The organism is Streptomyces sp. ISL-96, assembly GCF_018614035.1.
Lineage (GTDB): Bacteria > Actinomycetota > Actinomycetes > Streptomycetales > Streptomycetaceae > Streptomyces.
This window is the reverse complement of the sequence record NZ_JAGGPA010000005.1, coordinates 114,718-172,388: the sequence shown is the minus strand read 5'-3', so window position 1 is coordinate 172,388 and position 57,671 is coordinate 114,718. Positions and strand designations below refer to the sequence as shown.

Sequence of the window (57,671 nt, the reverse complement as noted above, 5' to 3'; positions counted from 1 at the left end):
AGACCCGTGAGTCCATCGGCCAGGGCATCGCCAACATCGTCACCGGGTTCTTCGGCGGCATGGGCGGCTGCGCGATGATCGGCCAGACCATGATCAACGTCAAGGCCTCGGGTGCGCGCACCCGCCTCTCGACGTTCCTCGCGGGCGTTTTCCTGATGGTGCTGTGCATCGTCTTCGGGCCCGTCGTCTCGGACATCCCGATGGCGGCACTGGTCGCGGTGATGATCCTGGTCTCGGTGGCCACGTTCGACTGGCACTCCATCGCGCCGAAGACGCTCAAGCGGATGCCGCTGGGCGAGACCACCGTCATGGCCGTCACCGTGCTGTGCGTGGTGGCGACGCACAACCTGGCCATCGGTGTGGTCGTCGGTTCCATCACGGCCATGGTCATCTTCGCCAAGCGCGTCGCGCACCTGGTCGATGTCACCGCTGTCACCGACGAGGACGGCGGCCGGATCGTCTACACGGTCACCGGCGAGCTGTTCTTCGCGTCGTCCAACGAGCTGGTCGAGCAGTTCGACTACGCGAAGGGCGGACCGGAGCGGGTGGTCATCGACCTGACGGTTGCGCACGTCTGGGACGCGTCGTCGGTCGCCGCGCTGGACGCGATCACGACGAAGTACGAACACCGGGGCAAGACGGTCGAGATCGTCGGCCTGAACCTCTACAGCGCCAAGATGCACGGCACGTTGAGCGGCGAACTCGGCGGCGGCCACTGAGTGACGGCTTCGCCACGCTGTCAGCGCGTGCTGTAAACGGCTTCCACCAGTGCCATCTTTCGTGGGTCGTCGGCGATGTCCGGTCCCATGCGGTTCATGACGTACCCCATGCTGATGCCCGCCTCGGGGTCGGCGAGGCCGCAGGAGCCGCCGAAGCCGTCGTGGCCGAAGGCCCGTGGGTTGGGGCCGTACGAGCCGCGCGGGCCACTCAGCCACAGGCCGAGCCCGATCTCCGTGTCGTGGCCGAAGCCCGCGCCGAGCACCAGATCCCGGCAGCTGCCCTGCCCCTCGCGGGCCCGCTCGGCGGCCTCGGGGGAGAGCACGCGGGTCTCGCCGGAGCGGCCGCGGCGGGCGAAGATCTCGTACAGGGCGGCCACCGCGCGGGCCGTGCCGTGGCCGTTGGCCGCGGGGATCTCGGCGGCCCGCCACTCGGGGGTGTTGGCCTGGGCCGCTCCAGGGCCAGGGTTGAGCAGGGCCGCGAGGGCGACCGGCTGCAGGGCGGCGAACAGCGCCGCCTGCTCGCTGGTGGGCTCGGCCCGGGGGTGCACCAGCTCGGCGGCCCGCCCGGCTTCCTTCTCCGGCAGCCCTATCGTGAAGTCGATGCCGAGCGGCCCGGTGACCTCCCGGTGCAGGAACTCCCCCGGAAGCAGGCCCGTAACGCGCCGGACGACCTCACCGACCAGGAAGCCGTACGTGATCGCGTGATAGCCGGACTGGGTGCCCGGCTCCCACCAGGGCTCAGTCGCCGCCAGCCGCGCGCAGGTCAGCTCCCAGTCGTACAGCTCGGCGAAGGTGTGCGGCTCACGCAGCCCGGCCAGCCCCGCGCGGTGCGACAGGAGATGGCGTACGGGAATGGCTTCCTTGCCGGCGGCTGCGAACTCCGGCCAGTACGAGGCGACCGGGGCGTCGAGGTCGAGCAGCCCGCGGTCGGACAGCAGATGGGCGCACAGCGCCGTCGGGCCCTTGGTCGTCGACCACACGTTGACCAGGGTGTCCCGCTCCCACGGCCGGCTGCGCGCGGCGTCGGCCCAGCCGCCCCACAGGTCGACCACGGTCTCCCCGTCGACCAGCACGGTCACGGCCGCGCCCAGTTCCCCGCGCTCCCGGAAGTTCTCCTCGAACGCGGTGCGCACGGCGGCGAACCGGTCGTCGCAGTGGCCGTGGATCTCCGGTACGGGCACGGGCTGGGGCGTGGGCTGGCTCATGGGGCCCTCCGGGCGGCAGTCGGGTCCCAGGAACGTACCGACTGGTCGGACTGGTGGGAAGGTGCCGCGCACGGCCAACCGGGCTGTCCGTACCGGTCTCCCGGCACGGACAGCCCCGCGGCGGCGTATCAGATGTTGACGCCGAAGTCCGTCGCGATGCCGCGCAGGCCCGAGGCGTACCCCTGGCCGACGGCACGGAACTTCCACTCCGCGCCGTTGCGGTAGAGCTCGCCGAAGACCATGGCGGTCTCGGTCGAGGCGTCCTCGGAGAGGTCGTAACGCGCGAGCTCCTTGTTGTCCGCCTGGTTGATGACCCGGATGAAGGCGTTGCGCACCTGGCCGAAGCTCTGGCCGCGGCTCTCGCCCTCGTGGATCGACACCGGGAAGACGACCTTGTCGACCTCGGCGGGCACCGTCGACAGGCCCACCTTGATCTGCTCGTCGTCGCCCTCGCCCTCACCGGTGAGGTTGTCACCGGTGTGCTCCACCGAGCCGTCGGGGCTCTTGAGGTTGTTGAAGAAGACGAAGTGCTGGTCCGACACGACCTTGTTGTTGACATCGACCAGCAGGGCGCTGGCATCGAGGTCGAAGTCGGTCCCGGTCGTGCTGCGTACGTCCCAGCCCAGGCCCACCGTGACAGCGGTCAGGCCGGGGGCCTCCTTGGAGAGCGAGACGTTGCCGCCCTTGGAGAGACTGACACCCATGAAGATCCCTGCTCAATCCGGCGCGGGCCGCGCCCTTTGACGATCTCTTTGCCCAATCCGCCAACGCTTGCGCGCCCCGCTCAGTTCCCGTCCGGTCCCCTCAGTCCTCCGAATGGCCGCGCAATGGCCGCGCAACCGGGGTCAGCGAACCGGAATAACGAGCTCCGGGCGGTCCCACATCACGGCGGGCGGACTGGCGAGCTCGGTTCCGGTCCGCTCGGCGCCCACGCTCAGGTAGAAGCCCTCGGCGGGCGGGTGCGACACCACGCGCACGCCGGTGATCCCCGCCTCCCGCGCCTCGCCGACCATGTGTGCGACGAGCAGGCGGCCGATGCCGAGGCTTTGGGCGGAGTCGGCGACGAACATCAGGTCCAGCTCGGGCGGGTCGAGCACGAGAGAGTAGAACCCGAGCACCCGGTCGTCTTCGGAGTCGACGGCCACGAAGACCCGGTGCGTCTCGATGTAGTCCGGCCCGACCCGGTAGCCCGCGACCATCGGGGCGTACGGGCCCTCGTAGGCGCGCGAACTCCGCACGAGCCGGGTGAGCCGCCTAGCGTCCCGTGCGGTCGCCCGCCGGACGCTTGTAATGCGTGGAGCCATACAGAGAGTATTACTCATCCCTCGCGTCGAAGGCGAAAGCCGCCCGGTCCCTGAACCCCGCTGTTCATTCCACGGATCCGGCGGCCGGCCCTCCCTGTCACCGGCCCGACCGTCGCCGCCGCCATGCTCCTTTGGCGATCGGCCCCGACCGGACGGAGAACGCCGCCCCATGCGCCCCATAACCACCGCCCCCGCCACCGCCCTCACCAGTTCGTACGTCACCTCCATCGCGGACTCCAAGGAGCAGATCCGGGCAGCGCAGCGGCTGCGGTACCGGGTCTTCGGCGAGGAGATGGCCGCGACCCTCGACTCGCCCCTGCCCGGACACGACATCGACGCGTACGACGAATTCGTGGACCACCTGATCGTCACTGACAGCACGACCGGCGAGGTGGTCGGCACCTACCGGCTGCTGCCGCCGGGACGGACCGAACGCTCCTACTCCGACAGCGAATTCGATCTGCGGGCGCTCGACGGCCTGCGCCCGGCCATGATCGAGGCCGGCCGCTCCTGCGTACACCCGGACCACCGGTCGGGCGCGGTGATCAACCTGATGTGGTCCGCGCTCGCCCGTTACGTCCTGCTCTCCGGCCACCGCTACCTGGCCGGCTGCGCCTCCGTACCCCTGTCGGACGGTGGCAGGGCCGCGGCCGGCGCCTGGCTGCTCGGTACGGCGAAGCACTCGTCACCGCCCGAGCTGCGGGTGCACCCCCGCCGGCCGTGGATGCCCGCCGGGCTGACGGCGGAGCAGCCCAGTTACGCCGGTCTGCCGCCGCTGCTGCGGGGCTACTTCAGGCTCGGCGCGTGGATGTGCGGGGCGCCGACGCATGACCCCGAGTTCGACGTCGCCGACTTCTTCGTTCTGCTGGACATGGACCGGCTGGGGGACCGCTACCGCCGCTTCTTCCTGGGCGGAACTCCGTGAACCCGGGGGGCGTCAGCCCCTGGGCCGTGGACGCGGGCTGCACTCCGCACTGCGCCGCCCATGCGGCTCCCCGGGTGCCGGTGGCGGAGTCGGTACGCCGCTGCGCCGCGCTCGCGTACACGATCGCCCGGGGCGTATCGAGGGGCGAGCGGCTCGCCGAACCGGACCTGCTGCGGGGCCAGGCCAGAAGCATCCTGGCCGCTCTGGGCATAGGGCTGGCGGCGAGCCCGGTACCGCTGACCGTGCCCGGCAGCGGTACGGGCACCCTGATCGTGGCCAACCACATCTCCTGGCTCGACGTCGTCGCCGTACTCGCCGTGGAGCCCGTGACCCTCCTCGCCAAGCGGGAGATCGGCCGGTGGCCGGTCGTCGGCACCCTGGCGCGGCGGGTGGGCACGCGCTTCATCGACCGCGATGGCCTGCGCGAACTGCCCTCGGCCATGGCCGACTTGGCGTCGGCGCTGCGCTCGGGGGAGTCCGTGCTGGTATTCCCCCAGGCCACCACGTGGTGCGACGCACCGGGCGGCCGGTTCCGGCGGGCGGCGTTCCAGGCGGCGGTGGACGCGGGGGCGGCGGTCCGGCCGGTGACGATCGCGTACGAGCAACTGGGCGCGCCCAGCACGGTGGCGGCGTTCCTCGGCGACGAGGGCTTCGTCACCTCGCTGCGGCGGGTGGCGGGCGCGTCTGCCCTGACCGTACGGATCACCTCTCACCCGCTGCTTCCGCTGACGGACCGGCGCTCCTTGGCCGCCGAAGCCAGGGCGGCGGTCGCCGGCGCGGAGCGGGGTTGCCTGCGGCGCCTTTCCCCACCCCGCCCCTTCCCGCTGTGACATTTGCGGCTCCGCCGCGTGGGGGGCAAGCCCCCAGACCCCCGGGACGCCCTCCGGGCGTGGCCTCAAATGCCGGCCGGGCTGGATATGCGGCACCCTCCAGCCCCTCCGGCGTTTGAGGAGCGGGGTCTGGGGCGGGGCCCCAGTTCCCCGCCCGCGATCACCGCACCCGCACCCGCACCGCCTCCCGTGCTGTTTCCGTGCCGCGCTCCACCAGGCGCGCTACGACCGTCTTGTGGCCGCTGCCGTACGCCGACGTCGCGAAGCCGAACGACCACTCGTCGACGCCCGTCGCCTGCCGCCACGAGGCCGGATCCACCGGGGCGTTACGGTCGACCACCTGCCACTCGACCCGCGCGTCGGGCGTCACGCGGAACGCCGTCCGTACGACCGCCGACGGCGTGCCGTCCCGTACCGCACGGACGTACAGCACGTGCTCTCCGACGCCCAGCCTCCCGACCTCCGCCTGCCAGGTACCGGTCGCCTCGTCGAGCTGCGCCGACACCGGCGACGAGCCGAACGACTCGTCGTCCACCGACACCTGCACCCGCCGGGTCTCCGGCCGGCCGCCCACGCCGTCCGGATCGCTCCCGAGGTCCGGGAAGGCGTACCCGCCACCGGCGACGACCGTCTCACTCGCCGCGAGCTGCGAACCGTCCGAGGGGGAATCGACCGTGACGCCGAACTCCAGCCCCGTCGGCGGCAACGGCGCCGGCTCGACCGACACCCTCGACGCGTGAGAGTCCTCGTAACCGATCTCCGTCAACGCTGTGTTGTCCATCAGCAGCTGTACGGACAGCTGCTCGCCCGTGAACGCCGGCCGCGCGGTGGCGAATTCGATCGCGAACTTCACCCAGCACGGAGCTCCCGCGCCGCCGCAGAGCACACTCCCGACCACCGGTTGCGTCGCGGCCTTCCCGCGGGCGATCTCCCGGTCGGTGGCGAGGAGGACCGCGGTGGGCGTTACCACCGCCGGGGCGCGCGTCCGTACGTACAGCTCGGCGCGCACCCGGGATCCGCTCGCCAGCGGCTCGCTCAGGTCGTCCGTGGCCGGGTACGCCGACACGGGGAGGTACGGCGCCGCCGACGAAAGGGTGTCCCCGGCCGGGCAGCCGTCCGGGTCGCCCGCGCTGTCGGTGCGGTCCATGGTGCGTTCGCCGGCGCAGTCCGGCCGCTGGTGCAGGTAGTAGTGGAGTGCGTCGGCGGAGAGTGGGCCGCCCGCCGGTCGCGTATCGCCGCCGCTCCGCGCCTTCAGCACCGTACGCAGGACTCCCAGCGAGCCGTCCAGCGTCGCCACGTCATCGAGCCCCGCCGACACACCCGACGGCAGCGGCGCGGGGTCCTCGGTGCCGTCGCCGTCCCGGTCGTAGCCGCCCCAGACGCTGTCCCGGATCGCCCGGTCGGCAGCGAAGAAGTCGTCCTCCACCGGCCGTTCCGGCAGCAGCGCACGGCCCAGCAGGACGTCCACCGCCCGGCGCCCGCTCTCGGGTGTCGCCGCGCCGTACCCCTCGAAGAGCACATTCGCGGGCGTGTACGGCGCTCCCGCCGGCCAGGACGGCGACGGCAGGTTGTCCTTGCCCAGCGGGAAGGCGTTCTTGAGCACGGCCTCGCGCAGTTCGCCGCGGGTCAGTTTTCCGTCCTGGAGGTAGACGCTGCCTTCCAGCGCCGCTCCCTCGGCGACGACTTGACCAGCCTTCTGGCCGGCCCGCGCGTCGCCGATCGCCTCCCGCACCCGCTGGAGCGTCGTACCGAAGACACCCGCCGTGTACGGCGTCGCCGCCGACGTCCCGCTGAACTGGTCCTGGCAGTACACCGCCGTATGGCAAGCGGACGGCAGGCTTCCGATGCCCCACGACGACAGGTGTACGGGGATCCCGTCGCCGACGACCGCCCGCTGGTCGTTGCGGCGCAGCGCCCCGACGGTGATGTTCCAGTCCGGCCCCGTCTGGTCGGAGTGCCAGGTGCTGACCGGCACGTCGAAGGCGTTGCCGACGCCGTTGCCCGCCGCGAAGAGGACGGTCTGCCCGCGCTCGGCGGCCTTCTTCGTGGCCTCCTCGCCGCTGACGACAGGCCCCACGGGCGCGCCGCCGACGTAACCGAACGAGTGCGAAGAGATGTCGATCCACGGGTACTTCACCGCGACCGTCTCGTCCAGCCCCTCCACCATGACCAGCAGGCAGGACGGGCAGTAGCCGTAGCGGTTGCCCGCCGAAACCGACGCCGAGCCCGTGCCGTGCCCGTGGTCGTCGAGGACCGGGTGCGCGCCGTCCATGCTCGACGAGTACGCGCCGATGATCTTCGTGCCGGGGATCCAGTGGAGCGTGCCGCCCGTCGTCCGCTCCGGCGTCCACAGGCTCTTGTCCTCCTCGGGCAGGTAGCCCTTGCCGAGGGTGACGGGGATCGCCGGTGCGGCGGCCGGGTAGCCGGGGATGTACTCCGACGGGTGGCGGGTGAAGTTCTTCGTCAAGGCCAGCACGTCGGGGTCCGGGTACGTCCGCGCGGAGAACTCCAGGTGGTACGGGTTGATCCCGGTGTCCGCGATGCCGATCACCGTGACGGGCGGCCCGGCGGCGAGCCGGTCCGCCGTACCCACGAGGGCCGAAGTCGTCTCGCGCCGCTCCAGGCCCTCGGCGTCGGTCACCTTCAGCGTGACCAGGTGCCGGCCCTCGGGAAGCGAAGGCGTGACGGCGGCCCCGGCGCCGTCGTCGAACTGCCCGTCGCCGTCCAGGTCCCAGGCCGCCCGCACGGGATCGGCGCCGCCCGAGACCGAGCCGGTGAGCCGCTGCTCGGCGCCGGTCTCGAACTCGTACGGCCCGCCCGCCTTCACCACAGGACGCGGATCGGCCGGCCGCGTACGCGCCACTACCTCCGCCGTCACCTCGTCGGTCACCGTGGCCCACTTGACCGCGACGACCTTCCACGTCCCCGCGACCGGCGAGGACACCGACGTACGCTCAGGGTGGTCACCCGACTCCGACTGCGCCACGACCTCGCCGGACGGGTCGGCGACGCGCAGGTCGTAGTCCTGTGCCGTCGTCTTCCACGACAGGGTTACGTCGAAGGACCTCACCCCGGCCGGCACGGTGAAGGGGAACTCCACGGCTTGCCCGGCGGGGAAGACGCCCGGCGTGGCGTCGGTCTTGGTCTCCTTGAGCAGCCGGTCCGAGGTCTCCTCGACCACGACGACCTTGACGCCGTCGCTGACCGTGGTGCCGCGCGCGTCCGTGACCGACAGACGGAGATCGTACGTCCCGGCAGCGAGGCCCGTGGTGTCGAACTCCGCACTCGCCGAATCCGCGCCGACGACCTTGCCGTACGCCGCCGACCAGTCCCAGGTGTACGGCGCCGTACCGCCGTGCGCCGCGCCGAGCAGCACCGCCTTCTCGCCCGTGGCGACGAAGGCGCTGTCACCGGCGTCGGCGACCAGCGGCGCGGGCTCAACAGGCCCACTCGGCGCGCCCGGTCTCGCCGTCCCGGCGACCGTCACGTCGCCGCCGATCGCCTTCGGCACCTTGCCGTCGACGACTTGCTGCCCGCCGACGGTGTTGATCGCGACGTCGGCGGTGCTTGTCGTGGCCGAGGCCGAGCTCGGGCTCGCCGAGAGGGGGACGAGGAGAAGAAGCGACGCGACGACGGAGGCGATCCGACCCGTCCGTACGCGGGCGGCCGTCATCCGGTCGCCCACTTCTGCGCGCAGAGGCCGAGGTCCGCCTTGACCTGCTGGTTCCGGTCAACGACGACCGGCAACTGCTGGAGGACTTTGCCGTTCTTCTCGCAGGACAGCGTCCAGTTCTCGATCAGGCCGCCCTCGGTCCGCTCTGTGGCGTCGAACAGCGCGGCGGTCATCGTCCAAGACGGCGCGACCGACGCCCAGTTCTCCACCCGCAGCACGTACGTCCCCTGCTCCGGGTCCTCCAGGAACACCCGCTCCTTCACCCCGACACTGCCGGCCGAGCTGCCGGCCTCGGTCAGCGTCCCGTCGGCGTTCTTGCGGAACACCCGCAGGTCGAGGTCGTCGGGCGTCGGCCAGTCCAGCTTCACCTCGAATACGTCGGCCGCCCGGTCGACGGTGAACTCCTTGTCCGTCGGCATGGCCGGCAACGTCGTCCCGGTGAACGTCGCCCGCTTCAGCGGCTCAGAGGAAATCACCTTGATCTGCTTGGCCTTGACCGCCGGGCGGGTCGACGGATTCACGTGCCAGCTGTACTTGCCGCCCGGCCCGACCACCATCGTGGTGTCGAGCGTGTCCTTGATCGCCCCTGACCAGGTCTGCGTCGCGAAGGTCTTCTTCAGCCGCAGCGTGGCACCGGCCGGCGCCTTGCCGGCGATCACCGCGTGCGTACGCGCGTCAACCGCGTGCTCCAGCGCGATGAGGTAGGCCTCCCGGTTGCCCTTCCCCGCGAACTCACCGGCGCCGAGGTACTCGTCGATCACTTTCGGGAACGGCGGGTGGAATTCGTCGGGCCCGATCTCGAAGGTGTAGCCGAAGCCGCCCGTCGCGTTGTAGGACCAGTCCTCGGTCGAGCCGGTGGTGTCGTACAGCTGCCAACTGTGCTGACTGGTATAGCCGTTCTGCGCCGCCATCCGGTCGCCGAGGTCCTTCAGGGCCGCCTCGTCGGGCGGGTCGCCGATGGGCTGCCCGTCGGGGCCGGTGGTGTCGGGCGCGACGCCGTTCGGACGCAGTACAAGGTTGGAGAAGGTGTGGTTGGTGATCAGAGCGGTCACCTGCCGCCCACTCACCAGCTCGCGGATGTTCTGCGTCTCCGGCTCCGAGAACGGCCCGGCGCCCCGGTAGGTCGCCTGGACCGGCTCGGCGGCCGCGCCCGGGCCGCCCCAGAATCCGCCGTAGTTACGGTTGGGGTCTACGCCCGCCCCGAAGCCGCCCGGACTGGACACCAGCGCGCATTCGCCCGCCACCGGTGCCTGACCGTCGACGATGCGGCAGTTCTTGCGCTTGTACGCGTTGCCGGGTGTGGCCAGGATCGACCCCGTACCGCCGTCGTCGACGGACCGCAGATCGATCAAGTGCCCGTCGTTGACCGACTTCTCGAACCCGTCGGCGTTGACCACGGGCACGACCACCACGCGGGACTTCTTCAGCAGGTCGGTGATGCGGGTGTCGGTGCCGTAGTTCTTGACCAGGTCGTAGGCGAACTCGATGGCGTGCTCACCGGACGGCCATTCGCGTGCGTGATGCACACCCATCATGAGGAAGACGGGCCGGCCGTCCTCCGCGTCCCGCACGTTGTGCCCGATTTCCACGCCGTAAATGGTCTTGCCCTCAAGGCTCTTGTGGTTGAGGGCGAACTTCTTCACGATGTCGGGCCGGATCGCGGCCAGCCGGCCGAGGTCGTCGTTGTAGTCGGCGAGTTTGCGGTACGTGTCGCGCCCGGACGGCAGCGGTGACTCCTGGGTGGCGGCGGCGTAGGCGCGGTTGGCAGCGTTGTTGTGGGACTCGCGCTCGGCCAGGTCCGGTATGCGTACGTTCCAGGTGAGGCCGGCGGCCCGCAGGGCGTCGGCGTCGGCGGCGCGGTGCAGGACCACCTCGACGTAGTCGTGGCCCGCGTGCTCGGTCAGGTCGAGGCCGAGGCTGACCAGGCGGGTTTTCGCGGCGCGGTTCGGCGTATCGACGGTCACCAGCTGGACCCGGAAGCCGTCGGCGGCACCGGCGGCATCGGCAGCCCCGGCGGGCGGGGCGATCACGGCGGGAAGCAGGCCGAACGCGGCGGCGCTGACGGCTGCGGCGGCGAGCGTGGTGCGTCGGCGGCGAGGTCGGAACGAAGCGGTCACATGAACTCCTGCCAAGTGAGCCCTGCCCGGGAACCCCGCGTCTCGTGGACGGCGGAGGGGCCGGTCGATGTCCGATCGGACAAGTAACCGGGACCGTAATCACGGGCTATGGCATGCACAAGACATGTAACGGAATCTCCGCGTCCTGTTTTGCGGACACTCCGCCGACCGCGCTGTTACGACGCCGTGAGCTGGGCGGCGAGGCCGTCGAGGATGAGGCGCAGGCCGAGTTCGAAGCCGCGGTCGTCGAGGGCGGCGAGGCCGCCGGGCCGGGCGTCCGACGACTCCAGGGAGTCGGCCAGGGCGGGGTAGTCGGGGTGGTAGCCCGCCGGGGCGCGGGTGAAGCCGGCGGCGAAGGTTTCGAGGGCGGAGCCAAGGACGAGGTAGTCGAAGGCGGCGGCGGCCTCGGCGGCCCGCGCCGGGGTGCAGCCCGCACGAATGAGGGTGGCCAGCAGCGCGTCGTAACCCCGCAGGGCCTTGTCGGCCTCGACGCGGCGGCGGGCGACCAGGGCGATGACGTTCGGGTAGCGCAGGTATACCCGGCGGTATCCGCGGGCGTACTCGGTGAGGCCCTTGCGCCACTGCGGGTCCTGGAGCGGGCGGAGGTCGATCTCCTCGTTGATGAGCTCCGAGGCCGCGTCCAGCAGGTCGTCCTTGGAGGCGACGTGGTGGTAGAGCGAGGCGCCGCGGACCCCGAGCCGCTCGGCGAGCGACCGCATCTTGAGGGCCTGAGGGCCTTCATCCTCGATCAGTTCCAGCGCGGCACGCGCGATGATCGCGCGGCTCAGCAGCGGCTGACTCGGTCGGGCCATGGTCGCGGCTCCCCCTCTTTCGCCGGTCAGGTTACTCGGCGGCAGGGGCTTCACAAGCGGCCGGGGGCGCGTTACGGTCCCCGGAGCCCGTAAACCTAACAAGGTTAGATTTAGGTCGGCAGTGCGATGCCGGCCGACCGCTTCCGTCGCCACCCTCTGCCCTCCGAGGTGCACCGTGCCAGAACCCCAAGCCGTCCAAGCCGCCCAAACCGACCACGACACAGACTCCGCCCGCCTCAGCGACCTGGGATACAAGCAGGAGCTGCGACGCAGCCTCGGCATCCTCGGGAACATCTCCATGGGCTTCGCCGTGGTCTCGCCGGTGGTCGCGCTGTACGCGGTGTCCATGGTCGGCACGATGATCGGCGGACCCGCCTGGGTGTGGGCGCTGCCGGTCGTCCTGCTCGGCCAGTGCCTGGTCGTCAACGTCTACTCGGAGCTGGCGTCCCAGTGGCCGCTGACCGGCGGCCCGTACCAATGGGGACGACGGCTTCTCGGTCCGACCTTCGGGTGGATGAGCGGCTGGGTGTGGCAGTTCGCGGTGATGTTCGGCAACACCACGGTGGCCTACCTGGCCGCGCCCTGGGCCTTCGCCCTCGTCGGCGTCACGCCCACGCCGGGGACGATGGTCACGGTGGCCGCCGGCATCCTCTTCGGCTGCATGCTGGTCAACGCCTTCGGCATCAGGATCCTCAGCTGGTTCGTGTCGCTGGGCATCGCCGCCGAGGCGGTGGCGTCGGTACTGGTCGGCTTCGCCCTGCTGCTGTTCTTCCGCGAGCACGGTTTCGCGATGTTCACCGAGACGCTCGGGGCCGAGCAGCTGTCCGGCGGCTCCACGGCAATGGCGTTCCTCGCCGTACTCGCCGTCGCCGGCTGGGGCTTCATCGGCTTCGACGCCTGCGTCTCGACGGCCGAGGAGACCAAGGACGCCGGCCGGCAGGTGCCGCGAGCCATGTGGTGGGCGCTGCTCAGCGTCGGCGCCGTCGTGATCCTCAACGCCATGGCGGTCGCCCTGGCCCACCCCGACCCGGCGGCCGTGGTGGCGGGGGAGGACCTGGACCCCGTAACGACCGCCGTGATCTCGTCGTTCGGCTCCTGGTCCGACAAGCCGTTCGTGCTCGTCGTCCTGATCGGCTTCCTCGCCTGCGCCATGGCGTCCCAGGGCGGCGCCGCCCGCGGAGTGTACTCGCTGGCGCGCGACGGCGTCTTCCCGCTCTCCCGGTACGTACGGAAGGTCAACCGGCGCCAGGCGCCGATCGGCGGGCTGATCGCCTCCACCGTGGTCAGCTGCTCCGGCCTGCTGCTCGGCCTGAACGCCACCGCGATCGGCAGCCTGATCGCCTTCGGTACGGCGGCCACCTTCCTGCCGTTCTTCCTCGTCTCGCTGGCCGCGCTCGTCGCCCGCCTGCGCGGCACCTGGGTGCCCTCCGGTCACATCCGCCAGGGACGCAAGGGCACGTTCCTCAACGTGCTGGCGGTGCTGTGGACGGCCTTCGAGGTCGCGAACGTCTGCTGGCCCCGCGCCATCCTCGCCCCGCCCGGCGCCCCCTGGTACCAGGTGTGGGCCGGACTGCTGGGCACCGGCGTCGTGATCACCGCCGGTCTCCTCTATCTGCTCACCAAGCGACCGCAGGACAAGCTCCGCGCCGCCGACCGGACGGCGGCGGATGCGAGCGCGGAGCAGCGTGCCGAACTCGCGCCCGAACCTTCCTGATCTCCCTGTCTCCCTCAGCCAACAAGGAGTGTTGTTATGAACGTGAACGTCAACGTCAACGAGCCCCGGATGTCCAGGAGAGGATTCGGCGCAGCCGCGCTGACCACCGTGGCGGCCACCGCCTTCGGCGGCCGCGCCTTCGCCGCCGCTCCGACTGCCGCGCAGACCGAGGAGCAGTACACCGCACCGGCCGAATGGGAGCCGCACTCCGGCTGTGTCATGGCCTGGCCCTGGGACCGGACGATCGGCTGGGGCGGACTGCTCCCCGACGTCCAGGCCGAGATCGCCGGTATCGCCAGGAGCATCGCCCGGTTCGAACCGGTCACCATGGTCGCGGAGCCCGGTCAGGCCGCGGAAGCGCGCCGCCAGTGCGGCAGCACGGTCACCGTCATCGAGTACCCGGTGAACGACTGCTGGACCCGCGACACCGGACCTGTCTTCACCCTGAACGCGTCGAAGACCCACAAGACCGGGCTCGACTTCGGCTTCAACGGCTGGGGCAACAAGTACCCGTACGACAAGGACGACTTCCTGCCGGTCGGCGTGTGTGAGTACCTCGGTGTCCCGCGCAAGGACGTCTCCATGATCCTTGAGGGCGGCGCGGTCATCACCGACGGCCAGGGCACCCTCATCACCACGGAGGAGTGCCTGCTCAACCCCAACCGCAACCCCACCATGACCCGCGCCCAGATCGAGGCGGCTCTGCTGGCCGCGTACGGCGCCACGAAACTCATCTGGCTCCCGTACGGCCTCAACAACGACGACGTCACCAACGGACACGTCGATCTGGTCGCCGCCTACCTGGGCCCGGCCAAGCTCCTGGTCCACACCCAGCCCGACACCACCAGCCCCAACCACGCCCGGATGGCGGCCAACCTGGCTGTCCTCCAGGGCACCACCGACGCTCGGGGCCGCCGGTTCGAGGTGGTGGAGATGCGCCACCAGCCCCACTTCCGGCACAACGGGCTGCTCGTGGAGACGTTCAGCTACACCAACTACTACGAGACGAGCGGCAGCGTGGTCGTCCCCGTAGCGAACGAACCAGCGGACACGCTCGCCCTCGCCCAGTTCCGTACGCTCTTCCCCGGCCATGAAGTAGTCGCCGCCCCGGCGCGCACGCTGGCCTACGGCGGCGGCGGGGTCCACTGCGTAACCCAGCACGTTCCTCGCGCGTAGAGCCTGCCGTCCTGGGGCGTAACCCGCCTATATAGGCTGCGCGTTGACCTTGAACTGAGCGTGACTCCAAAAGGGGGCCCCGTGGCCGAGCAGCACCGCGACAGGATCAACACCGCGCAGCCTCATACGGCACGGATCTGGAACTACTGGCTGGGCGGCAAGGACAACTACCCGGTCGACCAGGAGGCCGGTGACCAGATCCGCAAACTGCACCCGGGCATCGGCGACTACGCCCAGGCGGACCGGCTGTTCCTCGGGCGGGCGGTGCGGCATCTGGTCGCCGACTGCGGGATACGGCAGTTCCTCGACATCGGCACCGGCCTGCCGACGGCCGACAACACCCACGAGGTGGCCCAGCGGCTGGCACCGGAAACCCGCGTCGTCTACGTCGACAACGACCCGCTGGTGCTCGTCCACGCACGCGCCCTGCTCACCAGCACACCCGAGGGGAGCACCGACTACCTCGACGAGGACCTGCGCAACGTCGACCGGATCCTGGAACACGCGGCGAAGACCCTGGACTTCAGTCAGCCGGTCGCGCTCGTGCTGCTCGGCGTGGTCATCTTCCTGGAGGACGACGCCCAGGCGTACGGCATCGTCAGCCGCCTGATGGACGCGCTGCCGTCCGGGAGCCACCTGGTCCTCTCGCACACGATCACGGATCCGGCGATGCCCGATGTGGACGCGGCGGTCGCGTTCTGGAACGAGCACGGCACCCCGAAGCTCACCCAGCGCACTCCCGGCCAGGTCACCCGTTTCTTCGACGGCCTGGAGCTCCTGCCCCCCGGCGTGGTGTCGTGCAGCCGCTGGCGCCCCGAGCCGGACGCCAACGGCGTACCGGCCGAGGTGGCCATGTACAGCGGCGTAGCCCGCAAGCCCTGAACAGCAGCCAGGGCCCCGGCTCCCTCAGTTGCGGCCGTACAGCTGGGCCAAATCGATGAGCTGGACGTCGGGGGAAGTCTGGGCGGCCGCACGGAGCTTATCGTTGAATCCTGCTCCGCTGAAGCAGAGCAGGCGGGTGTGAGCGGTGTCGAAGCGTCCGGCCTGGGTGATGAGGTCTCGGATGTGCTGAAGTCGCTCCAGGTGGGCGATGCCCATGGTGTCGTTCCACTTGGCTTCGCCGATCGCCAGCATTGGGGCCTTGGTGCCGTCGGCGATGCCGATGGCGGCGACGTCGACTTCGTACCCTTTGCGGGCCTTTGGGTCGTGGACGATGCCATGCCCGACGCGGGCGGGCAGTCCTCCGAGACGGTCGGGGTCGGCGTGGTGCAAGGCCCAGTCACGGCAGACCTGTTCGAAGTGCGGGCCGAGGATGTTACTGGTGAAGCGCCGACGGCTGGCCTGCCAGACGCGGGCGGCGTTGCCGGGACGCTCCAGCTGGTCCCAGACCGGGCGCATGATGGCGTGGTAGAAGGCGATGAGAGGCTCGGCGATGCGGTAGGTGGGCCGGTTCTCGCGGAAGACGTCGGCGTCGCGGTGGAGCAGCCCGGCGTCTTCGAGGACGTTGATGGGGTGTGCGATGTCGGTGGCCTTGCGCTCGAGATAGCCGGCCATACCGCCGCGGGTCGCGTTGCCTTCGGCAACGGCGGCCAGGACCGACAGGTAGAGGGTCGTGTCGCGTAGATCGGGTTCCTCTGCCAGGAGGTAGCGGGCCTCGCGGAACAGTGGGGTCTCGGGGTTGAGAACGGTGCGGGTGACCCAGCTGTCGAAGTCGTCGGGGCCGCTGGGGCTGTCACCGCGTGCGAATTCGCGACGATAAGCGGGCGTACCGCCGACGACGGCGTGGACCTTCAGGGCGAGGCGCGGGTCGCTGATCTCCCAGAAGTCGGCAGCGAGCCGGTGGTCGAGGGGGTGCACGAGGAGATCGAGGCCGGCGCGGCCTCGCAGTGGAGCGTTTCCGGCGAGGAGTCTGCCCATGAACGACAGTGCCGAGCCGCACAGGAGCAGCCGGGAGCGGGAGGAGGTGCGCTGTTCACGAAGTGGCCGAAGAGCTTCCTGGAACAGGGAGGGCAGCTCGGGGTTGGCCTTGGCGAGGTACGGGAACTCGTCGATGACCACGGGGACGGGACGTTCCCGGCCGAGCGCGAGCAAGGCGTCGATGGCCTCGGCCCACGTGGCGAAGTGGTACGGGCTGGCGGGGCGCGAGTGCTCCGTCAGGGCTGTGCTGATCCGGCGTAGCGATTCGGTGTCCGTGGCCTCGGTGGCTCCGAAGTAGAAGCCCCCCGCAGCGCGGCAGGCCGCGTCCAACAAGAACGTTTTGCCCCGTCGGCGTCTGCCAGAGACCACGCCGAGGGTGGCGCCGGGCTGCGAGTCGGTAATGAAACGTTGCAGCGCGGCCCATTCGTAGTCACGGTCGAACATGTCGGAGGGCTTGTCCACCAGACTCCCTGAGTAATAGGGGTACACCTCTATAAAGTGTAAACCCCTATTGCTAGGCACGCGGCGGTCCCTGCGCGACTCGCCGCGCGAAGCGTCGATCGTCTTCGGTCAGAAATCGACATGCGGTGTGACGGGGATGGGCGAGTGGCAGACTCGGCGGCGGATGCTGCGCTTATGTCGGCCCCGCACTCCCATGATCTTCGCCGGAACCATCCGGTGGATCACGCCCAGTTGGTGCCAAACCACTTCATCGTCACGAAGGGTGGGTGCCGGGCGCGCCGGGGGAGCGGATCGAACAGCGGTCTCTTCATCTGTCGCCGTTCCGGGCGGACATGAGGGAGTGTGGCACTGGACCACCTCGTACGCAGGTTGCCCGGCCCACCGTCTGCGGCGCCTGACCGGGCGCCGGTGGCCAGGTCGGCACTTGCCGCACCGCGTATGGCGAGGTGTTCATGACATATCCTCAACCGCCCGTACCCGACCGTGAGTCGGGTGTGTACGTCCCTCATGGCGCGATCTACGACGAAGTCCGCGAGCTGAGGAAGGACGTTACGAGACTCCAGACACAGACTGAGACCCTGCTCGACGAGAATAGAGAGCTGAAGCAGTCGGTGAGTTCGTCCGAGCGTGAGCGCTTGGTGATGCGGATTTTCGTAGGTCTGATCGTTGCGGTCGTCACGACGATTGCTTCGACGTTCATCGCCTGATCCGGAACGCGAGGTCTCCCCATGTCCGTGCCCGTCGGCCCCGGTGACGAGGCGCCCTACCCCCTCCCGTCCAATCGCGCGTGGCAGGAGCGCTGGATTGAGGCTGTCCTGGCGACCGAGGGGGCAAATGTCCCCCGGGCCGCTCTGGAGAACATAGCCCCGTTCATCGTCCGCCCGAAGGCGCTGGTCACCAGGGCCGGTTCGGGAGGAGGTCTCCGGCTCAGGCCCGACCTCATCGCGCAAGTCAGCACGGACTCGGGGCTGATGCTCGTCCTCGAAGTCCGTATGCACGGCGCCGGTGGCGTCGTGTGGCCGGCCAACGAGCGGATCAGCACGGCGTGGCATTCCGTCGCACACCTGTCGGGTACTCAGGGGCGCACCCTTGCGAGCGTGCGCCCCTGGCGGCGGATCTCCATGGACGGTGAGGAGCGGAGTTTTGCCGCGCTGGAGAGTGCCGCGCCCAGCCGGAAGTGGCTGGCTGACAACATCGAGTGGGCGGCCAACGAGCTGCGGAACCGTGACGGTGCGCGCTCCCACAACCTGCTGGAGGAACTCGCCCTCCACGGACAGCAGGAACCAGGAATGTTCGTTCCGCAGTACCACCGGCTCGATGCCCCGGCGGCGGAGCATGGGGACGGCTACTGGGGCTGGATGGCGGTCCGAGGGAACAACCGCACCATGCGGCGCCAGGAGCTCTTCGGGATCACCTCCGCACAGGTGCTGACCGGCGTGCCTTTCGCAACGCTGGGCCAGTACCACAAGCCCGGCGTCGCCGTCAATCCCCACTACTGGCTCGGGGCCTTGTCGAGGAAGCTCAACGACGAGTACCAAGAGGCGGCCCGCAGTGGAGCGGCGGACCCCATGGCCCCGGCTCTGCGCGCCCGGCAGGTGGCGGAGGTACAGGCCCATCTGGTGATCGGCTGTCCGACACCTGAGCGGCTGTACAGCATCGTCCAGGGCAGCAACCGGCGTGACCATGTGCATCCGCCGCTGGAGTTCGCTCCCAACGACCGGGCTCGGGCCCTGGGCCGCAACGTCCTGGGTGCGTATGCAGCGGCCGGCGTACTGGACACGGGGCTTGCGGATGTCCTCGCCGGAACGGCTCCCATCGCCGCACTACCAGAAGCTCTCAGCCGACTCGATCAAGATTCCCTGGCCTTCCGGTTGCCCGAGCTGCCTGAGCACAGTGTCTCCACTCTGCGCGACGCACGCTCGATGCTGCTCCTTGCCGAACTGTTCCCGGGGGATGGCAGCGGGAGCAAGGCCAAGCGGGAACTGATCCGGCATGCGCTCAGTGAGGTGGCACCCGGCTCCTTGCAGCTGACCGACATCAACCGGCGCGCCCGCGCCTGGTCGGCACTGACCTCGCAGAGTTACCCGTATCCGTGGAACCCCCGGGTCGCCGAGATCTTCCAGCGCGACGCCCGCAAGGGGTTCGAGCTCTCCGGGCGTCCGCTCACCGAGCTGCTCAAGGCCGCCGATACCGATGACGCCGCCTTTGAAGAGTTGGTCACTTTCCGGGCAGCGCACTGGCTGGCGGCATTCGACCTCATCGACGCCGACCGGGGATCGCTGGCCGGGCAGATCGACGAGGAAGGCGGCACCAAGTCCAACCGTGTACGGCGCAGCGTCAAGAATGTCCTGAACGCTCTGCGCCACAACCGCATCATGGCAGTGGGGCTGCTGAGAGAGCTCGCGGCGGCGATGGACGCGGGCGACCGGGCCCCGCGCCGCATCCTGCCTACGGGTGAACCGGAGCCGGAGAGCGATCCGGCGAACCATGCCTGGTTCAACCGGGCCTTCCCCAAGGCGACCGGTGGGCAGAGCCACCAGCGCTCGACGCCGCCACCTGAGGACACCGCGGAACCCGTCCTGGAGACGGATGCCCAGGCAGTAGCCCGCCTCACCAAGGCAGTTGAGGCGTTGGTCCGGGACCTGGCCGACAGCAGCAAGGACATCAGCGCCTGTCTGCGTGAACTGGCCGCACGGGCCAAGGACGCCGGGATCGACTGCGCCCTGAGCGAGTCGAAGGCGGATGAGCTCGTCCTGTCGGTCAGCAAGACGCTGGGCGGCCTGCGCCTCGTGCCGGAGACGCTGACCGGTCTGAGCCAGCCGGACTGAGCCAGGCGGATTGAGGCTCCGCCGTGCGAGCAGGGAAGGGCCCTGACAGCGCCGAAAGATGCGAAGGCGCTGGTCAGGGCCCAGATGCTCAGCACTCGATGATGTTCACCGCCAGGCCGCCGCGCGCGGTCTCCTTGTACTTCACCTTCATATCCGAGGTCGCGGATCTCGTCGAGCAGGCGCTTGACCGGCACGCCGGGGTCGTCGGCGCGGCGCCGACGTGGTCGCGGTAGGCGTCGACCTGGCAGGCGCGGTCTTGGGGCGGGCGGCGCAATCGGTTGGGCTCGGGAGCGCGTGCGCGTGCGTACCATCTGACGCCTGGACCGAGTCCTATGTCGTGACGTGTCGTCGGCCTCGGTAGGGGGAGGAGTGGGATTGCCCGGACAGGTTGTGGGAGATCACGGAGCCGCTGATCCCGTGCTACCCGTCAGGGACTGATCAAAGCCGTCCTGCAGCGCGGTCAACCGCTTCGGTGCCTACCTGAGGCCTCATCGAGCCCTTCACCTCCCAGGCACACCACGCTCTGGCGCAGATCCAGGACCTCGGGACGGGCAGCAACATCCACTGATGGGCCAGTCGGCTGACGCCCGGCGGAAAGACGGATCCCCCTTCGAACCTGTAGCCGCCGCGGAGAACCCCCGCGCGGGCCGCGATTGGCGGCCACGGTGCCCACTTCCGGGTGACCCCCCGGTCCGGCTTCGCCGGCACCGCGTCGTGCGTGCTTGAGCATCACCAGCAGGTCCGGTCTCGTCCTGGCCGTGAAGTCGCCGGTCACCGGGAGCCTGCCGATGCACATCTTGCTCATCGCGAGCGCGTTCAACAGCCTGACGCAACGGGCCCACGCGGAACTGCGCGACCACGGGCACAGCGTGACCGTGGAGCTGGCCCTCCAGGGCGTACCCCTGTGGGACGCCGTCTCCCGCCACCAGCCCGATCTCGTCGTGGCGCCCATGTTGAAGAGTGCCATCCCGCCAAAGGTATGGGAGGCGTACACGTGCCTCATCGTGCACCCGGGCCCCGTCGGTGACCGCGGACCGTCCTCCCTCGATTGGGCGATCCACGAGAAGGTGAGCCGGTGGGGAGTGACCGTCCTGCAGGCCAACGCCGAAATGGACGCAGGCGACGTCTGGGCGTCGGTCGCCTGCCCGGTGCCGCCCGTGGGCAAGAGCGACCTGTACCGCAACGAGGTGTCCGACGCCGCGCTGGCCGCGATCCTCCTGGCCGTCGAGCGCTTCGCCTCGGGTACGTTCTCTCCTCAGCCTCAGCCTCAGCCTCAGCCGCAGCCGCAGCCTCAGCCGCAGACCGGCGGAGGCGAAGAGGGTGTCTCCCGCAGTCGGGCCTACTTCGACCAGGGGCTGCGCCGCATCCGCTGGGAGTCGGATGCGACCGAGACCGTGGTCCGCAAACTGCGTGCGGCCGACTCGTTCCCCGGCGTGCTGGACGAACTGCTGGGCCGGGAGTGGTATCTGCACGGCGGCCACCCGGAGGACGGCCTTCGCGGCCGCCCGGGGGAGCTGCTGGCCACCAGGTCAGGGGCAATCTGCCGGGCGACCGCCGATGGCGCCGTGTGGATCCCGGAGCTGCGGCCGCGGCGCGTACCCGGCGGACCGGCCACGTTCAAGCTCCCTGCCGTTCTGGCCCTGGGCGACAGCCTGCCCAGGCTGCGCGAACACCCCGCGCCGCCGGACGCCGACGCCTCCCTGCGAACCTGGGCTGACATCCGCTACCGGGAGGACGGCCCCGTCGGCTTCCTCTCCTTCTCCTTCCCGAGCGGCGCCATGAGCCCCTCGCACTGCCGCCGTCTACTGCGCGCATACAGGATGGCCTCCTCTCGGCCCACGTCCGTGCTGGTACTCGGCGGTGGCCGGGACTTCTTCTCCAACGGGATCCACCTGAACGTGATCGAGGCGGCCGACGACCCCGGCGCGGAGTCCTGGGCCAACATCAACGCCATGGACGACCTGGTGGAGGCCGTCCTGACGAGCACCGACCGGCTGGTGGTGTCCGCCGTGGGCGGGAATGCGGCCGCGGGCGGGGTGATGCTGGCCCTGGCCGCGGACGAGGTGTGGTGCAGGACGGGCGCGGTGCTGAACCCGCACTACCGCCTGATGGGCCTGTACGGCTCCGAGTACTGGACTTACACGCTGCCCGGCCGGGTGGGCCCCGCGGTGGCCGACAGGCTCATGCGGGAAGCCCTCCCGGTGAGCGCCGCAGCAGGACTGAGGCTCGGCTTGGTGGACCGTACGGTCGAATGCGGGCCACAGGACTTCGCCGCCGAGACCGGCCGCCTGGCCGCGCAGCTCGCGTCCTCATCCGCGACGCAGGCGCGGATCGCGGCCAAGAAGGCCGAACGGGAGCGGCACGAGGCGGCCAAGCCGCTGGTCTCCTACCGGGAGGAGGAGCTGGCCCACATGCTCCGTACCTTCTCGGACCCGGACGCCCCCTATCACGCGCTGCGCAGGGCCTTCGTTCGCAAGCACCCCGCGGCCCGGACACCGCCACACATCGGGGTGACCCTCCCCGGGAGGAGGGCGGCGCCCCAGGCATCCTCACGCTGAGGCGGCGCCGGATCCGCCCCCGGCGCGGTCGCGAGGTGACCGGCTGCCTGCTATCAAGAAATGCGAAGGCGATATGAACCATTTCGTCGTATTCCTCCCCTAGGAGGCTTGGCCCCATGGATGCAGCAACGCCGGCCCCGGCCCCGTCCGAGACCGCCCCCAGCACACCCGATGGGGACGAGTCCCCGATCCACATCCTCTGGATCAACGCGGGGCTGAGTTGCGATGGCGACTCGGTGGCCCTGACGGCCGCGATGCAGCCGAGCATCGAGGAGATCGTGCTCGGCGTGCTGCCCGGCCTGCCGAAGATCGCGGTCCACTGGCCTCTGATCGACTTCGAGTGCGGACCGGTGGGTGGGGCGGACACGTTCATCGAGTGGTTCTTCAAAGGCGAGCGCGGTGAGATCGACCCGTTCGTGCTGGTCATCGAGGGATCCATTCCCAATGAGTCGATCAAGCAGGAGGGGTACTGGTGCGGGTTCGGCGACAACCCGGAGACCGGCCAGCCGATCACGACCAGCGAGTGGATCGACCGCCTGGCGCCCAAGGCGTTGGCGGTCGTCGCCATCGGAACGTGTGCCACGTACGGCGGCATCCACGCGATGGCCGGCAACCCGACCGGTGCCATGGGAGTACCCGACTACCTGGGCTGGGACTGGAAGTCGAAGGCCGGCATCCCGATCGTGTGCGTACCGGGCTGCCCGATCCAGCCGGACAATTTCTCCGAGACCCTCACCTACCTGCTCTACCAGGCCGCGGGATCCGCCCCGATGATTCCGCTGGACGACAAGCTGCGTCCGACGTGGCTGTTCGGGGCCACGGTGCACGAAGGGTGCGACCGGGCCGGCTACTACGAGCAGGGCCAGTTCGCCACCACGTACGACTCGCCCAAGTGCCTTGTCAAGCTCGGCTGTTGGGGGCCCGTCGTCAAGTGCAACGTGCCCAAGCGTGGGTGGATGAACGGCATCGGCGGCTGCCCGAACGTCGGCGGTATCTGCATCGCCTGCACTATGCCGGGCTTCCCCGACAAGTTCATGCCGTTCATGGACGAGCCGCCCGGCGGCAAGGTCTCCAGCGCGGCCAGCGGTGCGTACGGAGCCGTCATCCGCAAACTCCGCTCCGTCACGGCCAGGACCGTGGACAAGGAACCGAAGTGGCGTCACACGGGAGACGAGCTGACGACCGGCTACCGGCCGCCCTGGTGACCGGCCCCCGGACGCGCGAAGCGCACAGCACCAGCTCGGTCGCGGACCCGGCCGCCCCGGCTGAATCCCGTCCTGATCCGACCCCCTCCGTAACGAAGTCTTGAAGAAGGGCGTTGCGCAAACGATGGCACCGACGACGAAGGCCGGCGACGACGGCAGTGGCCTGGTGGAGATGGCCTGGGATCCGATCACCCGGATCGTGGGCAGTCTCGGCATCCACACGAAGATCGACTTCAAGCAGAAGCGGGTGGCGGAGTGCTACAGCACCTCGTCGGTCTTCCGCGGCTACAGCGTCTTCATGCGCGGCAAGGACCCCCGTGACGCGCACTTCATCACCAGCCGCATCTGCGGCATCTGCGGCGACAACCACGCCACCTGTTCGGTGTACGCGCAGAACATGGCCTACGGCGTCAAGCCGCCGCACCTCGCCGAGTGGATCATCAATCTCGGCGAGTCCGCCGAGTACATGTTCGACCACAACATCTTCCAGGAGAACCTGGTCGGGGTCGACTACTGCGAGAAGATGGTCCGCGAGACCAACCCCGGGGTCCTGGAGTTGGCCGAGCGCACCGAGGCCCCGCACGCCGGCGAACACGGCTACAAGACCATCGCCGACATCATGCGCTCCCTCAACCCCATCGAGGGCGAGTTCTACCGCGAAGCGCTGCAAGTCAGCCGGTACACGCGGGAGATGTTCTGCCTGATGGAGGGCCGTCACGTGCACCCCTCCACCCTCTACCCGGGCGGCGTGGGCACCATCGCCTCCGTCCAACTCTTCACGGACTACCTCAGCCGCCTCATGCGTTACGTCGAGTTCATGAAGCGCGTCGTCCCTCTCCACGACGACCTCTTCGACTTCTTCTACGAAGCCCTTCCCGGGTACGAGGAGGTCGGCCGCCGGCGCGTGATGCTCGGCTGCTGGGGCGCCCTCAACGACCCCGAGCACTGCGACTTCACGTACGCCAACATGACCGACTGGGGACGGAAGATGTTCGTCACCCCGGGCATCGTCGTGGACGGCAAGCTGGTCACCAACGACCTCACCGAGATCAACCTCGGCATCCGCATCCTCCTGGGCAGCTCCTACTACGAGGACTGGGCCGGGAAGGAGCAGTTCGTCACGCACGACCCGCTCGGGAACCCCGTCGACCCGCGCCACCCGTGGAACCAGCACACGATCCCGGCCCCCCAGAAGCGGGACTTCAACGGCAACTACAGCTGGGTGATGTCGCCACGCTGGTTCGACGGCAAGGACTACCTCGCGCTCGACACCGGAGGCGGCCCCATCGCCCGCCTGTGGTCGACCGCCCTGTCCGGCCTCGTCGACGTCGGCTACGTCAAGGCCACCGGCCACAGCGTCGTCATCACCCTTCCCCGCACCATGACCAAGCCCGAGACCCGCTTCGAGTGGAAGATCCCGAAGTGGAGCAACGCGCTGGAACGCAACCGCGCCCGCACCTACTTCCAGGCCTACGCCGCGGCCATCGCGCTGCACTGCGCGGAGCAGGGTCTGGCGGAGGTGCGCGCGGGACGCACCCAGACCTGGGAGAAGTTCGAGGTACCGGACGAGGGCCTGGGCGTCGGCTTCACCGAGGCGGTACGCGGTGTCCTCTCCCACCACATGGTGATCCGTGACGGCAAGATCGCCAACTACCACCCCTACCCGCCGACCCCCTGGAACGCCAGCACCCGCGACACCTACGGAACCCCCGGGCCCTACGAGGACGCCGTGCAGAACACGCCCATCTTCGAGGAGAACCCGCCCGAGAACTTCAAGGGAATCGACATCATGCGCACCGTCCGCAGCTTCGACCCCTGCCTGCCCTGCGGCGTCCACATGTACGTGGGCGGCGGCAAGACCGTGCAGAAGATGCACATGCCGACCGGCCTGAGCGGCCTGGCCGGATGAGCGCGCCCGAGGCTCCGCGGTCCCCGAACGCGGAGGAGGCCGGGCGGCGGGTCGAAGAGATCCTCGACCGGCTGACCACCGCCGGCGACCCCACAACGGCTGCGGCGGCCGAGGAACTGGTCCGGGTCCTGATGGACTTCTACGGTGCGGGTCTCGCCCGGATCATGACGCTGCTGCAAGCCCCCGCGGCGCGCACGGCGCCGAGCGGCCCGCTGAGCGGGCTGCTCGGCGACGAACTGGTCTCCAGTCTGCTGGTCCTGCACGACGTCCACCCCGAGAACACCTCGGCACGGATCTCCCGCGCCCTGGAGAGCGTCCGGGAGCACGGAGTGCAGCTCGTCGGATTCGACGATGCCACCGGCACGCTGCGGCTGCGCTCGACCGCCCCATCCAGCGGCGGCTCAGGCTGCGGCTGCCCCGGCACGGGCTCGTCGGCCCGGCAGGCCGTGGAGGATGCCCTGGCCTGCTTCGCCCCGGAGGTGAGCCACGTGGAACTGGAAGAGACCCCGTCCTCCCCCGAGCCGGCCCTGCTCCAGATCGGCACGCGACCGCCCACCGGCGTAGCGGGCCGGCCGGCTCCGGCGACGGCGCCGTGAGCGCGCCGCAGGTCCGGCCACAGCACCCGGCACCCGGCGCGCGGACGCAGGGTCTGCGCCGGTTCGCGGGACCGCGTGCGCCGCAGCAGGAACGGTGCGACCTGTGCGGAGTGGCGGTCCCGGACGACAGCCACCGCCACCTCGTGGACACCGAGAGGCGCTCCCTGGCCTGTGCCTGTATTCCGTGCTCCCTGCTCTTCGCACGGCCCGGCGCCGGCCGCTACCGCACGGTCCCGGACCGCTATCTGGCCGATCCGGGCCACGCCTTCGACGCCGCCGCCTGGGACCTCCTGCAGATCCCGGTCGGTGTCGCCTTCTTCTTCCGCAACGCCGCACTGGACCGGCTGGTCGCGCTCTACCCCAGCCCGGCCGGTGCCACGGAGAGCGAACTCGACCCGGCGACCTGGCAGGCCGTACTCGGCACCAGCCGGCTGGCCGGCATACTCGAACCCGATGTGGAGGCGCTGCTGCTGCGCCGCGACGAGGGCCGCACCGAGTGCTACCTGGTGCCGATCGACATCTGCTACGAACTGGTGGGCCGAATGCGCCTGCTGTGGCAGGGGTTCGACGGCGGAGCCGAGGCACGGGCCGCTCTGCAGGCGTTCTTCGCGCACGTCGGGCAGCGGGCCCGGGCGGTCACCGAGGGAAGCAGGCCATGACCGAGCTCTCCTTCGCCTGCACGGGCGTGCGCGCCGACCCGTACGCCGCCGGCCCCACCCTGGTCTTCCGGCTGCGCGTCACCGCGTCGGACGAGACCCGGGTGCACGCCCTCGCGCTCCGCTGCCAGATCCGCATCGAACCGGCCCGCCGCGGTTACGACGAGCAGGAGGCGGGCAAGCTGGCCGACCTCTTCGGCGAGCGCTCACGCTGGGGCACCACACTCCAGCCGGTGCAGTTCGCGCAGGTCTCCCTCATGGTTCCCAGCTTCACCGGGGAGACGGAAATCGACCTCGTCGTGCCCTGCACCTACGACATGGACGTCGCCGCGACCCGGTACGCCGAGGCCCTCTCGGGCGGCGAGGTGCCGCTGCTCATGCTCTTCTCGGGAACGGCCTTCACCGGCGCCGGCGGATTCCGCGTCGAGCCGGTGCCCTGGGACCGGGAAGCGTCCTACCGGATGCCCGTGGAGGTATGGCGGGAGATGCTCGAACAGCACTTTCCCGGCTGCGGCTGGATCCGTCTGCCCCGCGACACCATGGACGCCCTTCTCGCGTTCCGCTCGCGCCGGGCGCTGCCCTCGTGGGAGGCCACCCTTCGGGCACTCCTGGAGGAGGCCGCCCCGGCGGCTCCCCGGACACCGGCCCGTAGCCTGCCCCGTTCCGGTGCCGTACCGCCGCGCGTCACCGAGAGGACGGCGACATGACCACGACGGCCGTGTTCAGCCCGGAGTTGGAGTCCCGTTTCGCCACCGCGCGGCAGGTGGCCGACGCGGTCCTCTTCGAGGGCTACGTGCTCTATCCCTACCGGGCCTCGGCGGCCAAGAACCGGCTGCGCTGGCAGTTCGGGGTGCTCGTACCGCCCGCCTGGGGCGCCGACCGCGAGGAACCCGCCTTCCAGCGCACCGAGTGCCTGATGGAACCCAGAGCGGGCGCCACGCTGGCGGCCGAGGTGCGGTTCCTGCGCGCCCAGCGGCGCACCGTCCAGGAGGCCCGGCCGGACGGCACGTTCGAAACGGTGCCGGAACTGCATCTCCATGACCGCGTCCTGGTCCCCTGGGACGAAGGCATCGAAGAACGCGTCGAGATCGTCGCGACCGTGGCCGAGCTGACCGGAGAGGGGATCGTCGTCCCCTTCACCCGGCCCGCTGGTGAAGAGACCGAACCGGTTCACGACACGGACGGCACGCTGGTGGGCCGGTTGGTCCGCCGGTACGACGAGGCCGTCGGCGTCGTACGGCTGTCCGTGAGCGAACTCGACGGCCCGTACCGGGTGATGCGGCTGACGGCCGTGGTGGAGAACACCACGACGTGGGCCCCGGCCGACGGGGGCGGCGACCGCGAGGCCGCACTGGCCCACTCGCTCGTCTCCACGCACCTCATGCTCTGCCTCACCACCGGCTCGTTCGTCTCGATGACGGACCCGCCGGAGTGGGCCAAAGGCGCGGTGGCGTCCTGCCGGAACCGGAACACCTGGCCGGTGCTGGCCGGCGAATCCGGCCGCGCCGACCTGGTGCTGTCCTCCCCGATCATTTTGGAGGACCACCCCGCCATCGCCCCGGAGAGCCCGGGGGCGCTCTACGACGCCACCGAGATCGACGAGATCCTCGCCCTGCGCACCGCGGCCCTGACCGATCAGGAGAAGCGCGAGGCCCGCGGGACCGACGCGAAGGCCGCCGCCGTGATCGACCTGGCCGACTCCATGCCGCCCGAGGTCCTGGAGCGACTCCACGGAGCGGTACGGGCCCTGCGCGAGATCACCGAACCAGGCCCGTCCGGCCTCTCCGGTGCGGGCTCGCCCATCCCGCCCGACCCGTTCGACGCACCCGGTGTCTCCCGTCCGGCCACGCCCTGGTGGGATCCGGCGGGCGACGCCGGTCTCGACCCGGCCACCGACCAGGTCCTGGTCGACGGCCGCCCGGTCGCCGCGGGCAGCCGCGTGCTGCTGCGTCCCGGCCTGCGCCGCACCGACGCGCAGGACCTGTTCCTGCACGGGCGCAGCGCCCTGGTCGAGGCCGTACTCCACGACGTGGACGGGGGAGTGCACCTCGCCGTGACCGTCGAAGGCGATCCCGGCGCGGACATCCGCCGCGAACAGGGACGGTTCCTGTACTTCCAGCCCGACGAGGTAGCCCTCCCGGAGGACGCGTGAACCCCGCCCCGCCCGGCAGCGGCCGGACCCTGGTCGCCGGAGTCGGCAACATCTTCCTCGGTGACGACGGCTTCGGCGTGGAGACGGTGCGCGCGCTGGCCGGGCACCAACTGCCCAAGCACGTCGAGGTCGTGGACATCGGTGTACGGGGCGTGCACCTCGCGTACCAACTGCTCGACGGATACGACACGCTCATCCTCGTCGACGCCACGGCACGCGGCGGCGACCCCGGGACCGTGTACCTCATCGAAGCCGGAACACCGGGCGGCATCGAGCCCGGGGGGGCCGTTCTCGACGGGCACCACATGTCGCCCGACGCGGTCCTGGCCCTGCTGGACACCCTGTGTGCCGGAACCGGTGCGACGCCTCCGCGGCGCACGCTGGTGGTGGGATGCGAACCCGCGTCCGTCGAGGAGGGCATCGGCCTCAGCCCCGAGGTGGCCGCCGCCGTACCCGAGGCCGTTCGATGCGTCCTGGACCTCGTACGCCAGAACACTCACGAAGCGCCCGCACACAGCGTCGCTGCCCCACCGGCCGGGAAATGAGGAGCACACCATGAAGAAGTCCATGATCGGCAGCGCCGTCGCCGCCACCGTCCTCCTGGCCCTGGTCAGGCAGGTCCTGCCCGACATCAGGCGCTACCTGCACATCCGCAGGATGTGACGCGGCCGCTGCACCGAACGGGGGCACGCGGGGCGCAGCATCGGCGAGCCACGGAGCCCGCCCCCGCAGGCCGCCGTGTAATGGTGCCCAGCGGACCGGCCACACCCTTATCGGCCTCCGCCAGGACGGAGACCGATGCACGAGATGTCCATCGCGATGGCCGTCGTCGGCCAGGTGCAGGAGGCGGCCGCAAAATCCGGCGGCGTCACCGCCGTCACCTCCGTGCGGCTCCAGGTAGGTGAGCTGGCCGGGGTCGTCCCCGACGCACTGGCCTTCTGCTTCGAGCTCGCCTGCGCGGGGACCGTCCTGGAGGGCGCCGAACTGATCGCCGAATCGGTGCCCGGCCGCGCCCGCTGCGCGACCTGCGTGGACGAATGGGCGGTCGGCACGCCTCCGCAACTGTGCTGCCCGGCGTGCGGTCAGGCGACCGCCGAACTTCTCTCCGGCCGCGAGCTGCAGATCACCAGTGTGCGGTGGGAAGACGGTCCGGCCCGTGACCGCACCCGAGAACCCGTCTCCGAGGAGCGCTGAACCATGTGCCGAGTCGTCGACCTGCAACAGGCGGTCCTCGCCAAGAACGAGGCCGCCGCCCACGCGCTGCGCACCGGGCTGGCAGCCCGGGGCGCCACCGTGATCAACCTGCTGTCCAGCCCCGGGAGCGGGAAGACGGCCCTGCTGGAGCGCGAACTCCTCCTCGCACGTGAGCGGGGAGTGCCGGTCGCCGCGCTGACCGCCGATCTCGCCACGGAGAACGACGCCAGGCGCCTGGCCCGCTCCGGCGTGCCGGTCAAGCAGGTCCTCACCGACGGGCTGTGCCACCTCGAGGCGGACATGCTGGGCCGGCATCTCGAGGGATGGCTGCCGGAAACCACCCGGCTGGTGTTCGTGGAGAACGTCGGAAACCTGGTCTGCCCCGCCTCCTACGACCTCGGTGAGGCCTTGCGGGTCGTACTCGCCTCGGTCACCGAAGGCGAGGACAAGCCGCTGAAGTACCCCACCGCCTTCGGCCTCGCCCATCTCGTGGTGGTCACCAAGACCGACATCGCCGATGCCGTCGGGTTCGATGAGCCGGCGTTCCGCGGTCACGTCGAGCAGGTCAACCCCGGAGTGGAGGTGGTCCTGACCTCCGCCCGCCAGGGCGAAGGGGTCGGCGTGCTGCTCGAACGGGCGATGGCGGTGGCGGACGGAGCGCCGGCACACGAACCGGTCATGGGCCGCCGGCATGGCGGTCACCACCACCACGCGGACGGCGCCCCGCAGATGAACGGCTCCCACACCCATCCCCACCCCCACGACTGTGCGGATGGTCGCGGGCAGTCCGCGTACGCGGCATCCGCCGGCCCCGCCGCCCAGCCCCGCGCGTGAGCGCTCCGCACCCGGGAACTGTCGGCGTCCCCGCATCGCAGCGCCGCCGGGTCATGGTCCGGGGGGTCGTCCAAGGCGTGGGCTTCCGGCCGTTCCTGTACAGCCTGGCCACGGCCATGGAGCTGTCCGGCCACGTGAGCAACACGGAGGAAGGCGTGGTGGCGGAGGTCGAGGGGACGCCGTCCGCCGTGGCACTGTTCTGCGACCGGATCGCCGCGGAAGCACCCCCGCTGGCCGTGGTGGAGTCCGTCGACCACCAGGACGTTCCCGCCTCCGGCGGTGCGGGGTTCACCATCATCGCCTCCCGGTCCGAGGGACCCGCGCGCACGCTGGTCTCGCCGGACGTGGCCACCTGTGCCGCATGCCTCGCCGAGCTGGCCGATCCGTCCGACCGGCGCCACCGCCACCCGTTCATCACGTGCACCCACTGCGGCCCGCGCTTCACCATCGTCACCGGCCTGCCGTACGACCGGGCCCACACCACCATGGCCGGCTTCCCGATGTGCCCCGACTGCGCCCGCGAGTACGCCGATCCGGCCGACCGCCGGTTCCACGCACAGCCGGTCGCCTGCCCCCACTGCGGGCCCCGCCTGCGTCTGCTGCGTACCGCCGAGGGCGGCACCCCCATTGAGGTGCCCGCCGCGGACCCCGTCGCGCAGGCCCGCAGGCTCCTGGCCGACGGCGCCATCCTCGCCGTCAAGGGCCTCGGCGGCTACCACCTCGCATGCGACGCCTCCCAGGACGAATCCGTAACCCTGCTGCGCCGCCGTAAGGCCCGCGGCGACAAGCCCTTCGCCCTCATGGCCCGCGACAGCGCCGACGTCGAGCACCTCGTTCACATCGGCCCCGAGGAGCACGCCCTGCTGACCGGAGGGGTGCGGCCCATCGTCCTCCTGCGCCGCCGGGCGACGCCGCCACCGAGGCTCGGGGCCCCAGGCGTGTCGGACGCGGTAGCGCCCGGCAGTCCGGACCTGGGTGTCATGCTCCCGTACACACCCCTGCACCACCTGCTGCTCGGCCTGCCCGCAGACCCCACCGGGCCGCGCCTGCTCGTCATGACCAGCGGGAACACGGCCGGCGAACCCATCGTCACCGACGATGCCGAGGCACTGGAGCGGCTGGCTCACCTGGCCGACGCCTGGCTCACGCACGACCGCCCGATCCAGGTGCCGTGCGACGACTCCCTGGTGCGGGTGTTGGACGGAGAACGGATGATCCTGCGCCGGTCACGCGGCTACGCCCCCCTGCCGATCACCCTGCCGGTGCCCGTCAGGCCGACCCTCGCGGTCGGGGGAGACCTGAAGAACGCGTTCGGCCTGGCCGACGGGCGCCGGGCCTGGCTGTCCGCCCACATCGGGGACATGGACGACCTCGCCACGCAGTACGCCTTCGAGCGCGCCGAGCGGCAGCTGGAGTCGATCACGGGGGTGGAGCCCCTGGCGCTGGCCGCCGACCGGCACCCCGGCTACCGCTCCGGCCAGTGGGCCGAGCGGCACGCGGCCGGCCGGCCGCTCGTGCGAGTGCAGCACCATCACGCACACGTCGCGGCGGCGATGGCCGAGCACGGGCTGGACGGCACCCACCGGGTGATCGGCGTCGGCTTCGACGGCACCGGATACGGCGACGACGGGGCGGTGTGGGGCGGGGAGTTCCTGCTCGCCGACTACGACGGCTTCACCCGGTTCGCCCACCTCGCCTATGTCCCGCTGCCCGGCGGCGACGCCGCCGTGCACCGGCCCTACCGCATGGCACTGGCCCACCTGCGCGCGGCCGGCATCGCCTGGACGGACGACCTGCCCTGCGTAGCGGTCTGCCCGCCCGACGAACGGCGGGTGCTGGAAACCCAGATGAAGCGGAACCTGAACTGCACACCCACCTCCAGCATGGGCCGCCTCTTCGACGCCGTGTCCTCGCTCGCGGGGGTGTGCCACCGGGCCGGATACGAGGCGCAGGCCGCCATCGAACTGGAGGCCGCGGCGCTCACCGCCGAGAGCGCCGGCACCGCGGACGGTCGTACCGGCTACGCGTTCGCCCTCCGACCCCCTCAGCGGGCCGTCGGGGCCGCGTGGACCGCCGACCCCGCGCCCGTCCTGGCGGCGATCGCGGACGACGTACGCGCCAGTGTCCCACCGGCACTCGTCGCGGCACGCTTCCACCGCGCGGTCGCCGCCCTCGTCCACCGCACCTGCGTCGTGGCACGCGAGGGGCACGGGCTGGACACCGTCGCCCTGACCGGCGGCGTGTTCGCCAACGCGCTGCTCTCCTCGGCCTGCGCCGAGGCATTGCGGAAGGACGGTTTCACGGTGCTGCGCCACCACCAGGTGCCCCCGAACGACGGGGGACTGGCGCTCGGCCAACTGGTGATCGCCGGACACAGAACCGCCGACTGACGCCCCACCCGCAAAGGGGGCACGGACCACCACAGCGAGGAGAACCCCATGTGCCTGGCGGTACCCGGGAAAGTGATGGACATCGAGGTTCGTGACGGCACTCGTATGGCCACCGTCGACTTCGGCGGCGTGGTGAAGGAGGTGTGCCTGGAATACCTGCCGGACCTCCAGGTCGGCGAGTACGCCATCGTGCACGTCGGGTTCGCTCTCCAGCGCCTTGACGAGCAGTCGGCGAGGCAGACGCTCGACCTCTTCGCGACTCTCGGCATGCTCCAGGAGGAGTTCGGAGATCCGTGGGAACTGGCCGCGGAGGCGGGCGGAGCCCCGTGGCCCGATGGAAGTGAAGCACCGCAGGAGGCCCAGAAGTGAAGTACATCGACGAATTCCAGAACCCCGACCTGGCCCGGCGCCTGCTCGACGACATCCATTCCACGGTGACCAGACCATGGGCCCTCATGGAGGTGTGCGGGGGACAGACGCACACGATCATCCGGCACGGCATCGACCAGCTTCTCCCCGATCTGGTGGAGTTGATCCACGGGCCGGGCTGCCCTGTGTGTGTCACTCCGCTGGAGGTCATCGACAAGGCGCTGGAGATCGCCTCCCGCCGCGAGGTGATCTTCTGTTCGTTCGGGGACATGCTCCGCGTCCCCGGCACCGGCCGCGACCTGTTCCAGGTCCGCGGTGAGGGCGGCGACGTACGGGTGGTGTACTCCCCGCTCGACGCATTGCGGATCGCCCGGGAGAACCCGGATCGCGAGGTGGTGTTCTTCGGTATCGGCTTCGAAACCACCGCGCCGCCCAACGCCATGACGGTCCACCAGGCACGTCGGCTGGGCATCCGGAACTTCAGCCTGCTGGTGTCCCACGTGCGGGTCCCCCCGGCGATCGAGGCGATCATGCAGTCCCCGGACTGCCGGGTCCAGGCCTTCCTCGCGGCCGGACACGTCTGCAGCGTCATGGGCGTCGGTGAGTATCCCGCTCTGGCCGACCGGTACCGCGTCCCGATCGTGGTCACCGGCTTCGAGCCGCTGGACATCCTGGAAGGCGTACGCCGGACCGTACGGCAGCTGGAGCGTGGCGAGCACACGGTCGAGAACGCCTACTCGCGTGCGGTCCGGCCCGAAGGAAACCCCTCCGCACTGGCCATGCTGGAGGACGTGTTCGAGGTCACCGACCGGGCCTGGCGCGGCATCGGAGTGATCCCCGACAGCGGCTGGCGGCTGTCCCCCCGCTACCGGGACTACGACGCCGAGTACCGCTTCTCGGTGACCGGCATCCACACCCGGGAGCCGGCCGAGTGCCGGAGCGGCGAGGTGCTGCAAGGCCTGCTGAAGCCGAACGAGTGCGAGGCGTTCGGGACCACCTGCACTCCCCGCAGTCCGCTCGGGGCCACCATGGTCTCCAGCGAGGGGGCGTGTGCCGCGTACTACCTCTACCGGCGCCTCGACACCACCACCGCACCCCTGGAGGCGAGCCCCGTTGCCTGACGTCACCCAGCTCCGTGCACCGGACCTCACCACCTGGACCTGTCCGGCCCCGCTGCGCGACCATCCTCGGGTGGTGATGGGCCACGGGGGCGGCGGCGCACTCTCCGCCGAACTGGTGCAGCACATCTTCGCGCCTGCCTTCGGCGGAGAGGTCCTCGCCCAACTGGGCGACTTCGCCGCTGTATCGCTCGGCGGGGCGCGACTGGCCTTCTCCACCGACTCCTTCGTGGTGCGGCCGCTGTTCTTTCCCGGCGGGAGCATCGGTGACCTCGCCGTCAACGGCACCGTCAACGACCTGGCCATGAGCGGCGCCCGGGCCGCGTACCTGTCCTGCGGATTCATCCTGGAGGAGGGCGTCGAGGTCGCCGTGGTGGGACGCGTGGCAGAGGCCATGGGGGCGGCTGCGCGGGCAGCGGGGGTGGAAGTCGCGACCGGCGACACCAAGGTCGTGGAAGCCGGTCACGGGGACGGCATCTACATCAACACCTCCGGGATCGGTCTCATCCCGGCAGGGGTCGACCTGAGGCCGCAGCGCGTCGTCCCCGGCGACGTGGTGATCGTCAGTGGGGACATCGGCGTCCACGGCGTGACGATCATGAGTGTGCGCGAGGGCCTGGAGTTCGGCGTCGAGATCGAGAGTGACTGCGCGGCTCTCGGCGGACTCGTCGAGGCCATGCTGGCGGTCACCCCGGACCTGCACGTCCTGCGGGATCCCACCCGCGGCGGCCTGGCCGCCGCGCTCAACGAGATCGCGGCCGCTTCCGGCACCGGTGTGGTCATCCAGGAACGCGGCGTTCCCGTCCCGCCGACCGTGGCCAATGCCTGCGCCATCCTGGGCCTGGATCCGCTGTACGTGGCCAACGAGGGCAAGCTGGTCGCGTTCGTCCCTCGCGAGCACGCGGACGCGGTTCTGGACGCGATGCGCGCGCACCCCCTGGGCGCGGCGGCGACGGTGATCGGTGAGGCCGTGGAGGCACACCCCGGCATGGTGGTGGCCCGCACCGGCCTCGGGGGCACTCGCGTGGTCGACCTGCCGATGGGGGAGCAGCTGCCCCGGATCTGCTGACCCGCCAGCTGGCCGCGCCGCCGCCGAGGGGGCGCGGCGGCGCGAGCCGGGCTGTGCTAGCCCCTCTTGTGCTTGTCGGGCGGGTCCTGCGGGTCCACGCCCGTGAAGGCCGAGGCGTCCTTGCTGCCGCTGGGCCGTCGGGACCTGCCCTTGCGGCCCCGGTCGTGCATGCCTTCCTCGTCGTTCGCCTTGGCGTGGTCCTCTCCCCGGTCGCTGAGGCTCTTGGCCGTGTCCCCCGGCACTGGCGTCTTCTCCTCTCGGGAGACCTTCCGGCCCGGGCCCTTCCCGGGGGCGTACTCGTCCGTATGGAACGAACGGTGCGCGCTCGGGTTGTCCTGCTGGCGCGTCTCGTCCACATCCGGTGCCCAGCCGTGCTGGTGCTTGCCCTGGTGCCTGCTCGGCCCCTCGCCGTGTGACGGCTGGGACGACTCCGGCTTCTTCGCCATGACCTGGCCTGCCTGTCCTGTGACGGTGATGGGCGGTGGGTACGCGCGCCATCCCACGAATAGGTTGATTATCCTATTTATACCGGAATGAGCCAAAGGTGAAGGAGTCGACGGTCAGTTCGACCACCAGCGGTGGACTCCGAGTCCGGATCTGTGAGGAACCCCGCGGCGGGCGATCACCGGCTTCACGCTCATCGCCCAGACCATTCGGCGGTACTTGTCGTGGTCGTAGCCATGGTCACGCAGCAGCGCGTCGGACCGCTCGCGTGGCCGTCCGACGATCGCGCCCAGTAGACGCGGCCGGCGGTGGTGTCGCGTGCGGGGTTGGCCATCAGGCGAGCACCGCTTCTACGGCGGGGCGGATGGCGGAGAGTGCGCCCAGCTCGCGCGCGATGTGCTGGAGTTCGCTGATTCCCCCGCGTCCGCTTCGGCGCAGGTAGCGGCCGAGTGCGGACAGAACGAGGGTCTCGCCGATGCGGTTGCGGTGACGCATCGCGTCGACGACGCTGCGGACTGCGTTGTACACGGGCCGCGTTCTTGGCGATGTGTACTGCTACGGGGATGTCGTCGATCAGCTCGTGCAGGGCCAGGGCAGACTCACCGCAGACGACAGCGCGAGGAGCTCGCGTGCACACGGCCAGAAGATCCGTGTGCGTGGTCTCCGGTGCGTCTGCCTGGCGGTACACCCCACGGGACAGTTCGTCTATCTCCCCTTCCGCGACCAAGGACGCCAGATCGCGGGGGAGAGCAGGGACTGACGTACCTGCGCCGTCGTGAACGTGGGGAGAGGCCGGCCAGCCGCTGCTCCAAGCAGGAGCTTTCCGCAGCATCCATGTATCGAACGGTGCCCATTCAATGGGGTATGGGATCGATTTAATACATGCTTGGGGCGGTGGACGGGCAGGGCGGTGCCGCGACTATCCCGGACCCGGGCGCCCTTGTGTCGGATTCTTGCCGTAGGTATCGAGGCGGATCGCACGTCGGTGCGGCGAACATCGCGTCTCCCCAGCCGCCTCCGAGGCGCGGGCCATCGCAGTTTCGAGGGGTTTTCCGTGATGAGTCATCGGGCGGCTGTGCCCGAGGGGCATCCGTCGTGGAGTAGGTGCCACGAACCCCCAGGCCAGACGGCCATCCCGTGGGATTTCCCAGGGACTTTTCAGGGACTTTCAGGTCTGTCCGAGGGATTTTCCAGGGACTTTCCGCTGTGCAAGCAGGGAAGGCCCTGACAGCGCCGAAAGAACGAAACGCGCTGGTCAGGGCCGAGAACCTCAGCACTCGATGATGTTCACCGCGAGCCCGCCGCGCGCGGTCTCCTTGTACTTGACCGACATGTCCGCGCCGGTCTCCTTCATGGTCTTGATGACCTTATCCAGGGAGACCTTGTGGCTGCCGTCGCCGCGCATCGCCATCTTCGCCGCCGTGACCGCCTTGACCGCCGCCATGCCGTTGCGCTCGATGCACGGGATCTGGACCAGGCCGCCGACCGGGTCACAGGTCAGGCCCAGGTTGTGCTCCATGCCGATCTCGGCGGCGTTCTCGACCTGCTCGGGGGTGCCGCCGAGGACCTCGGCCAGGGCGCCGGCCGCCATCGAGCAGGCGGAGCCGACCTCGCCCTGGCAGCCGACCTCGGCGCCGGAGATCGAGGCGTTCTCCTTGAAGAGCATGCCGATCGCGCCCGCGGAGAGCAGGAAGCGGACCACGCCCTCCTCGTCCGCGCCCGGGATGAAGTTCATGTAGTAGTGCAGGACCGCCGGGATGATGCCCGCGGCGCCGTTCGTCGGGGCGGTGACGACGCGGCCGCCCGCGGCGTTCTCCTCGTTGACCGCCATCGCGTAGAGCGTGATCCACTCCATCGCGAGGGCCAGCGGGTCGCCCTCGGAGCGCAGCTTGCGCGCGGTGTTCGCGGCGCGGCGGCGCACCTTCAGGCCGCCGGGCAGGATGCCCTCCTGTGCCATGCCCCGCGCGACGCAGTCCTGCATGGCGCGCCAGATCTCCAGCAGCCCCTCGCGGATCTCGGGCTCGGTGCGCCACGCCTTCTCGTTCTCCAGCATCAGGGCGGAGATCGACAGGCCCGTTTCCTTCGCCAGGCGCAGCAGCTCGTCGCCGGTGCGGAAGGGGTACTTCAGCACTGTGTCGTCGAGCTTGATGCGGTCCTCGCCCACCGCGTCCTCGTCGACGACGAAGCCGCCGCCCACCGAGTAGTACGTCTTCTCCAGCAGTGGCGCGCCCTCGGCGTCGTACGCCCACAGCGTCATGCCGTTGGCGTGGTACGGCAGGGCCTTGCGGCGGTGCAGGATCAGGTCCGCGTCGAAGTCGAAGGCGATCTCGTGCACGCCCAGGAGGCTGAGGCGCTTGTCCGCCTTGATCCGCTCGACCTGCTCGTCGGCGGTCTCGACGTCGACCGTGCGCGGGGAGTTCCCCTCCAGGCCGAGCAGCACGGCCTTCGGGGTGCCGTGGCCGTGGCCGGTCGCGCCGAGCGAGCCGAACAGCTCGGCGCGTATCGAGGCGGTGTGGGCCATCAGGCCGTCGTTCTTCAGGCGGCCCGCGAACAGGCGGGCGGCGCGCATCGGGCCGACCGTGTGGGAGCTGGAGGGGCCGATGCCGATCGAGAACAGGTCGAAGACCGAGATGGCCACGGGGTAACTCCTAAGTGGTGGGGAAGACGCCGTTGTCTGCCGGGGTGGTGCAGATGATCAAGGCGGGGCAACACGGTGCGGGGCACCGCACTCACTGTTCAGTGTGCGCGGTGCCCCGTTATTCAGTCTGTGTCGTACGTAACTACTTCAGACCAGGGTAAAGCGGGTGCTTGCCGGCCAGCGCCGTGACGCGGGCGGACAGGGCGTCGGCGTCGTACGACGGCTTCAGCGCCTCGGCGATGATGTCCGCGACCTCGGCGAAGTCCTCGGTCTGGAAACCGCGGGTCGCCAGGGCCGGCGTACCGATCCGCAGACCCGAGGTGACCATCGGGGGCCGGGGGTCGTTCGGGATGGCGTTGCGGTTGACCGTGATGCCGAGCCCGTGGAGGCGGTCCTCGGCCTGCTGGCCGTCGAGCTCGGAGTTCCGCAGGTCGACGAGGACCAGGTGGACGTCCGTGCCGCCGGTGAGGACGGACACGCCGTGCTCGGTGACGTCCGCCTGCACCAGGCGCTCGGCCAGGATGCGGGCACCGTCCAGGGTGCGCTGCTGGCGCTCCTTGAACTCCTCGGAGGCCGCCACCTTGAAGGAGACGGCCTTCGCGGCGATGACGTGCTCCAGCGGGCCGCCCTGCTGACCGGGGAAGACCGCGGAGTTGATCTTCTTGGCGAGCTCCTGAGTCGACAGGATCACACCGCCGCGCGGGCCGCCGAGCGTCTTGTGCGTGGTCGTCGTGACGACGTGGGCGTGCGGCACCGGGTTCGGGTGCAGGCCCGCGGCGACCAGGCCGGCGAAGTGCGCCATGTCGACCATGAGGTACGCGCCGACCTCGTCCGCGATGCGGCGGAAGGCGGCGAAGTCCAGCTGGCGCGGGTACGCCGACCAGCCGGCCACGATCAGCTTCGGCTTCGACTCCTTGGCGAGGCGCTCGACCTCGGCCATGTCGACCTCACCGGTGGTGTCGTCGACGTGGTACGCGACCACGTTGTAGAGCTTGCCGGAGAAGTTGATCTTCATGCCGTGGGTCAGGTGCCCGCCGTGGGCGAGGTTCAGGCCCATGATCGTGTCGCCGGGCTTGATCAGCGCGAACATCGCGGCCGCGTTGGCCTGGGCGCCCGAGTGCGGCTGTACGTTCGCGTGCTCGGCGCCGAAGAGCGCCTTGATGCGGTCGATCGCGATCTGCTCGACCACGTCGACGTGCTCGCAGCCGCCGTAGTAGCGGCGGCCCGGATAGCCCTCGGCGTACTTGTTGGTGAGTACGGAGCCCTGGGCCTCCATGACGGCGACCGGAGCGAAGTTCTCCGAGGCGATCATTTCGAGGGTGGACTGCTGGCGGAGCAGCTCGGCGTCGACGGCGGCGGCGACGTCGGGGTCGAGCTCATGCAGGGGAGTGTTGAGAAGCGTCATCACGGTCCCGTTCGAGGGTTTTAGTTGCCGGAGGAGAAGGCGTCGTACTCGGCGGCGGAGAGCAGGTCGTCCGGCTCGCCCGTGACGCGCACCTTGAAGAGCCAGCCGCCCTCGAAGGGGGCGGAGTTCACCAGCGAGGGGTCGTCGATGACGTCCTGGTTGAACTCGACGATCTCACCGTCTACCGGGGAGTAGAGGTCGCTGACCGACTTCGTCGACTCCAGCTCGCCGCAGGACTCGCCCGCCGCCACCGTGTCGCCGACCGCCGGGAGCTGGGCGTAGACGACGTCACCGAGCGCGTTGGCCGCGAACTCCGTGATGCCGACCGTCGCGACGCCGTCCTCGGCGGTCGACAGCCACTCGTGCTCCTTGCTGTAACGCAGCTGCTGGGGGTTGCTCATGAGCTGAATTCTCCTGTACGCGGGGGAGTGCTGGTGAACGGGGAGGTTGTGCGGGGGGTCACTTCTGGCGCTTGTAGAACGGCAGCGCGACGACCTCGTACGGCTCATGCGTACCGCGGATGTCGACGCCGACACCGGAGGTGCCGGGCGCCGCGTGTGCGGCGTCGACGTATGCCATGGCGATCGGCTTGCCCAGCGTCGGGGAGGGGGCGCCGGAGGTGACCTCGCCGATGACCTTGCCGTCGGCGACCACCGGGAAACCGGCGCGGGGGACGCGGCGGCCTTCGGCGATCAGGCCGACCAGCTTGCGCGGGGGCGCGGTCTCGGCGCGCTCGGCGGCGGCCTCAAGGGCGGTGCGGCCGACGAAGTCGCCCTCCTTCTCGAACTTCACGACCCGGCCGAGGCCCGCGTCGAAGGGGGTCAGCTCGGTGGTCAGCTCGTGCCCGTACAGCGGCATGCCGGCTTCGAGGCGCAGGGTGTCGCGGCAGGAGAGGCCGGCGGGGACGAGGCCGACGTCCTTGCCCGCGTCCGTGAGCGCCCGCCACAACTGCTCGGCGTCGGCGGGGGCGACGAACAGCTCGAAGCCGTCCTCGCCGGTGTAGCCGGTACGGGCGATGAGCGCGGGGACGCCGGCGACGGTGCCGGGGAGGCCGGCGTAGTACTTCAGCCCGTCCAGGTCGGCGTCGGTGACGGACTTCAGGATGCCGGGGGACTCGGGGCCCTGGACGGCGATCAGGGCGTACGCGTCACGGTCGTCCCGTACGACGGCGTCGAAGGCGGCGGCGCGCTCGGTGATCGCGTCGAGGACGATCTGGGCGTTGCCGGCGTTGGCCACAACCATGTATTCGGTCTCGCCCAGGCGGTAGACGATCAGGTCGTCGACGATGCCGCCGTCTTCCTGGCAGATCATGGTGTAGCGGGCGCGGCCGAGGCCGATGGTGCCGATGTTGCCGACGAGCGCGTAGTTGAGGGCGTCCACGGCCTGGGGGCCGGTGACAGTGATCTCGCCCATGTGGGAGAGGTCGAAGAGGCCGGCGCGGGTACGTACGGCGTTGTGCTCGTCACGCTCGCTGGCGTACCGCAGCGGCATGTCCCAGCCCGCGAAGTCGGTCATGGTGGCGCCCAGCGAACGATGCAGTGCGTCGAGGGCGGTGTGACGGGGGACATTGCTCATGTGCGGGGCTCCCAGGGCATGACAGGCGAGGACAATCCTCCCCATCTGTCATCGGAACCTGAGAGGTTCACCGAGAGACTTGCTGTTGGCTGTCTCGGCTTGCACCTTGGGTGGAGCCGCGACGAAGCGGCCCGCTTTTCAGATCTGCCTCGCCCGCGCGGTACGGGGCCTGAGAGATTCAAGGGAGGAACTTGCTCCTTCGGCGTCCTGGGCACACAGTGCTTCGGACTCTCCCGCGCGGATTCAAGCGGCCGGTATGCAGTTGGCGGGCACATCATTGCACGGAAATGGACTTGTGGCGCATTACCTTTTCTTTACACTTCGTGGGCAAGGGTGGGGGGAAGGGTGGGGGACACCCGACAGGGGGAAGAAGACGATGACGTTGCAGCAGTCCGGTGCGTACGCGACGACGGGCGCGGTGCCCGCACAGCACGGCGTGCCGGTGCGGCAGGCCGCGCGGTGGCCCGTGCCCACGGTGCGTGATCTGCGCGAGCGCGCGGGGCGCAGCCCGGGGTCGCTGGCGTTCGGGGCCGGCGACACAGTGGTCGTCTCCGGTCTGCCCGGCAGTGGCAAGAGCACCCTGATCCGGCGTACGGCCACGGCGGGCGCGACGCACCGTATCGACTCGCAGGACGTGCGCGAGCGCTGGGAGGCGCGGATGCCGCGTCTGCTGCCGTACGCCCTGTACCGGCCGCTGGTGCGGGCGGCGCACTATGCCGGCTTGCGGCGCGCGCTGCGCTCGGGCGAGAGCGTCGTCGTCCACGACTGCGGTACGCAGGCCTGGGTGCGGCGCTGGCTGGCGCGCGACGCCCGGCGCCGGGGGGTCGCGCTGCATCTGGTGCTGCTGGACGTCACGGCGGATGTGGCGCGGGCCGGCCAGGAGGAGCGGGGCCGTGGGGTCTCGGGGTACGCGTTCGCCCGGCACCGGCGGGCGGTGGGGCGGCTGGTGCGGGATGCGGAGGCGGGACGGGTGCCGGTGGGGTGTGCGTCGGCGGTGCTGCTGGACCGGGATGCGGCGGGGGCGCTGGCTGTGATCGATTTCCCCGGGCCGACGGCCGCACCGTCCGGCCCCTCCGGCGTTTGAGGAGTGGGCTCCGGGGCGGAGCCCCAGTTCGGGGAACGGCCCCGCGGGGCACCCCCGCGCCCGCGTTAAAGTCGTCCCGTGGACTACCCCGACTTCCCCGTATCCGCCCACCCGCACGGCGGCAACGGCTGGCCCGGTAACGAGCTCGAAGAGGTGCTCGGTGCCTCGCTGGGCCACCCCGGCGCCGGCGGCCGCATCATCGAGGTGCTCGGCCGCAGCCAGGTGTGGGTGCCGCTGCCGGCCGGCGGCGGGCCCGACGCGCCGAACCTCGACCTGCCCACCGTGGAGATCCACGGCGAGGCGTACGTCCCCGTGTTCAGCTCCGAGGAGCAGCTGCGCCGGTGCGCCGGGCCGCACATGTCCTTCGCCGTGGCGCCCGCCCGCGAGTTCGCCCGCGGCCTGCCGCCGCAGCTCGGCATCGCGGTGAACCCGGACGGCGCGGTCGGCGTGCCGCTGCCGCCGCCCGCCGTCGCCGAGCTGTGCCGGGCCGGGCGTACGCCGCTGGACGGGCCGGCCAGTGGGGGCAGGGTGCGGCTCTTCGAGCCGGACTGGCAGGAGGAGCCGGTTGATTTCCTCTCCGCCGCCGCCGGGGAGTTCCAGGAGAGCGGCGTCGTACTGACCGCCCGTCGGGCGCTCGCGAGCATCGAGGGCGAGTCCCCGACGCTGTTCGTCGGCGTACAGCTGTCCTCCTGGGAGGGCGCGGACGGCAGCGCCCCGATGGACGCCCTCGGCCGGGCGCTCGGCCGTGTCCAGGTGCCCTGGCAGGTCAACCTGGTCCTGCTGGACGTGGCGGCCCAGGACCCCGTCGCCGGCTGGATGCTGGAGAAGGTGCGGCCCTTCTACACCCGCGCCGCCTGACTCGTGCTCTGTGTCAGTGCTGCCCCTTAAGCTGAAGCGACACGGTGGATCAAAGAGGGGCGGGACCCAGGGTGAGCGCGTCAGGCACTGCGGCGGCCGGGCAGGTCGAGCACATGCTGCGCCAGGTGACGCCCGGGCGGTACGACGCGTACGAGGCGCTGCTGCGTGCCCTCGCCGACCCGGCGGACGGCAAGGTCTGGATGCTGCTCTGGCACGGCCAGGCGGGCTCCCCCGACGCCCAGTACGGGAACATGGAGGTCGACGGCCTCGGTTACGCCCCGTGCGTCACCTCCGCCCAGGAGCTCGCCGCGAGCGGCTGGAGCCGGGCGTACGAAGTGGTCACGGGGCGGGACCTGGCGCGCGCGCTCTTTCCCGACCGTTGGGGAATCTGGCTGAATCCGCACGCTCCGGGCGGCGGCGTCGGCATCCCCTGGCTCGATCTGCGGCGTATCGCGACCGGACTCGACCGGATGCCCGCCGGGCCGCTGCGGCTGTCCGAACCCGCCATCGAGATCCCCCAGTTCTACGCCCTGCTCACGCAGAACGCCCACCGTACGCCCGCGGTCCGCGCGCTGCGCCGTGCCTGGGTGCAGCCGGCGCTCGGGGCGCCGTATCTGGCCATCGGGCTCGACCTCTACGACACGAGCCAGCAGTCCGTCGACGCGGTGCGCGCGATGATGCAGCAGTCGATCGGTGTGGTCCCCGACGGGCTGCCCGTGTCCACCGTCGCGATGTCCGACGAGTACGACCCGGTCTCCATGTGGCTGCGCGCCAACGCCCGCCCGTTCTACGACCGCGACGCGCATGCGGCGCCCGCCGCCCCCTCCTCCGCCGCCCAGGGCGGCTACGGCTACCCGGCGCCGCGCGCGTACTGAGGCACCTCCTCGGCAGGGATCAATAGCCCAATTCTGCGGTCTATAACGACCGTTGGGCGGCATGTCCGGTCTGACGCAATAGGCCGCTTCTGATCCGCTGAGCCGATCACGGCGTCCGGATAACGGAAGGCCACAGGCCACATCACGGTTACGCATCCATTGCCCGCCAGGGCTGGCGGGTGATCGCGCGCTCATTGAAGACTCCCGCAACAAGGAACGTCGGTCCTGTGTACGACCCGCTTTCCCCGTAAGCAACTGCGTTTGTCCTAGCACCTTCTGCACCACTTGCACCTGCGATGCGAACAAGCCGCTACAGCGGCAGGCGCGGGCCGACTACCCGTCGGCCGAGCCGAGAGGGGTCCCCACCACGATGACGGCACCACTGCACGACACGAGCGCGGCAGAGACCGCGGCCGTTGACGTCGCGGCCGATGTTCCGGCGAAAGCCATCGAAGGCCGCTCGCCCTGGAAGATCGCTTGGGTGCGTCTGAAGCGCGACAAGGTGGCGCTGGCCGGCGGCGTCGTCGTGTTGTTCCTGATCCTGGTCGCGGTGTTCGCGCCCTTGATCGTCGGCGCGCTCGGCCATCCGCCGAACGACTTCCACGAGGACAAGATCGACCCGCTGTTCGGTACGCCGATCGGCAGCTGGGGCGGCATGAGCTCCGACTTCCTGCTGGGAGTCGAACCGGTCAACGGCCGCGACGTGTTCAGCCGCCTCGTGTACGGCGCCCGGATCTCGCTTCTGGTCGCCTTCCTCGCGGCCGTCTTCGCCGTCGTGCTCGGCACGGTCTTCGGGATCATCGCCGGTTACTTCGGCGGATGGGTCGACGCGGCGATCAGCCGGGTGATGGACGTACTGCTGGCCTTCCCGCAGCTCCTGTTCATCATCGCGCTGGTCTCGGTACTGCCCAACTCTCTCTGGGGGTTCAGCGGTTCAGGGGTGCGCATCGGCGCGCTGATCGTCGTCATCGGCTTCTTCGGATGGCCCTACGTGGGCCGGATCGTCCGCGGCCAGACGCTCTCCCTCAGGGAGCGCGAGTACGTCGAGGCGGCACGCAGCCTCGGCGCGGGCCGCGCGTACATCCTCTTCAAGGAGCTGCTGCCCAACCTGGTGGCGCCGATCACCGTCTACACGACGCTGATGATCCCGACCAACGTCCTCAGCGAGGCCGCGCTCAGCTTCCTGGGCGCCGGAGTCAAGCCGCCCACCGCCTCCTGGGGGCAGATGCTCTCCAAGGCCAAGGAGTACTACGAGGCGGATCCGATGTTCATGATCGCGCCCGGCGTGGCCATCTTCATCACGGTCCTGGCCTTCAACCTCTTCGGCGACGGCGTGCGTGACGCGCTGGACCCGAAGGGCTCCCGCTGACCGTACGTCCCGTACCACCGCACACGTTCCACCGCGCCGCCCCTGCCGATGTGTCAGGAGGCCACCCAAACCGTCGGTCCCGCAAAGGACCGGCACTCTCACGGAGGTTGCTGATCGTGACAGCCAACAGTTCTTCCAGGCGACGGCTCGCCGCAAGCGCGGCGCTCGTTGTCGCCGCGCTCGTCGGAACCGCGGCCTGCGGTGGCGGAGGCAAGGACGACGGAGCCGACGGCAAGGGCAAGGCCCCCGGCTTCAACGCCGCCGTCGGCAAGATCGCGAACCCTTCGGACAAGAAGGGTGGCACGCTCAAGTTCATCGGTACGCAGGACTCCGACTCGTGGGACCCGCAGCGCGGTTACTACGGCTTCATGTGGGACTTCGCCCGCTACTACACGCGCCAGCTGATCACCTTCAAGCCGGCCGCGGGCCTGGAGTCCACCGAGCTCGTCCCCGACATGGCGACCGACACGGGCCAGGTCTCCGCGGACAAGAAGACGTACACCTTCAAGCTGAAGGACGGCGTCAACTGGGAGGACGGCAAGCCCGTCACCTCCAAGGACATCAAGTACGGCATCGAGCGCATCTGGGCCCAGGACAAGATCTCCGGCGGTCCCATCTACCTTCAGCAGGTCCTGGACCCGAAGAAGGAGTACAAGGGCCCGTACAAGGACAAGTCGGCCGACAAGCTGGGCCTGAAGGCCATCGAGACGCCCGACGACAAGACCATCGTCTTCAAGCTGCCGAAGCCCAACGGTGACTTCCTCCAGATGCTGGCCATGCCGGCGGCCACGCCGGTCCGCCAGGACAAGGACACGGTCGAGAAGTACGGCCTGAAGCCCTTCTCCAACGGCCCGTACAAGATCGACTCCTACACCCCCAACAAGGGCATGGAGCTGAGCCGCAACCCCAACTGGAAGAAGGAGACCGACACCGTCCGCAAGGCGCTGCCGGACAAGGTCTCGCTCAAGCTCATCACCAACGCCGACGACATGGACAACCGCCTCATCGAGGGCGACTACGACGTCGACATCAACGCCACCGGCATCAGCCCGGCCGGCCGCACCAAGGCGCTGCGCGACCACAAGGCCAACGTCGACAACCCGCAGACCGGCTTCATCCGGTACGCCGTGTTCCCGCAGACGGTCAAGCCGCTCGACAACGTCCACTGCCGCAAGGCGCTCATCTACGGCGCCGACCACAAGTCGCTGCAGACCGCGCGCGGCGGCCCGATGGCGGGCGGCGACATCGCCACCAACATGCTGCCGCCGAGCATCAAGGGCTCCGACCCGAAGTACGACCCGTACAACGTCCTGAAGGACACCAAGGGCAACGTCGCCAAGGCCAAGGAAGAGCTCAAGGCCTGCGGCAAGCCGAACGGCTTCAAGACCACCATCGCGGTCCGCAACAACAAGCCGCAGGAGATCGCCACCGCCGAGTCGCTGCAGGAGTCGCTGGGCAAGATCGGCGTCGAGGCGCAGATCGACCAGTACGACGGTGCGCAGACCTCCGGCATCATCGGCGCTCCCAAGAACGTCGAGAAGAAGAACTACGGCATCATCATCATGGGCTGGGGTGCCGACTTCCCGACCGGTCAGGGCTTCTCGCAGCCGCTGGTCGACAGCCGTTTCATCCTCGACAGCGGCAACAACAACTTCTCGATGCTGAAGGACAAGTCGATCGACGGCCTGTTCGACAAGGCGATGCTTGAGACGGACCCCGACAAGGCCGCCGAGTTCTACAAGCAGATCAACGAGAAGGTCTCCGAGCACGCGGTCTACCTGCCCTTCACCTTCGAGAAGAACGTGATCTGGCGCAGCTCGCGGCTGACCAACGTCTACACGGCCGACTCCTACAACGGCCGCTACGACTACGCCTCCCTCGGCGTCAAGTGACCGTCCGTTCGCTCCGCCGGCACACCCGCCGCTAAGCCCGAAGGGCAGGTGATGGCCGCGTGCGGCGGCCCGGGAATCCCTCACCGGATTCCCGGGCCGCCGCCGGGCCGACCGTAGTGCTCGCATACCTCATCAGGCGGCTGACCGCCGTCGTCGTGATGCTGCTCGTGGTCACGCTCGTGACCTTCGGCATCTTCTACGTCATCCCGAAACTGACCGGCAGCGACCCCGCCGCGATGTTCATCGGCAAGCAGGCCGACCCAGGCGCGATCGAAGGTGTCCGGGAGAAGCTGGGCCTCGGCGATCCCATCCTGGTGCAGTTCTGGAACTTCGTCAGCGGTCTGTTCGTGGGCCGCGACTACACCGGTGGCGGCTCGTCGTTCCACTGCGACGCCCCGTGCTTCGGCTACTCCTTCCGTACGGAGCAGGAGATCTGGCCCGTACTCACCGAGCGGCTTCCCGTGACGCTGTCCCTGGCGGGCGGCGCGTGCGTGCTGTGGGTCATCGTCGGTGTCACCACCGGCATCATCTCCGCCCTCAAGCGGGGCACGGCGATCGACCGTGCGGCGATGACCATCGCGCTGGCCGGTGTGTCGCTGCCGATCTACTTCACCGCCCTTCTCTCCCTGGCGGTCTTCCGGACCCAACTGGGCTGGTTCGACGCGGAATACGTCGACATCGCGTCGGATCCGCTCGCCTGGTTCAGCGGCCTGGTGCTGCCGTGGGTGACCCTCGCCTTCCTGTACGCGGCGATGTACGCCCGGCTCACCCGCGCCACCATGCTGGAGGTCCTGGGCGAGGACTACATCCGTACCGCCCGCGCCAAGGGCCTGAGCGAACCGGTGGTCGTCGGAAAGCACGCCCTGCGCTCGACGATGACGCCGATCCTCACCATCCTCGGCATGGACCTCGGCGCCCTGGTCGGCGGCGCGATCCTCACCGAGACCGCCTTCAGCCTCCCCGGCCTCGGCCAGGCGGCGGTCAAGGCGATCGGCGACTTCGACCTTCCGCTGATCCTGGGTGTCACGCTCATCGCCGCAGCCGCCGTGGTGCTCGCGAACCTCGTCGTGGACATCCTGTACTCCGTGATCGACCCCCGAGTGAGGCTCTCGTGACCACTGTGCCTGTCCCGGGGGAGGCCCCCGGAGCCCCCTTGACGAAGACCGGTGCGGTCGGCGAGCCCGTACGCACCGGCTCCCCGCGGCCGGACGCCTTCCTCGACGTACGCGACCTCAAGGTGCACTTCCCCACCGACGACGGCCTCGTCAAGTCGGTGGACGGCCTCTCCTTCCAGCTGGAGAAGGGCAAGACCCTCGGCATCGTGGGCGAGTCCGGCTCCGGCAAGTCGGTGACCTCGCTCGGCATCATGGGCCTGCACACCGTCGGCCAGTACGGCCGGCGCAAGGCCCAGATCTCGGGCGAGATCTGGGTGGACGGCAAGGAACTGCTGTCCGCCGACCCCGATGAGGTACGCAAGCTGCGCGGCCGCGAGATCTCGATGATCTTCCAGGACCCGCTGTCCGCGCTGCACCCGTACTACACGATCGGCCACCAGATCGTGGAGGCGTACCGCATCCACAACAAGGTCGACAAGAAGGCCGCCAAGCGGCGCGCCATCGAACTGCTCGACCGGGTCGGCATCCCGCAGCCCGACAAGCGGTTCGACGGCTACCCGCACGAGTTCTCCGGCGGTATGCGCCAGCGCGCGATGATCGCGATGGCGCTGGTCAACAACCCCGAGCTGCTCATCGCGGACGAGCCGACCACCGCCCTGGACGTCACCGTCCAGGCGCAGATCCTGGACCTGATCCGCGATCTGCAGAAGGAGTTCGGGTCGGCGGTCATCATCATCACGCACGACCTGGGCGTCGTCGCCGAGCTGGCCGACGACATCCTCGTGATGTACGGCGGCCGGTGCATCGAGCGCGGTCCGGCGGAGAAGGTCTTCTACGAGCCCCAGCACCCGTACACCTGGGGCCTGCTGGGCTCGATGCCGCGCATCGACCGCGACCAGACCGAGCGCCTCATCCCGGTCAAGGGCTCGCCGCCCAGCCTGATCAACATCCCGAGCGGCTGCGCGTTCCACCCGCGCTGCCCGTACGCGGACGTGCCCAAGGGCGGGATCACCCGCACCGAGCGGCCGGAACTCAAGGTGCTGCCGGGCAAGGAATCCGAACGGCACTATTCCGCTTGCCACATGGCGGCCGAGGACCGGACGCGGATCTGGACCGAAGAGATTGCGCCGAAGCTGTGAGCGAGACGAAGGATCCAGAAGTGACGATCCCGGAGCAGGCGACCTCTTCAGCCTCCTCAACCTCTTCGCCGTCTTCGCCGTCGACCGAGCCGTTGCTCAGGGTCAGCGGCCTGGTGAAGCACTTCCCCATCAAGAAGGGCATCCTCCAGCGCCAGGTCGGCGCGGTCCAGGCCGTCGACGGTCTCGACTTCGACGTACGCCCGGGGGAGACCCTGGGTGTGGTGGGCGAGTCGGGCTGCGGCAAGTCGACCATGGGCCGGCTCGTCACGCGGCTGCTGGAGCCGACCAGCGGAAAGATCGAGTTCGAGGGGCAGGACATCACGCACCTGGGCACCGCCCGGATGCGTCCGCTGCGCCGCGACGTACAGATGATCTTCCAGGACCCGTACTCCTCGCTGAACCCGCGCCACACGGTCGGCACGATCGTCAGCGCGCCCTTCAAGCTCCAGAACATCACGCCCGAGGGCGGGGTGAAGCGGGAAGTCCAGCGGCTGCTTGAGCTGGTGGGTCTCAACCCGGAGCACTACAACCGCTATCCGCACGAGTTCTCGGGCGGGCAGCGCCAGCGCATCGGCATCGCGCGGGCGCTCGCGCTCAAGCCGAAACTGGTCGTCGCGGACGAGCCGGTGTCGGCGCTGGACGTGTCGATCCAGGCTCAGGTGGTGAACCTGCTGGACGACCTCCAGGACGAGCTCGGGCTGACGTACGTGATCATCGCGCACGACCTCTCGGTCATCCGGCACGTCTCGGACCGCATCGCGGTGATGTACCTCGGCAAGATCGTCGAGCTGGCGGACCGCAAGGATCTGTACGAGGCGCCCATGCACCCGTACTCCAAGGCGCTCCTGTCGGCCGTCCCGGTGCCCGACCCGCGCAGCAAGCACAAGCGCGAACGCATCCTGCTCAAGGGCGATGTGCCGTCGCCGATCTCGCCGCCCTCGGGCTGCCGCTTCCACACGCGGTGCTGGAAGGCGACGGACATCTGCACGACGCAGGAACCGGTGCTGACCGCGCTCAAGACCGGCCACCAGGTGGCCTGCCACCACCCGGAGAACGCGCCCGACCAGGCGCCGCAGTCGTCGAAGGTGCTGGAGACGGCGCGCGAGGCGATCGAGATCGTCGACGTCACGCCACCGGCGGCGGTTTCCGGGGACGAAGCGGCGCCCGCGGACACCAAGGACGTGGGCAAGGATTAGAACCGGCACAATTGCCCGGTGTTCCAGGAACTCTTCACGCCCTCCGTCCAGCATTCGCTCGACCTTGCCGGGATCTTCGTCTTCGCGATCTCCGGCGCCCTGCTCGCCGTGCGCAAGAATTTTGATGTATTCGGCATCGCGGTGCTCGCAGAGGTCACCGCGCTGGGCGGGGGGCTGCTCCGCGACCTGATCATCGGCGCGGTGCCGCCGGCCGCGTTCACCGACCTGGGGTACTTCACCACCCCGCTGATCGCGGCCGCCCTGGTCTTCTTCCTGCACCCCGAGGTCGAACGCATCCAGGGCTCGGTCATGGCCTTCGACGCGGCCGGGCTCGGGCTCTTCTGCGTCACGGGCACCACCAAGGCGTACGAGTACGGGCTCGGCCTGACCGCTTCGGCGGCCCTCGGCCTCGCGACCGCCGTCGGTGGCGGCGTACTGCGTGACGTCCTCGCCAACGAGGTGCCTTCGCTGCTGCGCTGGGACCGTGATCTGTACGCCGTCCCCGCGATCGTCGGCGCCGCCATGGTCGTCATGTTCATCCGCTTCGACGCGCTGAACGCGGTGACCAGCGGAATCGCCGTCGTCACGGCCTTCGTGCTGCGGCTGCTGGCGCTGCACTTCCACTGGCGGGCGCCGCGCGCCTGGAACCGGAGCTCGGCGAAGGCCGAGGAGCAGTCCGAGGCGACGACTTAGCCCGGCCGCTTAGCTACCGCTTAGTAACGTGCCAGTGTACCGTGCATGCCATGGCACAGGCATCCATCGGGGACAGCGAATTCGACCGCGACACCGCGATCTCCCCGCGCGCATCGCAGCCGGGCGTCTACGACGCGGACCTCTCCGCGGGCTGGACGATCTTCGGCGCCGTCAACGGCGGCTACCTCCTCGCCCTGCTCGGCCGGGCACTCGGCGACGCCCTGCCGCACCCCGATCCGTTCACGGTCTCGGCGCACTACCTGACCCCTTCCGTGGCGGGCCCGGCCGTCGTCCGGACGCAGACCGTCCGCAGCGGACGCACCCTCTCCACCGGCCAGGCCTCCCTCTTCCAGTACGCCGAGGACGGCACCGAGGTCGAGCGGATCCGCGTCCTCGCCTCGTACGGTGACCTGGACGCCCTGACCGACGACGTCCGCACGACCGCCAAGCCGCCCGCCATGCCGCCGTACGAGCACTGCCTGGGCACCGAGGCCGGGCCCACCGCCATCCTGAGCAGCTCGGCCATCACCGAGCGGCTCAACATCCGGCTCGACCCCGCCACCGTCGGCTGGGCCGTCGGCGAGCCGTCCGGCAACGGCGAGATGCGCGGCTGGTTCGGCCTCGCCGACGGCCGCGACGCCGACCCGCTCTCGCTGCTGCTCACGGTCGACGCGCTGCCGCCGACCTCGTTCGAGCTGGGCCTCCAGGGCTGGACCCCGACCGTCGAACTCACCACCCACATACGCTGCCGGCCCGCCCCCGGACCGCTGCGCGTCTCCATCGCCACCCGCAACCTCGCGGGCGGCTTCCTGGAGGAGGACGCGGAGGTCTGGGACAGCGCGGACCGGCTCGTCGCCCAGTCCCGGCAACTGGCACGGGCGCCGCGCGGCTGAGCTTGCGCAGGGCCGGCGTCCGCGCGGCCGAGCCCCCGCCGGCGCGGCAGCGGCGGCGTCAGTCCAGCCAGTGGCTGCGGCCGAGGCTGACCAGGCGCAGCTGGCGGCGGGCGAGGGAAGCGGCGGCCTCGACGCGCTCGTCGCCGTACGGCTCGGCCTCCAGGAACGCGGACGCGGTCATCACCATGTGGTCGACGTAGACGTGCGCGAGCATCCGCAGGTCGTCCTCGCTCCAGCCCGCGGAGTCGGGCTGGGTGGCGAGCCAGGTTGCCACCTCGTCGGCGAACAGGCGCAGTTGCTCCCCTATCGCGGTGCGCACCGGCTCCACGCCGCCGTGGCGTTCGCGGGCGATGAAGCGGACATGGGAGGGGTACGCGCGGACGTGGCGGGCGATGAGGCCGACCGTGCCGTCGATGCGCTCGGCGCTGTCGCCGGTCGCGGCGAGGGTCGCGCGGATCACCGCGTGCAGGCTGCCCAGAGCCTCGTCGACCAGCGCGACGCCGAGGTCGGCCGTGTCCCGGAAGTGCCGGTAGAAGGCGGTCGGGGCCACGCCTACGGCGCGGGTCACCTCGCGCAGACCGAGACTGCTCAGGCTCTGGTCCTCGAGCAGGACGAGCGCCGCCTCCATGAGGGACTGGCGGGTCTTCTGCTTCTGGGCCTGGCGGATGCCGAGGGTGTGACTCATGACATTCAGTAAACAACTGTTCTCTGTTGCGGAGAAGCGTGGGCGCAAGCCTAGACTGGGCAGTCAGTGAACAGTCGTACTCCCAGGAGGGGTTCACGTGTTCGTCCTCGTAGCGGCTCTGCTGTTGCTGGGGGTGCTGATGGGCTCGGTGGCCCACGTGCCGGTCCCGGTGTCCCTCGTCACCGCCGCGCTCATCGGCGTCTGGCTGCTGGTCTTCGCCGCCCGTGAGCGTCACTCGCGACGGTCCACCCGAAGGAGCTGAACGCGCCATGGAGTTCACCACATCCGCACGCGGCCGCACGGGGTTGCGGGACGCCGACGGCATGGCCGTCGCGTCGTTCGTACTCGGCCTCGTCGGACTGCTCGTACTCAACATCTTCCTCGGCCCCGTCGTCATCGTGCTGGCCGCCATGGCCCTGAAGCGCGGCACCGAACGCCGGGGCAGGGCGCTGCTGGGGCTCGGCCTCGGAGTGGCCGACCTGGTGGTCCTCGCCGTACTCGCCTCCGCCGACGGCAGCCTGTCCTGGACCTTCGGCGGCTGAAAGAGCGCGGCGGGGAGCAAGGGCGGGACCGGGGAGCGTCCGGCGGGCTCGTAGAATCGAATCCACCATGGCTTACCTCGACCACGCCGCGACCACCCCGATGCTTCCGGAAGCGGTCGGGGCGATGACCGCCCAGCTTGCCGTCACCGGCAACGCGTCGTCTCTGCACGCCGCCGGCCGCCGGGCGCGGCGTACCGTCGAGGAGGCCCGCGAGATGCTCGCGGAGTCCCTCGGCGCCCGGCCGAGCGAGGTGGTCTTCACCGCCGGCGGCACCGAGGCCGACAACCTCGCCGTCAAGGGCCTGTACTGGGCGCGGCGCGACGCCGACCCGCGCAGAACCCGCGTGCTGGCGAGCCCTGTCGAGCACCACGCGGTGCTGGACGCCGTGCACTGGCTGGGCGAGCACGAGGGTGCGACCGTCGAGTACCTGCCGGTCGACTCGTACGGCCGGGTCCACCCGGAAGCGCTGCGCGCCGCCATCGAACGCGACCCGTCCGACGTCGCCCTGGCCACCGTGATGTGGGCCAACAACGAGATCGGCACCGTCATGCCGGTCCGCGAACTGGCCGACGTGGCCGCCGAGTTCGACGTACCGCTGCATGCCGACGCGGTGCAGGCCTTCGGGCAGCTTGACGTCGACTTCGCCGCCTCCGGGCTGGCCGCGATGACCGTGTCCGGGCACAAGATCGGCGGGCCGTACGGCATCGGCGCGCTGCTGCTGGGCCGCGAGTACACACCTGTACCCGTACTGCACGGCGGCGGCCAGGAGCGGCACGTACGCTCCGGCACTCTCGACGCCCCGGCCATCGCCGCGTTCGCGGTCGCGGGCCGGATCGCGGCCGAGCGGCGGGAGTGGTTCGCGCGCGAGATCGGCGGCCTGCGCGACGACCTGGTCGCGGCCGTACGCGCGGCGGTCCCCGAGGCGGTCCTCGGCGGCGACCCGTCCCCGGGCGGCCGGCTGCCGGCCAACGCCCACTTCACCTTCCCCGGCTGCGAGGGCGACTCCCTGCTCCTGCTCCTCGATGCGCAGGGCATCGAATGCTCCACCGGGTCCGCCTGCACGGCCGGAGTCGCCCAGCCGAGCCACGTCCTGCTGGCCACCGGAACCGACCCGGACCTCGCGCGCGGCACCCTGCGCTTCTCGCTCGGGCACACCTCGACGGCCGAGGACGTAACGGCGGTGGCCGAGGCGATCGGCCCGGCGGTGGAGCGGGCGCGTACGGCCGGACTCGTCTGACCGGGGGACCGCCCTGGGGCAGGTCCGCTCATTCACTCGACCTTTTCCGCTTTCCGCGAGAGCGCACGGCTGCCGACCGCGATGGCGAGCGCGACGACGATCAGAATCGCCGCGACGGCGAACGTGACCCGCATTCCGGTGGCAACGGCCCCGGCAGGCGCCGTTGTGACGTCGGTCGTCGCCGACGAGAGCGCGAACACAGCGCCCATGACGGATGCGCCGGTGACGAGCCCGAGATTGCGCGACAGGTTGAGCGTGCCCGAAATGACGCCCCGCTGATCCGGGGGGACATCTGTCATGACGGCGGTGTTGTTGGCCGTCTGGAACACCGCATAGCCGGCGGTCATGACTGCGATGGGGGCGATGTAGCCGCAGACACCGAGCGTCGCCGGCGACATGGACAGAAGGAAGGAACCGGCCGCTGTCGCGATGAGCCCGACGACGGTCATGCGGTGTGGGCCGAAACGGTCCGTGATGCGACCGGCCGGCACACCGGTCAGCGCGGCGACCAGCGGACCGGCCGAAAGGACGAGTCCAACAAGAGCCGCATCGAGGCCGAGCGTACGAGAGAGATAGAACGGCCCGACCACCAGCGTCGCCATCATCACCGTCGAGACGAGCGTGCTCATGGCGAGGCTCGCGCTCAGCAGTGGATCGCGGAACATTGTCAGTCGGATCAAAGGTGAGGCCGCTCTCGCCTCGGCGCGCACGAACAGGCCGACGCCGACGGCGGCGGCGGACAGCAGCGCCATGTTGAGCGCGCCGAAACTGCCGTGCCCCATCGTCATGGCGAGTGCGTAAGCCGCGAGCGTCCCGGCAAGCAGCAGCGTGCCCACATGGTCGAAGCGGGGCCGGACGGCTCCGGGCTGCCGCTTGTCAGCGGGCAGGTGGCGGTGTGCGAGAAGGAAAGTCAGGACGCCCAGAGGCGCGTTGACAAGGAAGATCGCCCGCCAGCCGAGTCCCGAGATCAGAGCGCCGCCCAGCGAGGGACCGAGAGCGGTACCGATCGCGGACATCGTTCCGAGCAGCCCCATGGCGCTGCCGGTCCTTGACTTGGGAACCGTCTCACCGACAAACGCCATGGCGAGGGCCATCATGACGGCCGCTCCGAGGCCCTGCGCCGCCCGGGCGGCGATCAGAGACCAGAGGCTGGGCGCGACGCCGCCCACGACCGAGGCCACCGTGAACAGGAAGATTCCGCTCAACAGCAGCCGTCGGCGGCCGATGATGTCACCGAGCCGTCCGACGCTGACGATCACGGTGGTGATGGCGAGGAGATAGGCGAGGACGATCCACTGGACGTCCTGGAAGGAGGCGGAGAACGCCTGCGCCAGCGTCGGCAAACCGACATTGGCGATGCTGGTGCCGAGCGAGGACAGCAGCATGGACATCGAAAGTCCGGCGAGCGCCCACCGGACTGAAGGCGTCCGCTCCGTACTTCCGGCTGCTTCGTCCTGTCCCGCACTGATCGGCTTCAACCTGGACTCCCCTGTCGCCCGCAGCCATGCCCGTGTCCGGGATCGCTGTGTGGTTCATGCCGAGGAGCGTGCGACCTGCCGGATGATGGCGGCAAGTCCTGTTGCCAATTCCGGGACAGTGAGGTGGCCCGTCGGGCAGCACAGCTAGGCCACAGCTAGGCCTCGACCGGGGCCCCGCCCGCCAGTTCCTTACGTACGAGCCGGAGGTAGCGGGCCCAGTCCCAGTGCGGGCCCGGGTCGGTGTGGTCGGTGCCCGGGACCTCGACGTGGCCGATGATGTGCTTCCGGTCGGCCGGTATCTCGTACCGACGGCAGATCCCGGCGGCGAGACGGGCCGACGAGCGGTACATGACGTCCGTGAAGTCCTCCGGGCGGTCGACGAAACCCTCGTGCTCGATGCCGACACTGCGTTCGTTGTACGAGCGGTTGCCGGCGTGGTAGGCGACGTCCAGCTCCCGCGCCATCTGAGCGATGTGGCCGTCCTTCGCCCGCACTATGTAGTGCGCGGCGGCCGCGTGCAGCGGGTTCTTGAAGACGCGTACGGCCGAGGCGAAGCTGCCCTGCGTCACGTGGATCACGATCCGGTCGATCGTGTAGTCGGCGGGCCGGTCAGCGGTCCGCAGATTCGCGGCCGACGCCGCCACCCACTGGGCGCCCTTGTGATCGACCTCTCCCGCCGTACGCTGCTTGTCGATGCCCGGCACGAGCCACCACAGCCGGGACAGCTCTTCCCCGTACAGGGCCGCCGTACCGCCCACGACGGCCGCCCCGCCCCCGATGAACAGCGCCCGTCTGCTCACCCCTGCCACCCTCTTCTGCTC

Annotated in this window: 53 protein-coding genes and 1 riboswitch (2 of these 54 only partly in view); of the genes, 37 read left to right on the top strand and 16 right to left on the bottom strand. The window is 70.1% G+C overall.

Translation table 11 applies throughout. The features are described 5' to 3' along the window. Window positions 1–719 carry the end of a SulP family inorganic anion transporter gene (locus J7E96_RS03680; protein WP_251069330.1) on the top strand. It extends 772 nt beyond the left edge of the window, so only the last 719 of its 1,491 coding nucleotides appear in the window; its start codon lies off the left edge, out of view; its stop codon occupies window positions 717–719. Between the two features lie 20 nt (window positions 720–739). On the opposite strand, the gene J7E96_RS03675 is transcribed toward J7E96_RS03680, so the two are convergent. The 3 genes from J7E96_RS03675 to J7E96_RS03665 all read right to left on the bottom strand — a co-directional run bounded on the left by J7E96_RS03675 (window position 740) and on the right by J7E96_RS03665 (window position 3,228). Then, window positions 740–1,924 carry a serine hydrolase domain-containing protein gene (locus J7E96_RS03675; RefSeq protein WP_215127357.1) on the bottom strand — a complete coding sequence of 395 codons (1,185 nt, stop codon included), beginning with the start codon at window positions 1,922–1,924 and terminating at the stop codon, window positions 740–742. A gap of 128 nt (window positions 1,925–2,052) precedes the next feature. Then, window positions 2,053–2,628 carry a TerD family protein gene (locus tag J7E96_RS03670; protein WP_215127355.1) on the bottom strand — a complete coding sequence of 192 codons (576 nt, stop codon included), beginning with the start codon at window positions 2,626–2,628 and terminating at the stop codon, window positions 2,053–2,055. A 141-nt stretch (window positions 2,629–2,769) separates the two neighbouring features. Further along, window positions 2,770–3,228 carry a GNAT family N-acetyltransferase gene (locus J7E96_RS03665; RefSeq protein ID WP_251069329.1) on the bottom strand — a complete coding sequence of 153 codons (459 nt, stop codon included), beginning with the start codon at window positions 3,226–3,228 and terminating at the stop codon, window positions 2,770–2,772. Window positions 3,229–3,397: 169 nt separating this feature from the next. Here J7E96_RS03665 and J7E96_RS03660 point away from each other — a divergent pair, with 169 nt between their 5' ends. Together J7E96_RS03660 and J7E96_RS03655 are read left to right on the top strand one after the other, a co-directional pair. Continuing rightward, a complete protein-coding gene (locus J7E96_RS03660; protein ID WP_215127352.1) occupies window positions 3,398–4,153 on the top strand; it encodes a GNAT family N-acetyltransferase in 756 nt (251 codons plus the stop codon). Beyond that, window positions 4,150–4,983 (top strand): 1-acyl-sn-glycerol-3-phosphate acyltransferase, encoded by an 834-nt coding sequence (locus J7E96_RS03655; protein ID WP_215127350.1) that lies wholly within the window; start codon window positions 4,150–4,152, stop codon window positions 4,981–4,983. The genes J7E96_RS03660 and J7E96_RS03655 overlap by 4 nt, the downstream gene beginning before the upstream one ends. Window positions 4,984–5,143: 160 nt before the next feature. Here the strand turns inward: J7E96_RS03655 and J7E96_RS03650 are convergent, their stop codons facing one another. The 3 genes from J7E96_RS03650 to J7E96_RS03640 form a co-directional block, all read right to left on the bottom strand. Beyond that, window positions 5,144–8,656: a S8/S53 family peptidase gene (locus J7E96_RS03650; RefSeq protein WP_215127348.1), complete on the bottom strand. Its 3,513-nt coding sequence runs from the start codon at window positions 8,654–8,656 to the stop codon at window positions 5,144–5,146. Next, window positions 8,653–10,773 carry a M14 family metallopeptidase gene (locus J7E96_RS03645; RefSeq protein ID WP_215127347.1) on the bottom strand — a complete coding sequence of 707 codons (2,121 nt, stop codon included), beginning with the start codon at window positions 10,771–10,773 and terminating at the stop codon, window positions 8,653–8,655. The genes J7E96_RS03650 and J7E96_RS03645 overlap by 4 nt, the downstream gene beginning before the upstream one ends. Before the next feature lie 176 nt (window positions 10,774–10,949). After that, on the bottom strand, window positions 10,950–11,585 hold the full coding sequence (locus J7E96_RS03640) for a TetR/AcrR family transcriptional regulator (protein ID WP_215127345.1): 636 nt from the start codon (window positions 11,583–11,585) through the stop codon (window positions 10,950–10,952). A 175-nt stretch (window positions 11,586–11,760) separates the two neighbouring features. On the opposite strand from J7E96_RS03640, the gene J7E96_RS03635 reads away from it, so the two are divergent. The 3 genes from J7E96_RS03635 (at window position 11,761) to J7E96_RS03625 (ending at window position 15,357) form a co-directional block, all read left to right on the top strand. Continuing rightward, window positions 11,761–13,299: an APC family permease gene (locus tag J7E96_RS03635; protein WP_215127343.1), complete on the top strand. Its 1,539-nt coding sequence runs from the start codon at window positions 11,761–11,763 to the stop codon at window positions 13,297–13,299. 36 nt (window positions 13,300–13,335) lie between these two features. Continuing rightward, window positions 13,336–14,475 (top strand): agmatine/peptidylarginine deiminase, encoded by a 1,140-nt coding sequence (locus J7E96_RS03630; protein WP_215127341.1) that lies wholly within the window; start codon window positions 13,336–13,338, stop codon window positions 14,473–14,475. An 81-nt stretch (window positions 14,476–14,556) separates the two neighbouring features. Further along, a complete protein-coding gene (locus tag J7E96_RS03625; RefSeq protein WP_308295824.1) occupies window positions 14,557–15,357 on the top strand; it encodes an SAM-dependent methyltransferase in 801 nt (266 codons plus the stop codon). 24 nt (window positions 15,358–15,381) lie between these two features. Here the strand turns inward: J7E96_RS03625 and J7E96_RS03620 are convergent, their stop codons facing one another. Further along, the gene (locus J7E96_RS03620; RefSeq protein WP_215127340.1) at window positions 15,382–16,854 is read right to left on the bottom strand and encodes an ATP-binding protein; all 1,473 of its coding nucleotides are present in this window, start codon (window positions 16,852–16,854) and stop codon (window positions 15,382–15,384) included. Window positions 16,855–17,306: 452 nt separating this feature from the next. On the opposite strand from J7E96_RS03620, the gene J7E96_RS03615 reads away from it, so the two are divergent. The 18 genes from J7E96_RS03615 (at window position 17,307) to hypE (ending at window position 35,732) form a co-directional block, all read left to right on the top strand. Then, complete coding sequence (locus J7E96_RS03615; RefSeq protein ID WP_215127338.1) at window positions 17,307–17,561, top strand: hypothetical protein; 255 nt, start codon at window positions 17,307–17,309, stop codon at window positions 17,559–17,561. Between the two features lie 21 nt (window positions 17,562–17,582). After that, entirely contained in the window at window positions 17,583–19,682 is a 2,100-nt protein-coding gene (locus tag J7E96_RS03610; protein ID WP_215127336.1) for a hypothetical protein, read from the top strand. A gap of 98 nt (window positions 19,683–19,780) precedes the next feature. Then, entirely contained in the window at window positions 19,781–19,915 is a 135-nt protein-coding gene (locus tag J7E96_RS38090; protein WP_285439396.1) for a hypothetical protein, read from the top strand. 555 nt (window positions 19,916–20,470) lie between these two features. Beyond that, window positions 20,471–22,240 (top strand): hydrogenase maturation protein, encoded by a 1,770-nt coding sequence (locus tag J7E96_RS03605; RefSeq protein WP_215127475.1) that lies wholly within the window; start codon window positions 20,471–20,473, stop codon window positions 22,238–22,240. A gap of 116 nt (window positions 22,241–22,356) precedes the next feature. Beyond that, entirely contained in the window at window positions 22,357–23,445 is a 1,089-nt protein-coding gene (locus J7E96_RS03600; RefSeq protein ID WP_215127334.1) for a hydrogenase expression protein HypE, read from the top strand. A gap of 124 nt (window positions 23,446–23,569) precedes the next feature. Then, window positions 23,570–25,354, top strand: coding sequence for a nickel-dependent hydrogenase large subunit (locus tag J7E96_RS03595; protein ID WP_215127332.1), 1,785 nt, complete (start codon window positions 23,570–23,572; stop codon window positions 25,352–25,354). Next, window positions 25,351–25,950 (top strand): hypothetical protein, encoded by a 600-nt coding sequence (locus J7E96_RS03590; RefSeq protein ID WP_215127329.1) that lies wholly within the window; start codon window positions 25,351–25,353, stop codon window positions 25,948–25,950. Before J7E96_RS03595 ends, J7E96_RS03590 begins: the two co-directional genes overlap by 4 nt. Continuing rightward, the gene (locus J7E96_RS03585; protein ID WP_374196636.1) at window positions 25,947–26,609 is read left to right on the top strand and encodes a DUF5947 family protein; all 663 of its coding nucleotides are present in this window, start codon (window positions 25,947–25,949) and stop codon (window positions 26,607–26,609) included. The genes J7E96_RS03590 and J7E96_RS03585 overlap by 4 nt, the downstream gene beginning before the upstream one ends. Beyond that, a complete protein-coding gene (locus J7E96_RS03580) occupies window positions 26,606–27,313 on the top strand; it encodes a DUF6084 family protein (RefSeq protein ID WP_215127327.1) in 708 nt (235 codons plus the stop codon). Before J7E96_RS03585 ends, J7E96_RS03580 begins: the two co-directional genes overlap by 4 nt. Beyond that, the gene (locus J7E96_RS03575) at window positions 27,310–28,758 is read left to right on the top strand and encodes a hypothetical protein (RefSeq protein ID WP_215127325.1); all 1,449 of its coding nucleotides are present in this window, start codon (window positions 27,310–27,312) and stop codon (window positions 28,756–28,758) included. The genes J7E96_RS03580 and J7E96_RS03575 overlap by 4 nt, the downstream gene beginning before the upstream one ends. Then, window positions 28,755–29,303, top strand: coding sequence for a hydrogenase maturation protease (locus J7E96_RS03570; RefSeq protein ID WP_215127323.1), 549 nt, complete (start codon window positions 28,755–28,757; stop codon window positions 29,301–29,303). Before J7E96_RS03575 ends, J7E96_RS03570 begins: the two co-directional genes overlap by 4 nt. A gap of 10 nt (window positions 29,304–29,313) precedes the next feature. Then, window positions 29,314–29,421, top strand: coding sequence for a hypothetical protein (locus J7E96_RS38670; protein ID WP_374196635.1), 108 nt, complete (start codon window positions 29,314–29,316; stop codon window positions 29,419–29,421). 135 nt (window positions 29,422–29,556) lie between these two features. Then, a complete protein-coding gene (gene hypA / locus J7E96_RS03565) occupies window positions 29,557–29,952 on the top strand; it encodes a hydrogenase maturation nickel metallochaperone HypA (RefSeq protein ID WP_215127321.1) in 396 nt (131 codons plus the stop codon). Window positions 29,953–29,955: 3 nt separating this feature from the next. Further along, window positions 29,956–30,786: a hydrogenase nickel incorporation protein HypB gene (hypB, locus tag J7E96_RS03560; protein WP_215127319.1), complete on the top strand. Its 831-nt coding sequence runs from the start codon at window positions 29,956–29,958 to the stop codon at window positions 30,784–30,786. 53 nt (window positions 30,787–30,839) lie between these two features. Then, window positions 30,840–33,176 carry a carbamoyltransferase HypF gene (hypF, locus tag J7E96_RS03555; RefSeq protein ID WP_215127471.1) on the top strand — a complete coding sequence of 779 codons (2,337 nt, stop codon included), beginning with the start codon at window positions 30,840–30,842 and terminating at the stop codon, window positions 33,174–33,176. A gap of 48 nt (window positions 33,177–33,224) precedes the next feature. Then, window positions 33,225–33,545, top strand: a complete 321-nt coding sequence (locus tag J7E96_RS03550; RefSeq protein ID WP_215127317.1) for a HypC/HybG/HupF family hydrogenase formation chaperone — start codon at window positions 33,225–33,227, stop codon at window positions 33,543–33,545. Further along, on the top strand, window positions 33,542–34,666 hold the full coding sequence (gene hypD / locus J7E96_RS03545; protein ID WP_215127315.1) for a hydrogenase formation protein HypD: 1,125 nt from the start codon (window positions 33,542–33,544) through the stop codon (window positions 34,664–34,666). The genes J7E96_RS03550 and hypD overlap by 4 nt, the downstream gene beginning before the upstream one ends. Next, the gene (hypE, locus tag J7E96_RS03540; protein WP_285439395.1) at window positions 34,659–35,732 is read left to right on the top strand and encodes a hydrogenase expression/formation protein HypE; all 1,074 of its coding nucleotides are present in this window, start codon (window positions 34,659–34,661) and stop codon (window positions 35,730–35,732) included. The genes hypD and hypE overlap by 8 nt, the downstream gene beginning before the upstream one ends. 56 nt (window positions 35,733–35,788) lie before the next feature. Here the strand turns inward: hypE and J7E96_RS03535 are convergent, their stop codons facing one another. From J7E96_RS03535 to gcvT, 6 genes are all read right to left on the bottom strand, one after another. After that, entirely contained in the window at window positions 35,789–36,178 is a 390-nt protein-coding gene (locus J7E96_RS03535) for a hypothetical protein (RefSeq protein WP_215127313.1), read from the bottom strand. A gap of 331 nt (window positions 36,179–36,509) precedes the next feature. Then, window positions 36,510–36,704 carry a hypothetical protein gene (locus tag J7E96_RS37040; RefSeq protein WP_251069327.1) on the bottom strand — a complete coding sequence of 65 codons (195 nt, stop codon included), beginning with the start codon at window positions 36,702–36,704 and terminating at the stop codon, window positions 36,510–36,512. A 742-nt stretch (window positions 36,705–37,446) separates the two neighbouring features. Continuing rightward, on the bottom strand, window positions 37,447–38,814 hold the full coding sequence (locus J7E96_RS03525; protein WP_215127311.1) for an L-serine ammonia-lyase: 1,368 nt from the start codon (window positions 38,812–38,814) through the stop codon (window positions 37,447–37,449). A gap of 142 nt (window positions 38,815–38,956) precedes the next feature. Further along, a complete protein-coding gene (gene glyA / locus J7E96_RS03520; protein ID WP_215127309.1) occupies window positions 38,957–40,219 on the bottom strand; it encodes a serine hydroxymethyltransferase in 1,263 nt (420 codons plus the stop codon). A gap of 20 nt (window positions 40,220–40,239) precedes the next feature. Next, complete coding sequence (gene gcvH / locus J7E96_RS03515; RefSeq protein ID WP_215127307.1) at window positions 40,240–40,620, bottom strand: glycine cleavage system protein GcvH; 381 nt, start codon at window positions 40,618–40,620, stop codon at window positions 40,240–40,242. A gap of 58 nt (window positions 40,621–40,678) precedes the next feature. Continuing rightward, on the bottom strand, window positions 40,679–41,794 hold the full coding sequence (gene gcvT, locus J7E96_RS03510; protein ID WP_215127305.1) for a glycine cleavage system aminomethyltransferase GcvT: 1,116 nt from the start codon (window positions 41,792–41,794) through the stop codon (window positions 40,679–40,681). Between the two features lie 148 nt (window positions 41,795–41,942). Next, a riboswitch (glycine riboswitch) is annotated at window positions 41,943–42,040 on the bottom strand. 130 nt (window positions 42,041–42,170) lie between these two features. On the opposite strand from gcvT, the gene J7E96_RS03505 reads away from it, so the two are divergent. The 10 genes from J7E96_RS03505 (at window position 42,171) to J7E96_RS03460 (ending at window position 52,908) form a co-directional block, all read left to right on the top strand. After that, window positions 42,171–42,878, top strand: a complete 708-nt coding sequence (locus tag J7E96_RS03505; RefSeq protein WP_215127303.1) for an AAA family ATPase — start codon at window positions 42,171–42,173, stop codon at window positions 42,876–42,878. Between the two features lie 78 nt (window positions 42,879–42,956). Next, window positions 42,957–43,736 carry an enhanced serine sensitivity protein SseB gene (locus J7E96_RS03500; protein ID WP_215127301.1) on the top strand — a complete coding sequence of 260 codons (780 nt, stop codon included), beginning with the start codon at window positions 42,957–42,959 and terminating at the stop codon, window positions 43,734–43,736. A gap of 71 nt (window positions 43,737–43,807) precedes the next feature. Then, entirely contained in the window at window positions 43,808–44,611 is an 804-nt protein-coding gene (locus tag J7E96_RS03495) for an enhanced serine sensitivity protein SseB C-terminal domain-containing protein (protein ID WP_215127299.1), read from the top strand. A gap of 370 nt (window positions 44,612–44,981) precedes the next feature. Then, complete coding sequence (locus J7E96_RS03490; RefSeq protein ID WP_215127297.1) at window positions 44,982–45,980, top strand: ABC transporter permease; 999 nt, start codon at window positions 44,982–44,984, stop codon at window positions 45,978–45,980. Between the two features lie 113 nt (window positions 45,981–46,093). After that, entirely contained in the window at window positions 46,094–47,872 is a 1,779-nt protein-coding gene (locus tag J7E96_RS03485; RefSeq protein WP_215127468.1) for an ABC transporter substrate-binding protein, read from the top strand. 116 nt (window positions 47,873–47,988) lie between these two features. Further along, the gene (locus J7E96_RS03480) at window positions 47,989–48,987 is read left to right on the top strand and encodes an ABC transporter permease (protein WP_215127466.1); all 999 of its coding nucleotides are present in this window, start codon (window positions 47,989–47,991) and stop codon (window positions 48,985–48,987) included. A gap of 38 nt (window positions 48,988–49,025) precedes the next feature. After that, the gene (locus tag J7E96_RS03475; protein WP_215127295.1) at window positions 49,026–50,126 is read left to right on the top strand and encodes an ABC transporter ATP-binding protein; all 1,101 of its coding nucleotides are present in this window, start codon (window positions 49,026–49,028) and stop codon (window positions 50,124–50,126) included. Between the two features lie 26 nt (window positions 50,127–50,152). Then, window positions 50,153–51,322, top strand: a complete 1,170-nt coding sequence (locus J7E96_RS03470; RefSeq protein WP_308295830.1) for a dipeptide ABC transporter ATP-binding protein — start codon at window positions 50,153–50,155, stop codon at window positions 51,320–51,322. A gap of 18 nt (window positions 51,323–51,340) precedes the next feature. Further along, on the top strand, window positions 51,341–52,015 hold the full coding sequence (locus J7E96_RS03465) for a trimeric intracellular cation channel family protein (RefSeq protein ID WP_215127291.1): 675 nt from the start codon (window positions 51,341–51,343) through the stop codon (window positions 52,013–52,015). A 50-nt stretch (window positions 52,016–52,065) separates the two neighbouring features. Then, entirely contained in the window at window positions 52,066–52,908 is an 843-nt protein-coding gene (locus tag J7E96_RS03460) for a thioesterase family protein (RefSeq protein ID WP_215127289.1), read from the top strand. A gap of 58 nt (window positions 52,909–52,966) precedes the next feature. Here J7E96_RS03460 and J7E96_RS03455 read toward each other — a convergent pair whose 3' ends face one another. Next, the gene (locus J7E96_RS03455; protein WP_215127287.1) at window positions 52,967–53,593 is read right to left on the bottom strand and encodes a TetR family transcriptional regulator; all 627 of its coding nucleotides are present in this window, start codon (window positions 53,591–53,593) and stop codon (window positions 52,967–52,969) included. 97 nt (window positions 53,594–53,690) lie between these two features. Between J7E96_RS03455 and J7E96_RS03450 the strand changes: the two genes are divergently transcribed. The 3 genes from J7E96_RS03450 to J7E96_RS03440 all read left to right on the top strand — a co-directional run bounded on the left by J7E96_RS03450 (window position 53,691) and on the right by J7E96_RS03440 (window position 55,372). Next, window positions 53,691–53,855 carry a hypothetical protein gene (locus J7E96_RS03450; RefSeq protein WP_215127285.1) on the top strand — a complete coding sequence of 55 codons (165 nt, stop codon included), beginning with the start codon at window positions 53,691–53,693 and terminating at the stop codon, window positions 53,853–53,855. Between the two features lie 7 nt (window positions 53,856–53,862). Beyond that, window positions 53,863–54,135, top strand: coding sequence for a DUF4190 domain-containing protein (locus J7E96_RS03445; protein ID WP_215127283.1), 273 nt, complete (start codon window positions 53,863–53,865; stop codon window positions 54,133–54,135). A 67-nt stretch (window positions 54,136–54,202) separates the two neighbouring features. Then, window positions 54,203–55,372 carry a cysteine desulfurase family protein gene (locus J7E96_RS03440; protein ID WP_215127281.1) on the top strand — a complete coding sequence of 390 codons (1,170 nt, stop codon included), beginning with the start codon at window positions 54,203–54,205 and terminating at the stop codon, window positions 55,370–55,372. A gap of 32 nt (window positions 55,373–55,404) precedes the next feature. Here the strand turns inward: J7E96_RS03440 and J7E96_RS03435 are convergent, their stop codons facing one another. Further along, a complete protein-coding gene (locus tag J7E96_RS03435) occupies window positions 55,405–56,850 on the bottom strand; it encodes an MFS transporter (RefSeq protein ID WP_215127279.1) in 1,446 nt (481 codons plus the stop codon). 155 nt (window positions 56,851–57,005) lie between these two features. Next, window positions 57,006–57,671, bottom strand: the 3' portion of a protein-coding gene (locus tag J7E96_RS03430) for an N-acetylmuramoyl-L-alanine amidase (protein ID WP_215127277.1). It continues 3 nt past the right edge of the window; 666 of the gene's 669 nt are visible here — the last part of the coding sequence; its start codon lies off the right edge, out of view; the stop codon is at window positions 57,006–57,008.

Coding starts and splice junctions, on each gene's coding strand:
- J7E96_RS03580 (WP_215127327.1), top strand. CDS start 26,606: ATGACCGAGCTCTCCTTCGCCTGCACGGGCGTGCGCGCCGACCCGTAC.
- J7E96_RS03445 (WP_215127283.1), top strand. CDS start 53,863: ATGGAGTTCACCACATCCGCACGCGGCCGCACGGGGTTGCGGGACGCC.
- J7E96_RS03605 (WP_215127475.1), top strand. CDS start 20,471: ATGCACATCTTGCTCATCGCGAGCGCGTTCAACAGCCTGACGCAACGG.
- J7E96_RS03590 (WP_215127329.1), top strand. CDS start 25,351: ATGAGCGCGCCCGAGGCTCCGCGGTCCCCGAACGCGGAGGAGGCCGGG.
- gcvT (WP_215127305.1), bottom strand. CDS start 41,794: ATGAGCAATGTCCCCCGTCACACCGCCCTCGACGCACTGCATCGTTCG.
- J7E96_RS03670 (WP_215127355.1), bottom strand. CDS start 2,628: ATGGGTGTCAGTCTCTCCAAGGGCGGCAACGTCTCGCTCTCCAAGGAG.
- J7E96_RS03595 (WP_215127332.1), top strand. CDS start 23,570: ATGGCACCGACGACGAAGGCCGGCGACGACGGCAGTGGCCTGGTGGAG.
- J7E96_RS03675 (WP_215127357.1), bottom strand. CDS start 1,924: ATGAGCCAGCCCACGCCCCAGCCCGTGCCCGTACCGGAGATCCACGGC.
- J7E96_RS03630 (WP_215127341.1), top strand. CDS start 13,336: ATGAACGTGAACGTCAACGTCAACGAGCCCCGGATGTCCAGGAGAGGA.
- gcvH (WP_215127307.1), bottom strand. CDS start 40,620: ATGAGCAACCCCCAGCAGCTGCGTTACAGCAAGGAGCACGAGTGGCTG.
- J7E96_RS38090 (WP_285439396.1), top strand. CDS start 19,781: ATGATGTTCACCGCCAGGCCGCCGCGCGCGGTCTCCTTGTACTTCACC.
- J7E96_RS03650 (WP_215127348.1), bottom strand. CDS start 8,656: ATGACGGCCGCCCGCGTACGGACGGGTCGGATCGCCTCCGTCGTCGCG.
- J7E96_RS03660 (WP_215127352.1), top strand. CDS start 3,398: ATGCGCCCCATAACCACCGCCCCCGCCACCGCCCTCACCAGTTCGTAC.
- J7E96_RS03550 (WP_215127317.1), top strand. CDS start 33,225: ATGTGCCTGGCGGTACCCGGGAAAGTGATGGACATCGAGGTTCGTGAC.
- J7E96_RS03505 (WP_215127303.1), top strand. CDS start 42,171: ATGACGTTGCAGCAGTCCGGTGCGTACGCGACGACGGGCGCGGTGCCC.
- J7E96_RS03640 (WP_215127345.1), bottom strand. CDS start 11,585: ATGGCCCGACCGAGTCAGCCGCTGCTGAGCCGCGCGATCATCGCGCGT.
- J7E96_RS03615 (WP_215127338.1), top strand. CDS start 17,307: ATGACATATCCTCAACCGCCCGTACCCGACCGTGAGTCGGGTGTGTAC.
- glyA (WP_215127309.1), bottom strand. CDS start 40,219: ATGACGCTTCTCAACACTCCCCTGCATGAGCTCGACCCCGACGTCGCC.
- hypB (WP_215127319.1), top strand. CDS start 29,956: ATGTGCCGAGTCGTCGACCTGCAACAGGCGGTCCTCGCCAAGAACGAG.
- J7E96_RS03440 (WP_215127281.1), top strand. CDS start 54,203: ATGGCTTACCTCGACCACGCCGCGACCACCCCGATGCTTCCGGAAGCG.
- hypA (WP_215127321.1), top strand. CDS start 29,557: ATGCACGAGATGTCCATCGCGATGGCCGTCGTCGGCCAGGTGCAGGAG.
- J7E96_RS03535 (WP_215127313.1), bottom strand. CDS start 36,178: ATGGCGAAGAAGCCGGAGTCGTCCCAGCCGTCACACGGCGAGGGGCCG.
- J7E96_RS03455 (WP_215127287.1), bottom strand. CDS start 53,593: ATGAGTCACACCCTCGGCATCCGCCAGGCCCAGAAGCAGAAGACCCGC.
- J7E96_RS03460 (WP_215127289.1), top strand. CDS start 52,066: ATGGCACAGGCATCCATCGGGGACAGCGAATTCGACCGCGACACCGCG.
- J7E96_RS03575 (WP_215127325.1), top strand. CDS start 27,310: ATGACCACGACGGCCGTGTTCAGCCCGGAGTTGGAGTCCCGTTTCGCC.
- J7E96_RS03600 (WP_215127334.1), top strand. CDS start 22,357: ATGGATGCAGCAACGCCGGCCCCGGCCCCGTCCGAGACCGCCCCCAGC.
- J7E96_RS03610 (WP_215127336.1), top strand. CDS start 17,583: ATGTCCGTGCCCGTCGGCCCCGGTGACGAGGCGCCCTACCCCCTCCCG.
- J7E96_RS03490 (WP_215127297.1), top strand. CDS start 44,982: ATGACGGCACCACTGCACGACACGAGCGCGGCAGAGACCGCGGCCGTT.
- J7E96_RS38670 (WP_374196635.1), top strand. CDS start 29,314: ATGAAGAAGTCCATGATCGGCAGCGCCGTCGCCGCCACCGTCCTCCTG.
- J7E96_RS03665 (WP_251069329.1), bottom strand. CDS start 3,228: ATGGCTCCACGCATTACAAGCGTCCGGCGGGCGACCGCACGGGACGCT.
- hypF (WP_215127471.1), top strand. CDS start 30,840: ATGGTCCGGGGGGTCGTCCAAGGCGTGGGCTTCCGGCCGTTCCTGTAC.